Raw genomic sequence first — 57522 nt, forward strand, 5'->3', positions numbered from 1 at the left:
GTGAGCCCGTACGCTCGCTGTAAATATCGCGCACCTTGAGCATCGCCACCTCAGCTACGCGCAGGCCTGCGCCATAGGCCACCGACAATGCTGCCTGATGCTTGAGCGAGGTGGTCGCGCCGAGCAGGCGCGCGACCTCGTCGGGACTAAGGACCGTGGGCAACGATCGAGGGTGCTTAACGAAGTAAAGTCTGCGGGAGAGATCGGGCCGATCGAGTGTGCGTGTAAAGAAGAAGCGCAGTGCCGATACAATGCTGTTCATCGTAGGCAGACCGACGCCTGCATCCCGCTGATCAATCTGGAACTGACGCAGATCCTCTGGTGTCGCGGTGTCGGGAGGGCGTCCGAGATAATAGGCAAAGCGCTCTACGTGGCGAATATAGTCGATCTGGGTCTTACGCGCGAACCGGCGCATGTTCATCTCATCGATCATGCGCTGGCGCAACGAACTGACTGGAAGGTCGGAAATAATCTCGATCATGGTTCGACTCCTTGGTTGAAAGGAGTCGGGATGGTCTGCCTACCCTGAGCAGAGCTCAATCATGGTGCTGCACCAGAGCGATGAAAGACCTGGGGCCAGGAGCCACTCCCGCGCAGCGGGTTCGTACATGTCCCGTCACCAGCCGTATGGCGTCGAGTAATGAACGTCAGGCTTTGGGATCAATGAACAAGGCCGTGAATGGCCGAGATCGGGACGCAAGCAGACTGCGTGGTATGCACCCGCTCATAGTTATGACGATTTGCGCTGGAACAAACCCTGAGCCTGAGAGCATCCTTTTACCTGCAGTCAGGAATTTTCAAGCCCGAGACAGTCGACCATTTCGGGCCCGGCGTTTCGGCTTCAGACGCCGATTTGACTGCAATCAAAGAATGCTTCCCACAAACCCCCGGATTTCCCGCAAGAATTTCGCCCCCGCAGGGGAAGACCCTATCTCGTCGCGATTTCCGGACTGTCTGGTGCGGTCGAGAAGACTCGAACTTCCACGGCCTTTCGGCCACAACGACCTCAACGTTGCGCGTCTACCAGTTCCGCCACGACCGCACATTTCAAGGGGAACCGGTGAGACCGGATCCTGGTAGGCGCCGGCCATTAGCAAAGGCTTGGGGGGCATGCAACCACTGATCTGCCCTGGGCGTTCAATGATCCGTGCCGCCGCAGTGGCGGCGTCGTCAGGATCGGAGACGAAGGGCATGTCCGTACGTTTCAGACTGTGTGCAGGCGCTGTCATGGCAGCGAGTCTGTGCCTGGGGCTGGGGCTGGGGCATTATGCCACGACAATGCCGATGCGCGATGTGAACTATGACCTGCCCGAAGTGGCGGAAGATGACTTGCTGCCGCCGCCGTTGGCCGCAGGGGCGCTGAATGGACCGGCACGGATTATCTGCAAGGGATGCGGGCCGACGCTGGCCGAACGCCGTTTCGCCGCCGACATGGCGGCGCTGGATGCCGACGCCATGGTGCATGGATCGCGCGACCCGGCGGTCGTCGACTATATGCGTGACGACGTGCCAGACCCTTATCCCGCCGTCTATCCGCCCGCTGCCGAGCCATCCCCCGTCCACAGGCTACCGGCCAGCGTCCAGCGCTTCGCTGACGGCGGCAGCGGCCCGCCTGCGGCGACATCGACAATGCGCACCTTGTCGGATGCGCCGGCGGCTGAACCGGCGATCGGACCCTGAGGCCATCTACGTTTTGATGATGACCGTTCGCCTTCGCGCCGCTCAGGAGAAGGCTTGGGCTTCGCTGAGCCCGAACGGATATGGGGGGATACTCCTTTGTCCTCTTTGCGGCAAGGACGGCAAGGGCGCGGACCTTAAGCCGGCGACCCGACGCCATCGGATCGGCGGCCTGACCGGCTTCATTCCGCCGCTTCGACCTCCTGCGGCGCGTCGCTCAGCGGGTGGGCGAGACGATTGACCATTTCCTTCGGGCAGACCTGCCAGATGTAGCGCCGCCACCGGTCCCAGTCGTCCAGGATGGTATTCGACCATTTGCTGTCGGTCATCACGGCATGTTCGGCGATCAGCGCCTTGAGAACGGTTTCCCAATGCGCGCTTTCCAACCGTTGCCACACGATGGTTTCGGGATTGGCGCGCGAGGGGAAGCTGCCGTCTTCATCCAGGATGAAGGCCATGCCGCCGGTCATGCCCGCGCCGAAATTAGCGCCGGTGCGTCCCAGGATGACGGCGGTCCCGCCGGTCATATATTCGCAGCCATTGGCGCCGCAGCCTTCGACCACCACCTGCGCGCCCGAATTGCGGACCGCGAAGCGTTCGCCGGCCTGACCCGCCGCGAACAGCTTGCCGCTGGTCGCGCCGTACAGAACGGTGTTGCCGATGATCGTATTATCCTTGCTGGACAAGGGGCTGGAAACCGTTGTTCGCACCGCGATGATGCCGCCAGACAATCCCTTGCCGACATAATCATTGGCATCGCCAAACACTTCGAGCGTGATCCCCTTGCACAGGAACGCGCCCAGCGACTGGCCGGCCGAGCCGCGCAGGCGGACGGTCAGATGCCCGTCAGCCAGCGTCGACATGCCGAATTTGTCGGTGACGGCCGACGATAGCCGCGTGCCGACCGCGCGATGCGTGTTGCGCACCGTATAGGTCAGCTGCATCTTCTCGCCGCGTTCGAACACGGCCTTGGCGTCCTTCATCATCTGCGCATCGAGGCTGTCGGGCACGGGGTTGCGCCACTGATCCAGGCTGAAGCGGCGATGCTCGTCGGGCGCGTCCACCTTTGCGAGGATGGGGTTGAGGTCGAGATCGTCGAGATGCTCGGCGCCGCGATTGACCTGCTTGAGCAGTTCCGTCCGCCCGATCACTTCGTCAAGGCTGCGATAGCCCAGCCGCGCCAGCACTTCGCGCACTTCCTCGGCGATGAAGGTCATCAGGTTGATGACCTTTTCGGGCGTGCCGGTGAATTTTTCGCGCAGCGCCGGGTCCTGCACGCACACGCCCACCGGGCAGGTGTTGCTGTGGCACTGGCGCACCATGATGCAGCCCATGGCGACGAGCGAGAGCGTGCCGATGCCGAATTCTTCCGCGCCCAGGATCGCGGCGATGACGATGTCGCGCCCGGTCTTGAGGCCGCCGTCGGTGCGCAGCTTCACCCGATGGCGCAGGCCGTTGAGGGTCAGCACCTGATTGGCTTCCGACAGGCCCATTTCCCAGGGCGTGCCGGCATATTTGATGCTGGTCTGGGGCGAGGCGCCGGTGCCGCCGACATGGCCGGCGATCAGGATGACGTCGGCATGGGCCTTTGCCACGCCCGCCGCGACCGTGCCGATGCCGGCCTGGCTGACGAGCTTGACGCATACGCGCGCGCGCGGGTTGATCTGCTTGCAGTCGTAGATGAGCTGCGCCAGATCCTCGATCGAATAGATGTCATGATGCGGCGGGGGCGAGATGAGCGTTACACCGGGCGTCGAATGGCGCAGCCTGGCGATGAACTCGGTCACCTTGAAGCCGGGCAGCTGGCCACCCTCGCCAGGCTTGGCGCCCTGGGCGACCTTGATCTCGATTTCCTCGGCGGACCCCAGATATTCGGCATGGACGCCGAAGCGGCCGGACGCGATCTGCTTGATCACCGAGTTGGCGTTGTCGCCATTTTCATAGGGCTTGAAGCGGGCGGCATCCTCGCCGCCTTCGCCCGACACCGCCTTGGCGCCGATGCGGTTCATGGCGATCGCCAGCGTTTCGTGCGCTTCGGGGCTGAGCGCGCCCAGCGACATGCCGGGCGTGACGAACCGCTTGCGGATTTCGGTGGTCGCCTCGACCTCGTCGATCGGCACGGCTTCGCGGGCGAAGTTGAATTCCAGCAGGTCGCGCAGATAGACCGGCGGCAAATCGCGCACGCCGCGCGAAAATTGCAGATAGGTCGAATAGCTGTCGGTCGCGACCGCCGTTTGCAACAGATGCATCAGTTGCGCCGAATAGGCGTGGCTCTCGCCGCCGTTGCGCTGGCGATAGAAGCCGCCGATCGGCAGGCGCAGCACCGCGCTGTCATAGGCGGTTTCGTGCCGCAGCTTTGCACTATAATGAAGCGATGCGTAGCCTTCGCCCGAAATCTTGGCAGGCATGCCGGGGAAGAGATCGTTCACCAGCGCCCGGCTGAGGCCCACCGCCTCGAAATTATAGCCGCCGCGATAGGAGCTGATGACCGCGATGCCCATCTTGGACATGATCTTGAGCAGGCCTTCGTTGATGGCGACGCGATATCGTTCAAGGCAGGCGTCGAGGGTCAACTCGCCGAACAGGCCGCGCGCATGGCGATCGGCGATGCTGGCTTCGGCCAGATAGGCGTTCACGGTGGTCGCGCCGACGCCGATCAGCACCGCGAAATAATGGGTGTCGAGCGCTTCGGCCGAGCGCACATTGATCGAGGCGTAGGAGCGCAGACCCTTGCGCACCAGATGCGTATGCACCGCCGCCGCCGCCAGCACGCCGGCAATGGCGACCCGGTTCGGTCCCACATGCTCGTCGGTCAGGAACAGTTCGCTGCGGCCTTCGCGCACCGCCTGTTCGGCTTCCTCGCGGATGCGGGCGATGGCGGCGCGCAGTTGTTCCTGTCCGCCTTCATTGGGGAAGGTGCAGTCGATTTCCGCCACGGCGGAACCGAAATGAGCCTTCAGCCGCGCCCATTCGGACGATGTCAGCACCGGCGAATCCAGCACCAGCACATGGCTGTTCTGCGCATCCTGCTCCAATATATTGTGCAGGTTGGAAAAACGGGTGCGCAGGCTCATCACATGCCGTTCGCGCAAGCTGTCGATCGGCGGATTGGTGACCTGGCTGAAATTCTGGCGGAAGAAATGGCTGACCGTGCGTGGCTTGTCGGAAATGACCGCCAGCGGGGTGTCGTCACCCATCGACCCGACCGCTTCCTTAGCGTCTTCGACCATGGGCGAGAGGATGAGTTCCAGATCCTCCAGCGTCATGTTCGCGGCGATCTGGCGGCGGGTCAGTTCGGCCTTGTCCCACGCGGGCAGGGCGCTGTCGGCGGCGGGCAGGTCATCGACGCCCAAAAAGTCCTTGATCAGTTCGCCATAGGGGCGCTCGGCGGCGATCCGGTCCTTGATCGCCCGGTCATCATAAAGTTCGCCTTCATGAAGATCGATCGCGATCATCTGGCCGGGGCCCATGCGGCCCTTGCGCACGATCGTCGTTTCGGGAACCACGACCATGCCGGTTTCAGACCCCACGATCAGCAGATTGTCGCCGGTCAACGTATAGCGCAGCGGGCGCAGGGCATTGCGATCGACACCCGCGACCACCCAGCGTCCGTCGGTCATCGCCAGCGCGGCGGGACCATCCCACGGCTCCATGACGGAGGCGAGATAATTGTACATATCGGCATGGGATTTGGGTACTTCGATATTGTCGCTCTGCCACGCCTCGGGCACCAGCATCAGCTTGGCGGTGGGCGCATCGCGGCCCGACCGGCAGATCGCCTCGAACACCGCATCCAGCGCCGCCGTGTCCGATGCGCCCGCCGGGATCACCGGCTTGATGTCCTCGGACTGTTCGCCAAAGGCGAGGCTGGCCATCTTGATCTCGTGGCTCTTCATCCAGTTCTTGTTGCCGCGGATCGTGTTGATCTCGCCATTATGGGCAAGCGTGCGGAACGGCTGGGCCAGCCACCATTGCGGGAAGGTGTTGGTGGAATAGCGCTGGTGGAAGATGGCGACGCGGCTTTCGAACCGCTCGTCCTGAAGATCCGGGTAAAAGACCGACAGCGATTCGGCGAGGAACAGCCCCTTGTAGATGATCGAGCGGCAGGACAGCGAGCAGACGTAGAAATCCTGGATCTGCGCGGCGATGACCTTCTTTTCGATCCGGCGGCGGATGAGGTAGAGGTCCTTTTCGAACTCGGCCTGGTCGCGCTCTTCGGGCATCGGCCCCGCGATCATGATCTGTTCGATTTCGGGGCGGGTGCGCTGCGCCTTTTCGCCGATCACGGACACGTCGACCGGCACCTGGCGCCAGCCATAGATGGTGTAGCCCGCGTCGATGATCTCGCTTTCGACGATGGTGCGGCAGGTTTCCTGCGCCGAAAGGTCCGTGCGCGGCAGGAAGATCATGCCGACGGCGAGGCGGTTGGGCAGCGGCTTGTGACCCGAATCGGCGATCGCATCGTCGAAGAAGCGCACCGGCAGGTCGACATGGATGCCCGCGCCGTCGCCGGTCTTGCCATCCGCGTCCACCGCGCCGCGATGCCACACGGCTTTCAGCGCATCGATCGCGGAGGCGACGACGCGGCGAGACGGGCGGCCATCGGTGGCGGCGACCAGACCCACGCCGCAGGCGTCGCCTTCGAATTCTGGGCGATACATGCCCTCAGCCGCGATCCGTGCGCGCTCGGCTTCGGAGGAGAAATGGTGAGACGTCATATCGTCCATCCTTCAATTCTAGTGCGGCGCATATTCGCCGATCCGCTGAGTGTGGGGGCTGGCCCCCGATTGGGTCACTGACCCGTCATTTTTTAGCAGTGCGTGCCTGATCAGACTTGTTCACGAAATCCGTCATGGCCTTGATGACATTTTCTGTGGCTCGCGCGATGACTTCGGCGTTTCCCTGATTGGCATGATTGGCCGTCGCTTCCAGTACCAGTCGCTGGATGCCGCCCCATTTCCGTCCTGCGGGCGACAAGCCAAAGGCCACCAGCTTTCTGCGATCCTCATCGTCCAGGATCGAAAGAAACTTTGCGGTATGCCCCATCACCATAGTCTTGATGTCACTTGCTTCAACTTTGGAGTCTTCGCTGGCGAGATTCTTTTCGACCATATGCGAAAAATCGGTGCCCTCTGCTGCAGCCACTAGCGCCTTCATGCCGGTCGACGTTGCATAGAAGGCTGAGATAGCGTCCATATCGTCAGAGGTTAGATATTGTGCATACACATCTGCAATCGCCTGATGCATCTGAGGCAGACGAGCCATGCTGGCCGGTTCGATGATCTCGCGCTCAGCCTGAATGGCTATGTCCGATATGCCGGGATAGACTTTCTCCATCTCCTGATATTCGGCCTTCTGCTTGATCGCTGCTGGCATAATGACTGTATACAGGCGGTTGATCTGCCGTCTCGTCAACTCTTCGCCATTCAGCGCTTGCGCCAGCTTCAAGGCTTGCGTGCGTGATTCCGGCGTCGGCGTAACTTGCGTGGGGACGGAGCGCGCAGGAGCAGATGTCGTGGCGGCTGGCGGATTTACCTGAGCGTAACCCGTCACGGCGGTAAGTCCGAAAATTGCTAGCGTTGTGAGAAGGGTTACCCGCTTCACGCCGCAACCCTCTCGCCCGCCACCTTCGCCTTGGTCTTCAGATAGCGGTGCATATGCTCCGTCACGTCGCGGCCGTCGCGGATCGCCCAGACGACCAGCGAAGCGCCGCGCACGATGTCGCCCGCCGCGAAGACGCCGTCGACGCTGGTCATCATCGTCTTGTGATCGACGCGCAGCGTGCCCCAGCGGGTGACGGACAGGTCTTCGCTGCCGAACAATTTGGGCAGGTCTTCGGGATCGTAGCCCAGCGCCTTGATGACGAGGTCCGCCTCCAGCGTGTGTTCGCTGCCCGGATCGGGTTCGGGCGCGCGGCGGCCGGAGGCGTCGGGCTGGCCCAGGCGCATCTTCGTCACCTTGACGCCGGTGACATGCTCCGTGCCTTCAAAGGCGATCGGCGCGGTCAGCCAGACGAACTCGACGCCTTCTTCCTCGGCATTGGCGACTTCGCGCTGCGACCCTGGCATATTTTCCCGGTCGCGGCGGTAGAGGCACTTCACCGACTTTGCGCCCTGGCGAATGGCGGTGCGGACGCAGTCCATCGCCGTGTCGCCGCCGCCGATGACGACGACATGCTTATCCTTCGCCAGCAGCGTGCCGTCTTCATGCTCGGGCACGTCGTCGCCGAACCCGGCCTTGTTCGATGCGGTCAGGAACTCCAGCGCCTTGACCACGCCCTTCGCGCCGACGCCGGGCGCCTTGATGTCGCGCGGCTTGTAGACGCCGGTGGCGATCAGGATCGCATCGTGGCGTTCGCGCAGTTCCTCAAGGCTGGCGTCGCGGCCGATCTCGAAGCTTTCATGAAAGACGATGCCGCCGTCCCTGAGGCGCTGGACGCGGCGCATGACCACGTCCTTTTCCAGTTTGAAGCCGGGAATGCCGTAGGTCAAAAGGCCGCCCGCGCGGTCGTGCCGGTCATAGACATGGACATCATAACCGGCCACGCGCAGATATTCGGCGGTGGTCAGGCCAGCCGGACCCGCACCGATGATGCCGACCGACTGGCCGGTGGGTGCGCCGGGGACCAGCGGTTCGACCCAGCCTTCCTTCCAGGCGGTGTCGGTGATGTATTTTTCGACAGAGCCGATGGTGACGGCACCGTGCCCTGAAAATTCGATGACGCAATTGCCTTCGCACAGCCGGTCCTGCGGGCAGATGCGGCCGCAGATTTCGGGCATGGTGCTGGTCTGGTTCGACAGTTCATAGGCTTCGCGCAGTCGTCCCTCGGCGGTCAGGCGCAGCCAGTCGGGAATATGATTGTGCAACGGGCAATGGGTCGAACAATAGGGCACGCCGCATTGCGAGCAGCGCGACGCCTGTTCCTCGGCCTTGTCGAGGATGAAGGACTTGCTGATTTCCAGAAAATCGTCGGCCCGCGCATCGGCCTCGCGCTTTTCGGGATAGGCCTGACCCGTTTTCACGAATTTCAGCATCGGATTGTCAGCCATGCGTTACCCCTGCATATGTTGCAGGTGCGTAATAGCAGAAAAGCCGGCGGAGTCACGCCGATTCTCGACTATAAGTCAGTATAGCTGACCTATTTTTACGCTAAATCCTGCACGGCCTGCCGATTTCTGTAATATTCTTTCAAAAATAAAGTCCGTATCGGTACTACCTCAGCGAAAGCCACGCGAGCGCGGCGATTCCGGCGGCGATTCGATACCAGGCGAACGGTGTGAACCCGCGCCGCGATACCAGCCCGACGAACCAGCGGATGACGATCAGCGCCACCACGAACGAAACGATGAATCCGAGCGCAATGCTGCCCCAGCCTGCTACGCCGGTCGCGACCTTGTCACCATTCTTGAACAGTTCGAGCGTCGTTGCGCCCAGCATGGTGGGGATCGCGAGGAAGAAGCTGAATTCCGCCGCGGTGCGCCGTTCGACCCCCAGCGTCAATGCGCCCATGATCGTCGCGCCGGACCGGCTGACCCCCGGCACCATCGACAGGCACTGGATCAGGCCGATCCCCACGACGCGCGCCAGCGGGATGTCGGCGATGCCGACGAACCGCTGTTCCTTGACGCCGCGTTCGATCGCCAGGATCGCGATGCCGCCCGCGATCAGCGCCCAGGCCACGATGGTCGGCGCGCCGAGCATCGCTTCGATATAATCGTGGAGCGCAAGGCCGATCACGGCGGAGGGGATGAAGGCGACGACCAGGTTGCGCAGGAAGCGCCAGCTTACCGGCTCGCGCCGCAGCAGTCCTACGCCCACCGCCCAGAATGTGCGCCAGTAGAGCACGACCACGGCCAGGATCGCGCCCAGCTGAATGACGACATTGAACATCGCCCAGGTCGCGGCATCATAGCCCAGCAGCTCGCTCGCCAGGATCAAGTGACCGGTCGAGGATACCGGCAGGAACTCGGTCAGCCCCTCGACGATGCCCAGCAGGATGACGGTGAGATAGTGCATGTCCATGGCCGCTGATCAGCCTTGGGCTTTTGTGCGCCCGGCGAAGCGACCATTTTTGCGATATTGAACCAGCCAGGCGTCGGCCACTGCCGCCATCGGCGTGGCCGCGACGCCCAGTTCGGCGAGGCCCGGTGCGTTCGGGCTGACGACATTGTCCGTTTGCAGCATCGCATATTGATCGCGGGTGATCGGCGCGCCCGGCAGGAAGCCGAAGGCGGCGATCATCGACGCCAGCGGGGCAGGGACGGGGAGGAAGCTGCGTTCGCGGTCGATGCCCTGGGCGATCCAGCGGTTCAGTTCCAGCATCGAGAGCCGTTGCGGCCCGCCCAGTTCATAAGTCCTGGCCCCGTGCGCCGCCGGATCGGCGGCGGCGTTGACGATGGCGCTGGCGACATCGGCGACATAGACCGGCTGGAATTTGGTGTCGGCGCCGATCACCGGCACGATCGGCAGGGTGCGGATCAGATCGGCAAAGCAGTTGATGAACTGGTCTTCACGGCCAAAGACGATCGACGGGCGCAGGATGGTGGCGGTGGGGAAGGCGGCGCGCACCGCCGATTCGCCCGCCGCCTTGGACCGGCCGTAAGCCGACGGGCTTTGCGCGTCCGCGCCGATCGCCGACACATGCACCAGCGCCCCGGCCCCCGCATCGGCCGCCGCCTGCGCGACGTTGGCGGCGCCTCGGTGGTGCACCGCGTCGAAATCGCCGGTCAATATGCCCACTAGATTGATGACGATGTCGCTGCCCGCGACGGCGCGCGCGACGCTGTCGGGCTTGCCGATATCGGCCGCTATCATCTGCGTCTGGCCCAGCCCGCCCAGCGGCTTGACCCGCAGCGTCGTCGCCAGGTCGCGCTGCGCCACGCGCACCCGCGCGCCGCGCGACAGAAGCTCCTGCACGACATGGCGGCCCAGAAAGCCGCCGCCGCCGAACACCGTGACCAGATTATCCTTCATCGCTCGCGCGCCTCATACAGATTGGTGGCAGAACAGTCAGGCCATCCCCTTGCATCAGCCGCCACCCACTGACAACCGCCGCCGGCATTTTTCGATCAAGCGATCAAGCCCGTCAGCTGCGCGATCATATAGAGGCCAAGCGCTAGGAACAGCGCCGCCGCGCCGAACTGCATCGCACGCATCGGCACGCGCCGGGCCAGCGCCTCGCCAAACAGCACGGCGGGCACGTTGGCGATCATCATGCCCAGCGTCGTACCGGCGGTCACGGCCAGAATATTCCCGAACCGCGCGCCCAGCGCGACCGTGGCGACCTGCGTCTTGTCGCCCATTTCCACCAGGAAGAAGGCGACGAGCGTGGTAACGAACAGCCCGGCCCTGGACGGTGCCGCAAGCGGCGCATCGCCGTCGATGCTGTCGGGCACCAGCGTCCAGGCGGCCATGGCGATAAACGACAGCGCGACGGCATAGCGAAACCAGGGTTGCTTCAATAGTCCGGCGACCGAGTGGCCGACCAGCGCGGCGAGGAAGTGATTGGCGAGCGTCGCGCCCAATATGCCCAGGATGATCGGCACCGGCCGGCGATAGCGGGCGGCCAGCAGCATCGCGAGCAGTTGCGTCTTGTCGCCCATTTCGGCGAGCGCCACGAGCGCGGTGGAGGTGAACAGCGTTTCCAACAGATCATCTTTCGGGCCGGGCGGAAGAAGAACGCAATGCCACCGGCCAGTCTCCACCCGGCCGGGTCGGAACAGCCGATGCCATTGGTCTCGCCCGATGCTGTCCGGGCCATTCGGCCCGACCGCATCCCGCCCGCCATGACCTCTCGGCCAAATATGTTGACGAACGGCCCGTGCGCCTGTGCGGCGAACGGCTGGCTACTCCCCAGATGACGAGGCCACGGTAGGACAGGCGGCCCGCCAAGGCAAGCCAGGCCGGGTCACGCCTCTTCGGGTTCGTCCTCGGCCTTGTGAAACAGGACGTCGTTGCGGATATGAATGGTGCGCGAGGCGAGCCGGATTTCCAGAATGAAGGTCGCGAAGGCGCCCGCTTGAAGGATCATCGCCACGCTGAACAGCAGTGCGATCGCCGTGCCCATATGGGCGTCGAACAATTCGGCGGCGAACAGCAGGATGACGACCAGACAGACCGCGCAGCCAGACGCGACCGACAGGAAGATGGCGGCGTTGACTACGCTCATCCGTTTGTCGAGCACGCGGATCTCGCCGACCAGCCGGTCATGCTCCTTGCCGCGCGACGACAGCACCTTGTCCTCGACCTTGCGCGCCCGGTCGATGACGCGCGCCAGCCGGCCGGTACACACATTGAGGAACGCGCCGATGCCGGCCAGCAGGAACACCGGCGCGAGCGCGAGCTGGATCGTCTGCGCGACCTGCGACACCTGCGGCAGCGGGATCATGCCGCCGATATCGCTCACGCTACCGACCCCGCGGTCAGGCCGCACCCTTGGCGGGTGTATTGACGCCCATCGACTGGAGATATTTCTTCACGTTTCGGGCCGCCTGCCTCAGCCGCTGCTCATTTTCCACCATGGCGATGCGGACGAACCCTTCGCCGTCCTCGCCATAGCCCACGCCCGGTGCGACCGCGACCTTGGCATGGGTGAGCAACTGTTTGGAAAATTCGAGGCTCCCCATATCCTTGAGCGCCGGCGGCAACGGCGCCCAGGCGAACATCGACGCGCGCGGAGCGGGAATGTCCCACCCGGCGCGGCCGAAGCTTTCGACCAGCACGTCGCGGCGCTTGTGATAGAGTTCACGGTTCTTTGCGACGATATCCTGCGGCCCGTTGAGCGCCGCGCAGGCGGCCGCCTGGATCGGGGTGAAGGCGCCATAATCGAGATAGGATTTGACCCGGCTCATCGCCGCGATCAGCTGCTTGTTGCCGACGGCAAAGCCGATGCGCCAGCCCGCCATCGAATAGGTCTTGCTGAGCGAGGTGAATTCGATCGCAATATCCTTCGCGCCCGGCACCTGGAGGATGGAGGGCGTGGGGTTGCCGTCATAATAGAGTTCGGAATAGGCAAGGTCGGACAGCACCCATACCTTGTTCTCCTTCGCCCAGGCGACCAGCCTTTCGTAAAAGGCAAGGTCGACCGTTTCGGCGGTCGGGTTGGACGGATAGTTGACCACCAGGATCGACGGGCGCGGCACGGTGAACGCCATCGCCCGGTCGAGCGCGCGGAAATATTGTTCGTCCGGCGTCGTGGGCACCGATCGGATCGTCGCGCCGGCAATGATGAAGCCGAACATGTGGATGGGGTAGCTGGGGTTGGGCGCCAGCACGACATCCCCCGGCGCCGTGATCGCGGTGGCCAGGCTCGCAAGCCCTTCCTTCGACCCCATGGTCACCACGACCTCGCTTTCGGAATCGACGTCGACGCCGAAACGGCGCGCATAATAATTGGCCTGCGCCTTGCGCAGGCCCGGTATCCCCTTCGACTGCGAATAGCCATGGGCGTCGGGCTTGCGCGCGACCTCGATCAGCTTGTCGATGACATGGTCGGGCGGCGGCAGGTCGGGATTGCCCATGCCAAGGTCGATAATGTCCTCGCCCGCGGCCCGCGCGGCGGCCCGCATCGCATTGACTTCGGCGATGACATAGGGCGGCAGGCGCTTCATGCGGTAAAATTCTTCGGACATTATAGGGGCTTTCCTGAAAGGTCTCCGTAGAGGATAGAGTATGTTGCGCCTTTCGGGCGACACGCGCCGGCTATATACCGGCGAACAGGTCCACGCCAGCGAAAGCCGCGGCATGGAGGATACCAGGGAGAGGAAGGTGGCCATGACCGACGCACCCACGATCGAACCCGCGATGCCAACGCTGGAACAGATGCAGCAATGGACCAACGTCATCGGGCGAGCGCAGCAGTTGCTGCTCGAACAGGCGGCGGGCGCGACGGGGCGGTCGCTGCCGTTCGACCCGCAGACGGTGGCCAGGATCCAGACCGACTTTGCCGACGAAGGCCTGGCGATGTGGCGGCGCTTCCTGGATTCGGGCGGCATGTTGCGGGACGCGCCCGATCCCGCCCCGGCGGACAGTCCCGCCGCGCGCAAGGACAGGCGCTTTGACGATCCGGCCTGGGTCCAGCATCCCTTCTACGATCTCATCCGCCAGACCTATCTGATCGTTTCCGACTATCTGCTGCAACTTGCCGACGCCGTCGATGGCGTTGACCCGAAGCAGAAGGCCAAGCTGCGCTTTGCCACCAACGGCATTCTCGACGCGATGTCCCCCAGCAATTTCCCGCTGACCAATCCGGCCGTGGTCGAAAAGACGATCGCGACCGGCGGCGAAAATCTGGTCAAGGGCCTTAAGCATATGCTGGCCGACATGGAAAAGGGGCAGTTGAGCCACACCGACGGCACGGCGTTCGAGGTGGGACGCAACATCGCCGCGACGCCGGGCAAGATCGTCAAGGAAACGCCGCTTTACCAACTGATCCATTATGCGCCGACCACGGACACGGTGCTCCAGACCCCGCTGGTCATCTTTCCGCCGTGGATCAACCGTTTCTACATTCTCGACCTGTCCCCGCAAAAAAGCTTCGTCAAATGGGCGGTCGACCAGGGGGTCAGCGTGTTCCTGGTGTCGTGGAAATCGGCGGACGCGTCGATGAAGGACATCGTCTGGGACGACTATATCCTCAGCGGGCAGGTCGATGCGATCGATACGGTGCGCGAGCTGCTCGATGTCCCCAGCGTCCACACCATCGGCTATTGCGTCGCGGGAACCACGCTGGCGGCTACGCTGGCGCTGCTGGAGGCGCGGGGGCAGGCCGACAAGTTGGCGAGCGCGACCTTCTTCACCGCGCAGGTCGATTTCAGCCAGGCCGGGGAGCTGTGCATCTTCATCGACGATGAGCAGCTAAAGCTGGTCGATCAGCTGTCGTCCGGCGGGTTCCTGGACGGGCGCTACATGGCCGCGACCTTCAACCTGCTGCGCGGCCGCGACCTGATATGGAACTATGTCGTCAACAATTATCTGCTGGGCCAGGATTATCCGCCGTTCGACCTGCTCTACTGGAACGGCGACACGACCAATTTGCCGGCGCGCTGGCACAGAAACTATCTGACCGACCTCTATCGCGACAACCGGCTGGTGGAACCGGGCAGCATCGTCATCGACGGCACGCCGATCGACCTGACCAGCATCCGCACCCCGGCCTATGTCCAGGCGGGGCGGGAAGATCATATCGCGCCGCTGGAAAGCGTGTGGAAGATCACCGAGCATCTGGCGGGGCCGTTGCGGTTCGTGCTGGCCGGATCGGGCCATATCGCGGGCGTGGTCAATCCGCCCTCGGCCGGAAAATATCAATATTGGACCTGCGACAAGCCACAGAAGACACTGGACGAATTTGTTGCGAAAGCGAAAGAGACCAAGGGCAGCTGGTGGCCCGACTGGCGCGCGTGGCTGGCGTCGCTTGGCCCCGACCAGGTGCCGGCGACCGGAGCGCGGCGACCGGGCGAGGGCGCATTGCCGGCGATCGAGGATGCGCCAGGACGCTACGTAAAGCTACGATAATGCGTCAAAGGACAGTCCAAATCTTACAGCCGCGTCATATGAGGTGAAGCGAGGCTGAGCCGCGACGGATCGAGCCATCTAAATTTTGCTGCACTGCACAATAGCTCTTGCGCCGAATCGAAACGGGGTGTATTGTGCAGTGCAACAAAGGAGATTGGGTCGTGGCCAATGTAATCAAGACCGGCGTGCGGAAGGCTCCGATCAAGCGTGCGGCCAAGCCCGCATCTGTCGGTGGTACGCTGTCGGCCGGTGAAGCGCTCAAGGCCGCCGAGGCGGCGATCGCTCCGCCGCCCGCCAAGGCCCCGCGCAAGGTGGCGCCAAAGGCCTCTGCCCCTGAAGTTTCTGTGTCCAAGCCAGCAGAAACGGTGACGTCCGCGCCCGCCGCTGTCGTTGCCGCCACCACATCGGTGGATGCGCCGTCCGAACCCCCGATGGTGGAAACGCAGGCCGCGGTCGAAACGCCCGTCGCCGATGTCGCCACGCCCGAGGAAACGTCCCCCCCGCCGTCTGTCGCGCCGGCGCCTGCCCCTGTCATAGAAGGAAGTATGATCATGAACGAAGTTATGGAAACCGGTAAGAAGTTCGCTGAAGACGCCAAGGCCAAGATCGAAACCGTCTATGCCGGCCTGAACGAGAAGGCCAAGGTCGGCGTCGAAAAGTCCACCAAGGCGCTTGAGGAAATGAGCGACCTGGCCAAGGGCAATGTCGAAGCGCTGGTCGAATCCGGCAAGATCGCCGCCAAGGGCGTCGAGACGATGGGCCAGGAAGCCGTCGACTACAGCCGCAAGAGCTTTGAAAAGGCGACTGCCTCGTTCAAGAGCTTTTCGACCATCAAGACGCCGACCGAATTCTTCCAGCTGCAAAGCCACCTGATTTCGAGCAGCTTCGACGACTTCGCCAAGGAAGCCGCCAAGAACAGCGAAGCGCTGATGAAGCTTGCGAGCGAAGTCGCCCAGCCGATCACCGCGCGCGTGACCATCGTCACCGACAAGGTGAAGACGCTGGCCGCCTGAACGGCGCCCATCGTTCAACGGACGATATAGATGACAGGGGCGGTCCTCCTTCGCGGGAGTGGCCGCCCTTTGTCGTTCGGCGGGGCGTCGAGCCCGATACGCCGTGATCGACAAAGCGGCATTTCGCCCTCTTGCCTCACCGCAGCAAAATGCCATATCCTGCTTCATCATGAACATCATCGGCATTACCCCGGCGCAACCATGCGCCATGGCTGGCAAGGATCAGGACGATCATGGCGACGGGACCCGTGGCCCCGGCGTCGGCATCGCGACCCGAACGCGCACCCGCACCCGCAAGCCATCGCTCTACAAGGTGCTGATGTTGAACGACGATTACACGCCGATGGAATTCGTCGTGCATGTGCTCCAGAGCTTTTTCCGCATGGACATGGAAGAAGCGACGCGAGTCATGCTGCACGTCCACCAGCGCGGCGTCGGCGTATGCGGCATATTCAGCTATGAAGTGGCAGAGACCAAGGTCAACCAGGTGATGGATTTCGCCCGGCAGAACCAGCATCCGCTGCAATGCACGCTCGAAAAGGCCTGATCGGCTCTCACCCCCTCGCCACAGGGTTCGTCACGCCCTAGCATCGGAGCGATGGACGGCGACCCCCAGCTTTACGACCTTGCCGTCATCGGCGGCGGCATCAACGGATGCGGCATCGCGCGCGACGCGGCGGGGCGGGGTGCGCGAGTGCTGCTGCTGGAGCGCGGCGACCTTGCACAGGGCACGTCTTCCGCCTCGACCAAGCTCATCCATGGCGGCCTTCGTTACCTCGAACATCATGAATTCGCCCTGGTGCGCGAGGCGCTGGCGGAGCGGGAGCGGCTGTGGCGGATCGCTCCGCACATCATTCATCCGATGCGTTTCATCCTGCCCTGGACCCCGGAGCTGCGCCCGCGCTGGCTGCTGCGCATTGGCCTGTTCCTCTACGATCATATCGGCGGCCGGCGCACGCTGCCACCCACGCAAGCGATCGACCTGCGCCGCCATGCCGCCGGCGCGCCGCTGCAGCCGGGCATTGCCAAAGGCTGGGCCTATTCCGACGGCTGGGTCGATGATGCCCGACTGGTCATCCTGAACGCGCGTGATGCCGCCGATCGCGGCGCGACGATCCGCACGCGCACGGAGGCGACGGCGCTCGCGCGCGCCGGCGACGGATGGCGCATCGACAGTCCGGGCGGCGGCTTCCACGCGCGCGCGATAGTGAACGCGGCGGGGCCGGCGGTGCTGTCGGTGCTGGGGCGGGCGCATGAACGGTCGGACAGCGGCATCAGGCTGGTGCGCGGATCGCACATCGTCGTGTCGCGCCTGTTCGACCACGGCTTTGCCTATATTTTCCAGCTTCCCGACCAGCGCGTCATCTTCGCCATACCCTATGAGCGGGACTTCACCCTGATCGGCACCACCGACCGCGACCATGGCGTGGGCGACCCGATCGTCGCGAGCGAGGAGGAAATCGCCTATCTCTGCGATGCCGCGAACCGCTATTTCGTACGGGCGCTGACGCCTGCCGACGTGCTGTGGTCCTATGCCGGGGTGCGGCCGCTGGTGGCGGACGGTTCGAACCGGCCCGAGGCGGCGACGCGCGGCTATCGTTTCGACATCGACGGCGGGGCGGGGGAAGCGCCGCTGCTGTCGGTGTTCGGCGGCAAGATCACCACATACCGCCATCTCGCCGCAGCGGCAGTCGACCGGCTGGCGGCGTATCTGCCGATCCTCAAGGGCAGCGACTGGACTGCCGGCGCATCGCTGCCCGGCGGCGATTTTCCGATGACGGGCCTTGCGGACCTGATCGCCGGACTGGTCCGCGATTACGGCTTTTTGGACGAACGCACGATCGACCGCATAGCTCGCGCCTATGGCACGCGTGCGCGCGCCTGGCTGGGCGATGGCCGGGCATTGGGCGAGGATTTCGGCCATGGGCTGACGCAGGCGGAGGTCGATTATCTGATCGCAAGCGAATGGGCGGTCACCACCGACGACATATTGTGGCGACGCACGAAACTCGGCTTGCGTTTCGACCGGGAGCAGGTCGACAGGTTACGGACCTATCTGGAGGAACGGCGATGAGCGAGCGCCTGCTGCTGGTGCTGGACGAAGGCACGACGTCGACCCGCGCAATGCTCTATGCGCCGGACGGCACGCGCATCGCGACCGAGCAGGCCGCGCTGACCCAATATTATCCCGCGCCGGGCCAGGTCGAACATGACCCGGACGAAATCTGGGGGCGTACGCTTGCCTGCGCCCGTGCGATGGTCGAGCGGGCGGGCGGCGCGGATCGCATCGCCGCCATCGGCATGGCCAATCAGCGCGAAACCGTCATCGCCTGGGACCGCCGCACCGGCGTGCCGCTGACCCGCGCGATCGTATGGCAGGACCGTCGCACCGCAGACCTGTGCGGCGCCATGCGCCAAGCGGAGCACGAACCTATGATCCAGCGCCGCACCGGCCTCGTCCTCGACCCCTATTTCAGTGCCACCAAGATGCGCTGGATGCGCGATCATGTCGCCGCCGTGCGGGACGCGGGGGACGCGCTGGCATTGGGAACGGTCGAAAGCTGGCTGGTCTGGAAGCTGACCGGCGGCGTGCATGTGACCGACGCCAGCAATGCCAGCCGCACCCTGTTGATGGCGCTCGATAGCTGTCGGTGGGACGACGAATTGTGCGACCTGTTCGGCGTGCCAAGCGCAGCGCTGCCGCAGATCGTTGCCAATGCGGGCATGTTCGGGCTGACCGACCCCGCTCTGCTGGGCGCGTCGATCCCGATCTGCGGGATTGCGGGCGATCAGCAGGCGGCCACCATCGGCCAGGCTTGCCTCGATCCGGGCGATACCAAGGCGACGCTGGGCACCGGTGCTTTCATTCTTCGCCATATGGGCGGCGCGGTGCCCATTTCGACCCACCGCCTGCTGGGCACGCTGCTGTACCGTGTCGGCGATGAGACGGCCTATGCGCTCGAAGGGTCGATCTTCGTCGCGGGCAGCCTGGTCCAATGGCTGCGCGACGGCATCGGCATCATCGATGCGGCGGCCGACACCGACGCCATCGCGCGGTCGGTGGACGACAATGGCGGCGTCGCCATGCTGCCCGCGCTCGCCGGCCTGGGCGCGCCGCACTGGCGGCCGCAAGCGACCGGTACGATCAGCGGCATCACGCTGGGCACGACCCGCGCCCATATCGTGCGCGCCGCGCTGGAATCGCTGTCGCACCAGGCGCATGACCTTGCCCGCGCCTTCGCGGCTGACGGCGCGCCGTGGCGGTTGCTGAGGATCGACGGCGGCATGAGCGCGAACAATTGGATCGCGCAGGATCTGGCCGACATGCTCGCCGTGCCGGTCGAGCGTCCCGCCGATGTCGAAACCACCGCCCTTGGCGCGGCGATGCTCGCGGCGGTCGGCGCGGGCGTCTATCCGACGCTGCGTGAAGCGGCGCAGGCGATGCGTTCGCCCGCCACCGGCTTTGCCCCGGCGATGGCGGCGGAGAGGCGCGACCGCCGGCTGGCCCGCTGGCACGCGCTGCTGTCCGCCTGCTGACCGCGATCAGCCCTCGGCAGCCGCGGTGCTGAGGCCCAGTTGCGGCACGCCGATCGATCGCCGCCCGCCGAAATCGGTGCGCGCGACGATGACGCCCAGCTTTTCCATATAGTCGATCAGCCGCCGCACACGCCCCGGCGAACTGGTGCCATAGGCGCGCGCCAGTATCGCATCGTCGGGACAGGGCGCGCCTTCCATCGCCGCCCGCGCGATCAGCAGGAAGGGCGCAAGCATATCCTCGGGCAGCGGATCGGCGGCGCGCAGCGGATCTTCCCAGCGCGGATCGGCCGGGTCGAGCATGCCCGCCTGCGCCATGGCGAAGCGGCGGCGAAAGGCGGGCAGGTCGATGGGCACGCGCGCCAGCCCCTTCATGCGGCAGCGCACGGTGAAATCCTGATACAATGTCGGCAGGCTCGCCTGCGCTTCGCCAAGATCGGTGACGATATCCTCCAGCACGGCCATGACCACCGGCTCGTTCTGGCCAAAGTCCAGTTCCGGCGCGGCGGGCCGGGCAGATGGCGTTTGCGCCAGGGCGCGGATCAATTCGTCGGCGGGCAGCGGCGGCGGATCGGCGCGGGCGGCGGGCGGTGGCGGCACATCTTCTTCCTGATGGGCGAACAACAGGGTCTGGAACTGTTCGGCGCTGGTCGGCGGCGGCGGCATGAGCCTGTGCGTGCCCATGCGCGTGCTGGTCTGCACCGTGCCGATCTTCACCGATATGGGGCGGCGGCAGATGGCGGGGCCGAGCGCCAGGAAGCGCCCGCGTTCAAGGTCGCGAATCTGTTCGGCCTGTCGCCGCTCCATGCCCAGCAGATCGGCGGCGCGCGCCATGTCGATATCCAGGAAGGTGCGGCCCATCAGGAAGTTGGAGGCTTCGGCCGCGACATTCTTGGCGAGCTTCGCCAGCCGCTGGGTCGCGATCACGCCGGCAAGGCCGCGCTTGCGGCCCCGGCACATGAGGTTGGTCATCGCCGCCAGCGACACGCGCCGCGCATCGTCCGACACGTCGCCGGCGGCGGCGGGCGCGAACATCTGCGCCTCGTCGACCACCACCAGCGCGGGATACCAATGATCGCGCGGCGCATCGAACAGGGCGTTGAGGAATGTAGCGGCGCATTTCATCTGCGCGTCGATCTCCAGGCTTTCCAGGCTGAGCACCACCGACGCGCGATGTTCGCGGATGCGCGCCGCCATCCGCCCGATCTCGCGCTCGTTATAATCGCCCGCGTCGATCACGACATGGCCATAGGCATCGGCCAGGGTGACGAAATCGCCCTCCGGGTCGATCACCACCTGCTGCACAAGGCTCGCGCTTTCTTCCAGTATGCGGCGCAACAGGTGCGATTTGCCCGACCCCGAATTGCCCTGCACCAGCAGGCGCGTGGCGAGCAATTCCTCCACATCGACCAGAACGGCCTGGCCGTTGCTGTCGGTTCCTATGCTGATGCCGGATGTCACGCGCCGTCTTTGGCGCAAGGGGCGGGGGGAGCGCAAGAGGGGGCGGCGGTGGCGGCCGGGGTGCGATGGTCCGCGCGTCGGCCGAAGTTCACACCGTTGTCGGCCCGATCGGGCCAATAGTGCCGGGGAAGCCCCTTTGACGCTGCTGTCAAGCCACGCCAGGGTGACGGCCGGGTCCCGGCAGGGCCAGGGTCGCGCGCCATCAGGGTCACGGCCAGGCCTGTGCGGCGCCACCGGCAGGTCACGCCTGCGCGGCGGGTGGCGACGGGCGCGGGCATCGGCATCAGCGGCGGGCTTGCAGGGGCGACCGCGGGGCGACAGGCAGGTCGGCGGCAAGGCGGTCGGGCGCGAACGGATCGGCCATGCACTCCGCATGGCGCGCGAGCGCCCAATCCCAGCTCTGGTCGAACATGGTGCCGCGCAGCCGACGGCGCAGGCGATGCGCGCTGGTGGGCGACATGCCGACGCTGCGGGCGGCGGCGGCGACAGTGCCGGTTTCGAGCAGCGCAACGAGGAAGCGGCGCTGCTTGGCAGGCGTCCAGTGGGCGCGGTCGGCCGTGGCTGGCGGCGGCGTGGCGGCTTGCCGGGTGGGGTGCTGGTCCATCCGACAGGATAGATCAGAGGATGTTCGAATAGGAAAGGGCATTTGTGGAGGCACGGGTCGAGCGCCGGTCGCCTGGTCGCGGGAGTGCTCGCTTGTCGGCCGGGCGGTCCGAGATGGGTGGGTAGCGGTCAGTCTGGTTTACGGATGCAATTGCCGTAGAGCAGCATAAAATCCAACGTCACCCCAGCGAAGGCTGGGGTCTCGGGCGGCGGCGCGCTACGATAGGGCATGGCGCGCCTCGTTCTGGTGGAGCCACATGATGACATCATGCTCGCCATCGCCCGCGAGAAAGCGCTCAAAGCGTGAAAGCGGGAATGGAAAATCCGACTTGTAGAGGAAAGCAATTCCGACTGGCGCGACATGACGGAAATTATCCTCTGACCGCGTGAGACCCCAGCCTTCGCTGGGGTGACGCCTGAGGGAGTGACCGCTTCCAAACAACGGTTTTGCATCTTCCAGCGGCAATTATTGGTCGTGCCCCGACCGCCCACTTCAGGGGGGTAAGGTCGCGGCGCCGGTCGTTGCGGCCAAGCGTGTCTGCATCTGCCGCTTGACCCTTCCACTGTTGCAATGCAGCATCGTTGCCATGGCGACTCTCTCTTCCAGCGCATCTGCTCCTGCGATCACGCAGAATCCGGACATTCGCTATCTCGGCAAGCTGCTGGGCGAGGTGATCCGTGCCTATGGCGGGGAAAATCTCTATCGCCAGACCGAATATATCCGGTCCGCTTCGGTCGACCGGGCGCGGGGCGTCGATGGCGCGGATCTGGTCGATACCGGGCTGGATGCCCTGGGGCTGGACGATACGCTGGCCTTCACCCGCGGCTTCATGCTGTTTTCGATGCTCGCCAACCTGGCCGAAGACCGGCAGGGCGTGGCGGCCGAACCGGGCGCCGATGTCGCATCGGCGGTGGCGCGGCTCGAATCGCACGGCATCGGCAGGGATGCGATAGGCGCGCTGCTTGCCGATGCCCTGATCGTCCCCGTGCTCACCGCGCACCCGACCGAGGTGCGGCGCAAGAGCATGATCGACCACAAGAATCGCATCGCGGCGCTGATGCTGCTCAAGGATGCGGGCCGCACCGAAACCGACGAGGGCGAGCAGGTCGAGGAAGCGATCCGACGCCAGATCGCGCTGTTGTGGCAAACCCGGCCGATGCGGCGCGAAAAGCTGTTCGTGAAGGACGAGATCGAGAATGTCCTCGCCACGTTCCGCGACACCTTCCTGCCCGTCCTGCCCGCGCTCTATGCCCGGTGGGAACGTGTGCTGGACGCGCGCCCGCACAGCTTTCTGCGGGTGGGCAGCTGGATCGGCGGCGACCGCGACGGCAACCCCTTCGTCCAGGCGCCCCAGCTCGCCTTCGCACTTGCGCGCGGGTGCGAAGCGGCGCTGTCGCACTATCTCGACGGGCTGCATGCGCTGGGCGCGGAACTTTCGCTCTCGACCGAAATCGCACAGGTGCCCGACGCGGTGCTGGCGCTGGCGGCGGCGAGCGGCGACGCTTCGCCCAGCCGGCAGGATGAACCCTATCGCCGGGCGCTGTCGGGCATTTATGCGCGGCTGTCCGCGACCTATGCCGCACTGGTCGGCAGCGCGCCGCCCCGGCCGTCGGCGCTGCGGGGGGAGGCCTATGCCAGCCCCGGCGATTTCCGCCGCGACCTCGTCACCGTGGCGCAGGGGCTGGCGAGCGAGGGCAATGGCGCGCTGGCGACCGGCGGCGCGCTCGGCCGGCTGATCCGCGCGGTCGAAACCTTCGGCTTCCATCTCGCCACGCTCGACATGCGCCAGAATAGCGACGTGCACGAACGGGTGATCGCCGAACTGTTGCGCGAAGCGGGGGTCGAGGCCGATTATCCGGCGCTCGACGAATATGCGCGCATCGCGCTGCTGCGGCGCGAGCTGGCGAGCAATCGCCCGCTCAGCGCGCGCTTTGCCGACTATTGCGAGGAAACGGCGTCCGAACTGGCGATCGTCGACGCGGCGGCGCAGGCGCATCGCGCTTATGGCCCGCAATGCATCACCCATTATATCATTTCCAAGGCGGAAAGCGTGTCCGACCTGCTAGAGGTCAACATCCTGCTCAAGGAAGCGGGGCTGTGGCGCGCGGGCGCCAATGGCGATCCGCCGCAGGCCGCGATCATGGCGATCCCGCTGTTCGAGACCATCGCCGATCTGGAGGCCGCGCCGCAGATCATGTCCGCCTATTTCGGCCTGCCCGAAATCGCCGGCGTGGTGAAGGGACGGGGCCATCAGGAAGTGATGATCGGCTATTCCGACAGCAACAAGGATGGCGGCTACCTGACGTCCACCTGGAGCCTGTTCAAGGCAAGCGAGGCGCTGGCCCCGGTGTTCGCCGAGGCGGGCGCGGCGATGCAATTGTTCCACGGGCGCGGCGGCGCGGTGGGGCGGGGCGGAGGATCGGCCTTCGCCGCGATCCAGGCGCAGCCCAAGGGCACGGTGCAGGGCCGCATCCGCATCACCGAACAGGGCGAGGTCATCGCCGCCAAGTTCGGCACGCGCGATGTCGCCGCCGTCAACCTGGAAGCGATGACCAGCGCGACCCTGCTCGCCAGCCTGGAGCCGGAAAATATCTCGCAACGGGACGCCACCCGCTTTGCCGGCGCGATGGACATGCTGTCGCGTTCGGCCTTCGCCGCCTATCGCGACCTGGTTTACGGCACGGACGGCTTCAAGGAATTTTTCCGCCAGTTGACCCCGATCCAGGAAATCGCCGGGCTGAAGATCGGTTCGCGTCCGGCCAGCCGGACCAAGAGCAACGCGATCGAGGATCTGCGCGCCATTCCCTGGGTGTTCAGCTGGGCACAGGCGCGGGTGATGCTGCCGGGCTGGTATGGCGTGGGCCATGCAATCGCGCGGTTCGAGGACAAGGCGCTGCTGAGCGACATGGCGCAGAGTTGGTCGTTCCTCAAATCCGCGCTCGCCAATCTGGAGATGGTGCTGGCCAAATCCGACCTTGGCATCGCCGCGCGCTACCTGCCGCTGGTCGAGGATCAGGCGCGCGGGGCCGAGATATTCGGCCGCATCCGCGAGGGATGGGAACTGACCCATGACGGTCTGCTCGCCGCGACCGGCCAGTCGCGCCTGCTCGAAAAAAACACTGCGCTCGATGCGTCGATCCGCCTGCGCCTGCCCTATATCGAGCCGCTCAACCTGCTCCAGGTCGAACTGCTCAAGCGCCATCGCGGCGGCGAGGACGATCCCCGGATCAAGGAAGGCATCGAACTGTCGATCAACGCCATCGCCACGGCGTTGCGCAACAGCGGTTAGCGATCCTTCAGCAACGCCGGGATGAGCGGCGGCAGTTCGCGGGCCAGGAAGCCGATCGGGCCGATCCGTGACGCGGCCAGGCCGCCCGCTTCTCCGTGCAGCCACACCCCCCATGCCGCCGCCGTTCGCGGCGCCGCGCCGCGTGCCATCAGCCCGCCGATGACGCCCGCCAGGACGTCGCCAGATCCCCCGGTGGCGAGGCCGACACAATCGCTGCCATAATGGAGCAGGCATCCGTCCGGGCAGGCAATGACCGTCTGCGCCGCCTTGAGCACCACCACCGCGTCGAACCGGCGCGCAACCAGCAGCGCGGCATCATTGGGCGCTGCAGACACGGCTTCTATCGCGATGCCGGTCAGAGCCGCCATCTCGCCATGATGGGGTGTCATCACGGTGCGCCCGCGATGGCCGGCGATGACTGTATCGAGTGTGCCCGCACCACTGATCGCGGCGGCATCCAGCAGCACCGACAGCCCCTCCCTGGGCCGGCCAAGCAGCGCCGCGACCAGCGCCGCCGTCGTTTCGCCGTTGCTCATGCCGGGACCGATCACCAGCGTGTCGCACCGCTCGATGGCTTCTGTGAGCATCGCCGCGCCCGCCAGCGCGATTTCGCCATCATCACCGGCGGGCAGGGCGATCATCGCCGCCTCCGGCACCAGCACCCCCAGCGCCATCGCCGCCGCGCCCACGGTCGCCATCTGCAATTTGCCCGCGCCGGCCCGCAATGCCGCTTCCCCGGTCAGCCGCAATCCGCCCGGCACGAACTCCGCGCCGCCGACCAGCACCACGCGTCCACGCGCATTCTTGTCGGTGGGTCCATCATGGGTGGGCAGGGGATGCGCATCCAGCCACGCGCGGTCTATGGTGACGGGGTCGCTCATCCGCGTGCCCCCATGATGGGATCGGGCGCGCGCGTGACCGGCGTTGCATCCTGTTCCATCGGCGCGGTCACATTATATCGCGCCAGAACCAAGTTGCCGCCCCTGCCCGCCGCGGGATCGAAGCGATATTCGGTGATCGCGCAATTGGCGACATCGGCCTCTCGGTCGATCGCCAATATCGCCTGTTCGTCGAGATTTTCGATGACATAGCGCAGGCACAGCACCACCACCTGATGCGCAAAGATCATCACGCGCCGCCCGTCATAATGCAGCGATACCGTATCCATGAGCGACCGCAGCCGGGCGATGACGTCGCACCAGCTCTCGCCGCCCGGTGGGCGATGATAGAATTTGCCCAATAGCCTGCGGAACTCGGCCTGTTCGGGCAGGATGCTGGCGATGCCGGTGGTGGTCAGCCCATCCAATATGCCGAATTCCTTTTCGCGCAGCCGTTCGTCCGAACAGATGCGCTCGTCGGGCGCGGATCCTCCTGCCGCCCGGAAGTGACGCGCTGTATCCATCGCCCGGACATAGGGCGACGATATGATTACGTCCGGCCGTTCCGTCGCCGGATTGCGCGCGAACCAGCGGCCCAGCGCCTTTGCCTGCTGCTCGCCCAGTGCGCTCAGCGGGACATCGACATCGCGCCCCGCGAGGGGAATGCGATCCAGCCGTGCCTCGTGCGCCTCGTCGCGCGCGACGTTGCCCGCGCTTTGTCCGTGGCGCACCACCCAGAGCCGCTCGGGCCAGCCATGTGCCATGTCATCCTCCTCCTGCCAGGCTCAACGCTGCAAACGCACATCTGTTCACTTGGATTTTGCTGCACCTGCGTGCATGTTAGCCATCCGTTAAGTATGTTTGGGCATCAGGAACGGATTGCGCCGCGCCTTTGCGAAAGGGACAAAGATCATTTTGCAGGAAGATATCCTCAAACTCGCCTTCGAGGTCCACCGGGTCACCGAAGAGAAGATCGACGTCATCGAAGCATTGACGCGCCGCACAAAAACGCTCTCGCTCAACGCCCGTATAGAAGCGTCGCGAGCGGGGCAGCAGGGCGCGGCCTTTGCCGTGGTGGCGCAGGAAATGTCGGTCTTCGCCAACGAGGTCGGCCAACTGTCGACCGAACTGCGCAGCGCGATCGCATCCAATATCGCACGGATCGAAACGGCCGGGGAACGGATGATGCTGGAATTTCGCGGGTCGCGCTTTGCCGACCTGTCGCGCAACGTGGTCGAAATCATCGACCGCAATCTTTACGAACGGTCCTGCGACGTGCGCTGGTGGGCCACCGACAGCGCCGTGGTGGAAGCGGCGGCCAGCGGCGGGCAGGACCCGGCGCTGCTTACACAGGCGAACGCGCGGCTGGCGACGATCCTGCGCTCCTACACCGTCTATCTCGACCTGTGGGTCGCCGACGCGCAGGGCCGCATCGTCGCGACGGGGCGCAACGATCGTTACCGTTCGGCGCTGGGCCAGGACGTGTCGCACAGCGAATGGTTCCGCAAGGCCATGCAGACCCGCACTGGCGACGAATTCGCCGTGTGCGACATAACCCGCAACCCGTTGCTGGAAAGCGCGTCCGTCGCCACCTATTCGACCGCGATCCGCGAAAAGGGTGAAACCCACGGCGCGCCGATCGGCGCGCTCGGCATCTTTTTCGACTGGGAACCGCAGGCGCAGGCGATCGTGCGCGGCGTGGCGCTGACCGAGGAGGAGCGTCGCAATTGCCGGGTGATGCTGCTCAACGCCGATTTCCAGGTGATCGCCTCGTCCGATGAACGGGGGATGTTGGTGGAGAAATTCCCCCTGCGTCTCGCCTCGCCCGAACGCGGCTTTTACATGCAGGGCGACCGGGTCATATCCTACGCGCTGACGCCGGGCTATGAAACCTATGCCGGCCTTGGCTGGTACGGCTGCATCGAAAGCAATCTGCCGCGCTATTGAGCGCAGCGCGCTATTTGAGGGGCCGGGGTTTCGAAAGGCGCCGGCGCAAGCCGAGCAACAGCGGCGGTGGCGACGCCGCCATCGGTTCCGCCGTCGCGCCATAGAGCAGGCCGATGGTGCGCCGCATGTCGAACCCCGCCAGCCGCGGCCGCGCCACGCCCTCATGCGCATAGCTGCACGGCATCACCGTGATGCCCAGGCCGTCGGCAACCAGTTGCAGGACCCGTTCGTCATGGGTCGACCGATAGGCGAAATGGGGGCGCACCCCCCGATCGGTGAAATGCCGGCTGGTGTCGGACAGGGCTTCGCAATGGCGGCGCACGATCATGACGTCGCCGATCAGGGCTTCGGCCTCCACCGTCGCCTGCCCGGCGTGGGGGTGAGAAAGCGGGACCGCCAGCGCATAGCCTTCCTCGAACAGCGGTTCTTCCAGAAATCGCTCGCCTCCGCGTCCCACCAGCGTCAGCGCGCAATCGATGCGACCGCGCGCGACATGCGCGATCAGTTCACGCTCGCTGCCTTCGACCACTTCCACCCCGGCCCCGCCGCCCGCTTCGCGCCTGATGACATCGCCGACCAGCGCGGCGGGTATGCTGCTGAGCAAGCCGATGCGCAGCATGGATTGCGGCGAGCCGCCGGTGACCGAATGCAGCGCCAGGTTGAATTCGCTTTCGATCCGGCGCGCATGGTCCAGAAACCGGGCGCCCGCCTGCGTCAGTTGCACCCGCTGGCTGCTGCGCAGGAACAGCGCGCTGCCCAACGCTCGCTCCAGCTTGGCGATGCCGGCCGACAGGGTGGGCTGGGCCACGTTGCACTGGGCGGCGGCGCGCGAAAAATTGCCATGGTCCACCACGGCCAGGAAATAGCGCAGCTGATAGCGATCAATCATAGATACCATCTATGCTATACCGGCAAGTCTTTCAATTTTTCTTATCCTGCCCGATCGGCTACACCGGCCGCCAAGGAGAGGCTCGATGAGTGATTTCGATTTCGACCTGGGCGAAACGGCGGACATGATCCGCGACAGCGCCGCTCGCTTCGCGCGGGATCGCATCGCTCCGCTGGCAGCGGAAATCGATGCGAAGGATTGGTTTCCGCGCGAATTATGGCCCGAAATGGGGGCGCTCGGCCTGCATGGCATCACCGTTGCGGACGAGGATGGCGGCCTTGGCCTCGGCTATCTCGAACATGTCGTCGCGCAGGAGGAAATCGCCCGCGCATCGGCCTCGATCGGCCTGTCCTACGGCGCGCATTCGAACCTGTGCGTCAACCAGATCCGCCGCTGGGGCAATGCGGAACAGAAGGCGCGTTATCTGCCCCGGCTCATATCGGGCGAGCATGTCGGCAGCCTGGCCATGTCGGAGGCCGGGGCCGGCTCCGACGTCGTGTCGATGACGCTGAAGGCGGAAAAGAAGGGCGGCCGCTACATCCTCAACGGCGCCAAATACTGGATCACCAACGCGCCCTATGCCGACACGCTGGTCGTCTATGCCAAGACCGGGGAGGGGGCCAGGGGCATCACCACCTTCCTCATCGAAAAGACCTTCAAGGGCTTTTCGATCGGGCAGAAGATCGACAAGATGGGGATGCGCGGGTCCCCCACCGCGGAACTGGTGTTCGACGACTGCGAGGTGCCGGAGGACAATATCATGGGTCCGCTCAACGGCGGGGTCGGGGTGCTGATGTCGGGGCTGGACTATGAACGCACCGTTCTGGCCGGCATCCAGTTGGGCATCATGCAGGCGTGCCTGGACGTCGTGCTGCCCTATGTCCGCGAGCGCAAGCAGTTCGGCAAGCCGATCGGCGCATTTCAGCTGATGCAGGCCAAGATCGCCGACATGTATGTCGCGCTCAATTCGGCGCGCGCCTATGTCTATGCGGTGGCACGGGCGTGCGACGCCGGGCGGACCAGCCGTTTCGATGCCGCCGGGGCGATCCTGCTGGCGAGCGAGAATGCGATGAAGGTCGCGCTGGAGGCGGTGCAGGCGCTGGGCGGCGCGGGATATACCAGGGACTGGCCGGTCGAACGCTATATGCGCGATGCCAAGCTGCTCGACATCGGCGCCGGCACCAACGAGATCAGGCGGATGCTGATCGGCCGCGAACTGATCGGCGCATGACCTATGCGCGCCCGACGAACAGGAAAGCGACGGCGGCCATGATGCACAGGAACGCGGCGGCGTGGCGCCAGTGCAGCGGTTCGCCCAGCACCATGACCATGAAGCCGCCAAAAACGATGAGCGCGATCGCTTCCTGGGCGATCTTGAGCTGGCCCGCGCTCCAGCCGCCGGCGAAACCGAGGCGGTTGGCCGGCACCGCGAAGCAATATTCGACGAAGGCGATGGCCCAGCTGATCAGGATGACGAGCATCAGCGGCTTGGCCATGCCGCCTTTCAAATGCCAGTACCAGGCGACGGTCATGAAGATGTTGGACACGAGCAGGAGCAGGATGGTCGGCATGGGCGCTGTGTGGCATGGGCGAGGCCAAATGAAAATGCTTCCCGCGACTGGGATGATCACGCCATGACCGCCCCCATCCTCACCACCGCGCTTTCCGCCGACAACGAAAGCTTCCGTGCCAACGCCGCGCATAATCGCGCGCTGCGCGACGAGTTGCACGCCCGCGCCGCCGCCGCCGCCCGCGGCGGATCGGACAGCGCCCGCGACAAGCATGTCGCTCGCGGCAAATTGTTGCCGCGCGACCGCGTCGAGCGGCTGGTCGATCCCGGTTCGCCTTTCCTGGAAATCGGCCAGCTCGCCGCGGGCGGCCTCTATGACGACGAAGTGCCGGGCGCGGGCATCATTGCCGGCATCGGCCGGGTGTCCGGGCGGCAGGTGATGATCGCCTGCAACGACGCCACCGTGAAGGGCGGCACCTATTATCCGTTGACGGTCAAGAAGCATCTGCGCGCGCAGGAGATCGCGCTGGAAAACGCGCTGCCGTGCATCTATCTGGTCGACAGCGGCGGCGCGAACCTGCCCAACCAGGCGGAGGTCTTCCCCGACCGCGACCATTTCGGCCGCATCTTCTACAACCAAGCGCAAATGTCTGCGCGCGGCATCCCGCAGATCGCCTGCGTCATGGGCAGCTGCACGGCTGGCGGCGCCTATGTGCCCGCCATGTCGGACGAAACCATCATCGTGCGCAACCAGGGCACGATCTTCCTCGCCGGTCCGCCGCTGGTACAGGCGGCCACGGGCGAAATCATCACCGCCGAGGAATTGGGCGGGGCCGATGTCCATGGCCGTCGATCGGGCGTGGTCGATCATGTCGCTGAAAATGACGAGCATGCGCTGACCATCGCGCGGGACATCGTTTCGACCCTTCGGCCGGACACGAGGCCCGACCTCAACCTGCGTGAACCGCGCCCGCCGCTATATGATGCGAGCGACCTCTACGGCATCATCCCCGGCGACGTCCGTGCCCCCTATGATGTGCGCGAAGTCATCGCCCGCATTGTCGACGGGTCCGAATTTCATGAATTCAAGGCGCTGTACGGCACCACTTTGGTCTGCGGCTTCGCGCATATCTGGGGCATGCCGGTCGCCATCATCGCCAACAACGGCGTGCTGTTCAGCGAAAGCGCGCTCAAGGGCGCGCATTTCATCGAACTTGCCTGCCAGCGGCACATTCCGTTGCTGTTCCTTCAGAATATTTCCGGTTTCATGGTCGGCGGCCGATATGAAGCCGAAGGCATCGCCAAAAATGGCGCGAAACTGGTGACCGCTGTCGCGACGGCGCAGGTGCCCAAGATCACCGTCCTGATCGGCGGCAGTTTCGGCGCGGGCAATTACGGCATGTGCGGGCGCGCCTACCAGCCCCGTTTCCTGTTCACCTGGCCCAATGCGCGGATCAGCGTGATGGGCGGCGAGCAGGCGGCTTCGGTGCTGGCCACCGTGCATCGCGACGCGGCGCGCTGGACGGCGGAGGAGGCCGAGGCCTTCAAGGCGCCGGTTCGCGCGAAATATGAGGAGGAAGGCAATCCCTATTATGCCACCGCGCGCCTGTGGGACGACGGCATCATAGATCCCGCCCAGACGCGGGACGTGCTGGGGATGGCCTTTGCAGCCTGCCTGAATGCAAGGGTGCCCGATCGGGCGCAATTCGGCCTTTTTCGGATGTGATGGCGATGATCCAGTCCCTCCTTGTCGCCAATCGTGGCGAGATCGCCTGCCGCATCATCCGCACCGCGCGGAGCATGGGTATTCGCACCGTCGCGGTCTATTCGGATGCCGACGCCGGCGCGCTTCATGTCCGCCAGGCCGACGAAGCGGTCCATATCGGCCCATCCCCGGCGCGCGAATCCTATCTGGTGGGCGAAAAGATCATCGCCGCCGCCAGATCCACCGGCGCCCAGGCGATCCATCCGGGCTACGGCTTCCTCTCGGAAAATGCCGCCTTCGCCCAATCGGTGATCGACGCGGGCCTCATCTGGGTGGGTCCCGACCCTGCCTCGATCACTGCCATGGGCCTCAAGGACGCCGCCAAGGCATTGATGCAGGCGGCCGGCGTGCCGGTGACGCCGGGCTATATGGGCGACGACCAGAGGGTCGAGCGACTGTCCGCAGAGGCTGACGCGATCGGATACCCCGTGCTGATCAAGGCGGTCGCGGGCGGCGGCGGCAAGGGGATGCGCAAGGTCGACAGCGCCGCCGACTTCGCCGAGGCGCTCGCCTCGTGCCAGCGCGAGGCGACGTCCAGCTTCGGCAACGCCCATGTCCTGCTCGAAAAATGGGTCACCAACCCGCGCCATATCGAGGTGCAGATATTCGGCGACAGCCATGGCAATGTCGTCCACCTGTTCGAGCGCGACTGTTCGCTCCAGCGCCGCCATCAAAAGGTGATCGAGGAAGCGCCCGCGCCGGGCATGGACGAAGCGACGCGCGAAGCGATCTGTGCCGCCGCCGTCCGCGCCGCCAAGGCGGTCGACTATACGGGCGCGGGGACGATCGAGTTCATCGCCGACGGATCGGAAGGCCTGCGCGCCGACCGCATCTGGTTCATGGAAATGAACACGCGGCTTCAGGTGGAACATCCGGTGACCGAGGAGATTACCGGCGTCGACCTGGTGGAGTGGCAGTTGCGCGTCGCAAGCGGAGAGCCGCTGCCCAAGAAGCAGGGCGAGCTGTCGATCAACGGGTGGGCGATGGAGGCGCGGCTTTATGCGGAAAATCCCGCGACCGGTTTCCTGCCCTCCACCGGGCCGCTGCACCATCTATCCCTTCCGAAAACGGGACGGATCGAAACGGGTGTAGAGGAAAGCGATGTTATTTCAGCTTTCTATGACCCGATGATCGCAAAGATTGTCAGCTGTGGGAATGACCGGGCGGAAGCGCTCGCCGCGTTGCGAGCGGCCTGTGGAGCGGTCGAATGCGAACCGGTAAAGACCAACGCCTGGTTCCTGCGTCGCCTGTTGGCCGAGCGGGCGTTCGAAGCGGGCGACGTCACGACGGCCTTTATCGGCGATCATATCGAAACGCTGTGCGCCCCACCCATGGCGTCCGACGGCTTGCTCCAATATGCCGCTGTCGACCTCGCCTTTTCTGCGGTGCACATGCCCGACGGGCCGGGAAGCCCGAAACATGACCTTGGCCGGGCGTGCTTTGGCTTTCGCCTGAACGCTGCGGCCAACCGCACGGTGCGCCTGTGTGTCGACGGGGTCGCGACCGACATCGTGGTCAAAGATCGGGCGCCGGGTCACGGCCGGACGTGGACCGGCGTGAGCGACGGACGCAACACCATCTATTTCGACGAAGGGGCGAGCTTCGTGATCGCCGCGCACCGGACCGAAGGCGGCGCATCCGCCGCCGCGTCGGACGGCGCGATCCTTTCGCCCATGCCCGGCCGTATCATCGCGGTGGCGGTGGCGGCGGGGGAGCGCGTGGCCAGGGGCCAGAAGCTCCTCACACTCGAAGCGATGAAAATGGAACATAGCCTCATCGCCCCGTTCGAGGGCATCGTGGCCGAACTCAACGCCAGCGAAGGCGGGCAGGTCAGCGAAGGCGCGCTGCTCGCGAGAATCGAAAAAGCTGACGCCTAAGTCCCGTGCGCGCGTGGCGACCCGGTCATGCCGCCAGCCCGCGCAGCCGCAGCAGCGCATCCAGTTCCGGCGCGCGCCCGGCAAAGGCGTGGAAGCTTTCCGCCGCCGGCCGGCTCGCGCCCACGGCCAGTATCTCGCGCCGGAACGCGCTCGCCCCGCCGCCCGGCAGGTCGCGGCGCGCGAACAGTTCGAACGCATCGGCCGACAACAGTTCGGCCCATAAATAGCTGTAATAGCCCGCCGCATAGCCACCCGCGAAGATGTGGCCGAAACTATGGGCAAAACGGTTCCATTCGGGCGGGCGGATCACCGCCACCGCCTCGCGCACCCGCGCCAGCGTTTCATTGACGCGCGCGCCGGCCGCCGGGTCATAATCGCGGTGCAGCGAAAGGTCGAAGGTGGCGAATTCGATCTGGCGCAGGATCGCCAGCCCGGCCTGAAACTGGCGCGCGGCCAGCAACCGGTCGAACATTGCCCCCGGCAGCGGCTCGCCGCTGTCCACATGCCCCGACAGGCCGATCAGCGTATCGCGCTGCCACGCGAAATTTTCCATGAACTGGCTGGGCAATTCGACCGCGTCCCATTCCACCCCGGAAATGCCGCCAATCGACGGCAGGTCCACTTCGGTGAGCAGATGGTGCAGGACGTGGCCGAATTCGTGGAACAGCGTCACCACATCGTCATGCGTCAGCAGCGATGGGCGCTCGCCCGCCGGCGGCGCGAAATTGGTGGTCAGGTATGCGATGGGGCGATGGAAGCGGTCGGCGTCGCGGAAGCGCGACCGGCACACGTCCATCCATGCGCCGCCACGCTTGCCCGCCCGCGCGAACAGGTCGAGATAGACGCCCGCGACCACCGCGCCGTTACCGTCCACCAGATCGTAGAAGATGACGTCCCCGTGCCAGCGCGCGACGTCATCCCGCGCGACCATCCGCACGCCGAACAGCTTTTCGATCAGCGCCTGCGTCCCCGCCAGCACGCGGGGCAGGGGGAAATAGGGCTTGAGCGCCTGTTGATCGACGCCGTGCAAGGTGCGCCGCATCGCTTCGGCGACATGGTTCATGTCCCACGACTGAAGGTCGACAAGCCCCAGTTCGGCGGCGGCGAAGGCTCTTGCCTCGGCCAGTTCGCGCTCGGCGACGGGGCGGGCGCGCTCGGCGAGATTGTGCAGGAACGCCAGCGCCAGCGCTGCATCGGCGGCCATCTTGGTTTCCAGCGAATGCGCCGCCGCGTCGGCAAAGCCCAATATCTGCGCGGCTTCGTGCCGCAGCTTCATGATCGCTTCGATGCGCGCGCTATTGTCGAAACTCCTGTCCTGGGCCTGATCGGAGGCGCGCGTGGCGTTGGCGCGGTAGACACGCTCGCGCAACGCCCGGTCTTTCGCATGCAGCAGGATCGCCAGCACGCTGGGCTGCCGCAGCGTGATCAGCCAGCCCGAAAGCCCCTTTTCCTGCGCATAGGCGGCCAGTATCGCCTTGTCGCCGGGCGGCACCCCGTCGAGCGCGGCCTCATCGGTCACATGCTCGGTCCACGCCTCGGTCGCATCCAGCACGGCATTGCTGAACTGGGTGCCAAGGTCGCTCAATGCCACGCCGATCTCAAGGAATCGTTGCCGCGCGTCCCCCTCCAGCGCGACGCCCGACAGCCGGAAGCCACGCAAGGCCAGTTCGACGGCGCGGCGTTGGGCGACCGGCAACGTCGCAAAAGCCGCGCTCTGCGCCACGCGCTGCACCGCTTCATGCTGGATGCGGTTCTGGCCCGCTTCCATCAGATAGGCCGTCATCATCGCCTGCGCGGCGGCATGGGCTTCGCGCAAGTCGGGCGTGTCGGCGACCGAAGCGAGATGACCGATCGGCGACCAGGTCCGAGACAGCGCGAAATCGGCGCGCTCGGCCGCCAGCATGATGGTGTCGAAATCGTCCGCGCCCGACTGGCCGATCACCTCCATCGCCGCCCGATGAGCGGCGATCGCTTCCTCCATCGCCGGAATCACATGGATCGGCCGGATCGCGTCGAACGCGGGCAGGTCGCTGTCGGCGAGCAGGGGGTTGGTCACGGTCATCGTCTTTCGCAGGGGCGGATTGGCCCGCTGATGTCGTCACCCGCACCAGCAACGTCAAGGGCCGGCCCGCGATCGGCAAGGCTCAGTCATCATTTCGTCGGCGGTCGACGATCCTTCATGTCATAGGCACGCCATTGGCGATCACCGTCCTGACGAAAGGACGGCCAGATCCGCCTGGCAAAATTCTAGATCCGCCGCGCTATCGCCCCTGCGGTCCAGCCCATGCCGACGGCCATCAGGATCGCCACCAATCCATAGGCGAAGGACCAGTCCTGCGCCGCCGTCGCGATGAATTGTTCGAAACCCGACTTGCGAATGGTGATGTCGCGCACCGCCGCCGCAACCACCCGTCCGTCCTGCACCAGAAATGTCTCGGCGGTATAGTCGCCCACGATCACCCGCGCCGGCAAAGGCAGCCGAACGCGGTACAGCACGCCATCGGTGATCTCGACCGTACCTGGCCGCTCGACGAACATGCCGAACCGGCGGCGCAGATCGATCAGCCCGGCCTGGAATCGATCCAGTTCCGCGCTATCGTTCAGCGACGATGGCGACAATTGGAGCTTGTCCACGCCCAGTTCGTATATCGCGGCGGTCCGTTCGTCGACGAGCAGGGGAATGGGGCGCGACGAGGCCATCGCATAGAAGCTGGGAGCCGACCGAAAGCGCGCGCTGTCGGCATTGATCCACATGCCGGCGACCTTTTGTTTTTCGCGCATCAGGATCGACTGGTCGGGTCCCTTGAGCACGACGACGATATCGGCGGGCCTTTCGGGCTGGCGGCCGCCGGGATAGACGATCGCGCCGAACAGCAGCAGTTCCGCGCCGGTGAAGCTGTATTGTATCTCCACTTCGCGCTGGGACACATCTGGCACCAGCACCGGGGAGGCGGCTCCGGCCAGCAGCGGCCAGGCCAGCGCCGCGAGCCATGCCAGGCGAGCGCGCGTCATTGCAACTGGACCGAATAGATTTCATCGGGCCGCCATCCCAGGCCCAGCGCCATCCGCATCGCCACGACCAGCACGATGAAGGCGAGGAGGATGCGCAGATATTCGGGCCGAGCCGCCATCGAGATGCGCGTGCCGACCTGAGCGCCGGTCACACTGCCGATCAGGAGCAGCAGCGCGAGCACCAAGTCGACGGCCTTGGTCGTCAGCGCATGCATCATCGTCGTCGCCATGGTGACGAACAGGATCTGGAACAGCGACGTTCCCACGACCGACTGCGCCGTCATGCCAAGCAGGTACAGCATCGCCGGAACCATGATGAAGCCGCCGCCCACGCCCAGAAGCATCGTCAATATGCCTGTGAGCACACCCAGGAGCAGCGGGGCGAGCGGCGAAATATAAAGGCCGGAGCGATAGAAGCGCCAGCGCATCGGCAGTGCGGCGACCAGCGGATGGTGACGCCGCTTGCGCGCGGGCTTGCGCCGCCCCGTCTTGACCGCGATCAGCGCCTCAACCGACTCCCGCGCCATCAGCGTGCCGATCGACCCCAGCATGAGCACATAGAGAAGGGCGATCACCGTATCGATCTGCCCGACTGCCTGGAGCAGCCTGAACAGCCCGACGCCGATCCCCGCGCCCGCCACGCCGCCGGCGATGAGGAGGCCACCCATGCGATAGTCGACCGTGCCCCGCGCTATATGGGCGACCACGCCCGACACGCTGGCGCCCGTGACCTGCGACGCGGCGGAAGCGGCGGCGACGGTCGGGGGGATGCCGTAGAATATCAGAAGCGGGGTGGTGAGGAAGCCGCCCCCCACCCCGAACATGCCCGACAGCAGGCCGACCACGCCGCCCAGACAGATGATGACGAGCGCGTTGACCGACAGGTTGGCGATAGGCAGGTAAAGATCCATGCCCGATCAGGGCTAGACCCAAAGCGTCTCAACATAAAGACTTGGAAAGCAACCCGCCTAAAAATCGGCTGCAAGCGTGAGCGCGATGCCCGAACGCGGATAGGCGCGACCCGCGATCCGTTGCCGCCATTCCAGCATGAGGCGTGCGGTCAGGGGGCTGGGCAGCCTTGCGTGGACAGCCGGACCCACGTCCATCCGATGAACCTGCGGCTGCGCTCCGCCCGACAGGGTGGCACCGGCCTGAAGCAGCGTTCCTGCCAGCGGTTTGAGCAGCGAGAATCGGCCATCGACGAAGCGATCGCCGCTCCGCATGCCGACGATGCCCGCCTGGGCATAGCCTTCGCCGAGCAGGCCCGGCAGCACCGGGGAGGGGCCAAAGCCGCCCGCAAGCGTGAGCGCCATGGCATTTCGACCGCCATCGCCCAATCCGATCCGGCGTTCGATGGCCACGGTCATGGGTGTTGCCCGGCTGGGCTGGATGCTGACGCCCAGTGCCGCCTCCGGCTGTGCCGGCTGGACGAGCGCCCGCGTGAATCGCGCATAAGTGGAGAGCCGAGGCGGTGCCGCTGGCGCGAGGTCGACTTCCATTCTGACGCCGGCCTGCGATGCGCCCAGCTGACCGAGAGCCGCGACCGCTGAAGCGCTGCCATTGTCGGGTCTCCACAACAACCAGCCGCTGGCGCGCCAGCGATCGGCGAAGGGGCGATCGGGGAAAGCGGGCGGCATCGGCGACATAGCGCTTCCGACCATGCGAGATTCCGCAAGCTCCGCGCCTTTGGGCGGCGCCGAACGGGAAATCGCGCCGATGGAATGAGTGACGTCGGGCGGACGTGTCGGCGCGCCCGCGATGTTCGGCAGGGCGGGCGCGACCAGCGCTTTGACTGGCCAGGTCGAGAGGACCGGCGGCTTGCCGACGATGGCGACATGGCTCGCAGCCCTGATCCCTGGCCGGGCCGCCGCCCGACGAAGCGCGGTCGTGGGAGAACCGGCCACTGCCTCGACGCTGGCCGCAGTCTTGAAAAGATGGGCATCGGGCGCGGGGTGCTGTTGGTGCGGCAAGGCCACCCGGCCGAGAATCCAGCACGAAAGCACCAATGCAAAGAAGCGAAGGGGTTTGCCATTGCCCGTTTGTGCGCTCAAGAGCCTGCCTCAAGATTAGGAAAGCGATGCGGGGTCTTGTCCCATGTCAATGGGCGTCCGAACAGCGACCGGACATAGATTGAAAGCGCCCGCCGGGCAGCAAGGATCGTAATGAAATTGCCGACGAACGTGCGCGGTAACGCGGCCAGTCCCTGTCGCCAGCCATAGCTGCGGCCCACGCAGATCGCGCGCATGCCGAACCGCCACAGCATCAATGCGAGATTGGTTTCGAGCATCGTCCGCAGCATCGGCGTCATCTGCCGCCAGGGGACAATCGTCGCAAGGTCGAGCAGGCACAGAATGCCCCACAGCAGCAAGGCCAGATATGCTGCACAAAGCACCAGCGCGGCCAGAGCGGCCCTGCGGTCCCGGAAGCGCATCCATATTTCGACCGGCCCGCCCCGCCAGCCCATCCTGTCCCAGCCGGCCAGGGCGATGCCGACCATCCAGCGCGCCTTCTGGCGCACCGCCGCGTCGAGACTGTCGGGAAAATGCTCGCGGGTACAGACAAGGTCGCCGCGCCCGTCGCGGATCCGAACGAACACCCCCTTGCCGCCTTGCTCTGCAATACGTAGCCCGGTCTCATAATCTTCGGTCAAGGATGCGATATCGAACGGGCCATCCGTCCTGGAATCGGCCAGAGTGGCGAGCGCGTTGCGCGAAAATGCGCATCCCACCCCGGCGGACGGTATCGACCCGCCCAGCGCCTCGCGGATCGTCAGAAACTTTCCATGCGCTTCGGCGAACTCGTCGCAATAATGATCGGCGATGCATCGCGCCCAGACCGACCCTTGGCCAAGATAAGGCAATACCGGCAACTGCACCAGGTCGAACCGGTCGATCAGCAGGTCGAACAAAGCGATTTCGTCGGCATGGACGACGTCTTCGGCATCATGCAGCACGACGGCCTTGAAGCGCGCGCCCATGCGATCTTCTTCGCGCAGCATCACTTGCCACAGCGTGTTGAGGCAATCCGCCTTGGTCGTCGGACCAGGACGCGGGTTGATCCCCAGCACCACATGTTCGTCGCCCGCCGCGGCCCGCGCGATGGCTTGCAATGTTCCGGGGTCATTTGGATACGCCCCCACGAAGATGCGGTAGTCGGCTGTTCCCCAGCGTAGCAGCGCATTGCGCAGCATGGGACCGATGACCTCCGCTTCGTGCCAGGCCGGCACGAAGATCGCGATTGTGCCGCGCGCGGGTGAGGGAGGAAGTGTGGCGGTGGTCATCCGGGCATGGCGCGAATAGATAATGACCTTTCGCCAGCCGCGCCGGATAAGGAAGAGGATGTCCATCACGACATCATCGATGCCGCCGATGATGATGCCCGCCGCCGCAAACAGCAGCAATTCATGCTGGACGATAACCAGCAGGCCGATCGCCCATGCCACGAATTTCGCCCCCGGATTCTTTACTGTGGACACTGATCCGGTTTCGCAGCCTGTTTCAAGGCCCGTTCACCAATAAAAATGTCGCTGCCGGGACGAGGCAAATAAAAAAGCCGGCAATGCTTGAAATCGGTTCGCGTATCCGACCGGATGTTGAGTTGCCGACTTGCAGGCGCGCGCTCGTATCTTGGGAGGAGTCAATCGAGACAAGCGCCCAAAAAAATAGCCCCGGCATGACTGCCGGGGCCATAGATATCGGTATATCTTACCTTAGAGCTTGGACGTCAGCTCCGGCACCAGCTTGAAGAGGTCGCCGACCAGGCCGATGTCCGCCACCTGAAAGATAGGTGCGTCCTCGTCCTTGTTGATGGCGATGATGGTCTTTGAATCCTTCATGCCGGCAAGATGCTGGATCGCGCCGGAAATGCCGATGGCGACATAGACTTCGGGAGCAACGATCTTGCCCGTCTGTCCGACCTGATAGTCGTTGGGCACATAGCCCGCGTCGACCGCCGCGCGGCTGGCGCCCACCGCGGCGCTTAGCTTGTCGGCCAGGGGATAGATCACTTCTTCGAACGTCGGGCCGTCCTTGAGCGCACGGCCGCCCGAAACGATGATCTTGGCGCTGGTCAGCTCGGGACGTTCCAGCTTGGCGATCTCTGCCCCGACGAAGCTCGACAGCCCCTTGTCGCCGGTGGTGGCGACCGCTTCGACCGTCGCTGCGCCGCCTTCGCTCGCGGCCTTTTCGAACGCGGTGCCGCGAACGGTGATGACCTTCTTTGCGTCCTTCGAGCGCACGGTCGCGATCGCATTGCCGGCATAGGTCGGGCGCGTGAACGTGTCTTCGCTTTCGACCGACAGGATGTCCGACAATTGCATGACGTCGAGCAGCGCGGCAACGCGCGGCGCGATGTTCTTGCCGTTGCTGGTGGCGGGCGCGACGAAGGCATCGTGATGCCCCATCAGCTCGACGATCAGCGGCGCGACATTTTCGGGCAATGCATGGTCATAGGCCGCGTCGTCGGCGACATGGACCTTGCCGACGCCCGCGATCTTCGCTGCGAGCGCCGCAATGCCCGCGACGCCCGATCCCGCGACCAGCAGATGCACTTCGCCCAGCTTTGCAGCGGCGGTGACGGCCGAAAGAGTCGCGTCCTTGACCGCGCCGCCCTCATGTTCAACCCAGACAAGCGTCTTCATGCTGCAACTCCCATCGCCTTGAGCTTGGCAACCAGTTCATCGACATCGGCGACCTTGATACCCGCGGTCCGCTTGGGCGGTTCGACCACCTTGAGCGTTTCCAGGCGCGGCGAGATGTCGACGCCGTAATCGGCCGGCGTCTTTTGCGCGAGCGGCTTGGACTTGGCCTTCATGATGTTGGGCAGCGAGGCGTAGCGCGGCTCGTTCAGGCGCAGGTCGGTGGTGATGATCGCCGGCGTGGACAGCTTGACCGTCTCCAGGCCGCCATCGACTTCGCGGGTCACGTTGACGCTGCCGTCGACGACTTCGACCTTCGATGCAAAGGTGCCCTGCGGCAGGCCCAGCAGCGCGGCCAGCATCTGTCCGGTCTGGTTGCTGTCATCGTCGATCGCCTGCTTGCCCAGGATGATCAGGCCAGCCTGCTCTTCTTCCTGAACCTTGGCGAGAAGCTTGGCGACGCCCAGCGGCTCGACCTCTTCATCGGTCTGGATCAGGATCGCCCGGTCCGCGCCCATGGCAAGGCTGGTGCGCAGCGTTTCCTGCGCCTTGGCGACGCCGATGGACACCGCGATCACTTCGGTCGCGACGCCCTTTTCCTTCAGGCGGATCGCTTCTTCGACCGCGATCTCGTCAAACGGGTTCATGCTCATCTTGACGTTCGCCAGATCGACGCCCGTGCCGTCGGCTTTCACCCGTGGTTTCACATTATAATCGATCACCCGCTTTACGGGGACAAGGATCTTCATTTCAACATCCTCCGGTTGGACTTAATATCGGCCGATATGCCGACAGGGACGCGGCGACCCGCGCTTCGGGCCGCCACGTCCCATGGCGTATTCAATCTGTGGTTCAGGTGCGTCAGGCCGCCTTCTTCACCTCAGCCACGATCTTGCGAGCGGCATCGCCCAGGTCGTCCGCGGGAACGATCGCCAGGCCCGAACCGGCAAGGATGTCCTTGCCCTGCTGGACGTTGGTGCCTTCCAGACGGACGACGAGCGGAACCGAAAGGTTCACTTCCTTGGCGGCGGCGACGATGCCGTCGGCGATGATATCGCACTTCATGATGCCGCCGAAAATGTTGACAAGGATGCCCTTGACCGCAGGATCGCTCAGGATGATCTTGAACGCCGCCGTCACCTTTTCCTTGCTCGCGCCGCCGCCGACATCCAGGAAGTTGGCGGGGAACATGCCGTTCAGCTTGATGATGTCCATCGTCGCCATGGCCAGGCCGGCGCCGTTGACCATGCAGCCGATGTCGCCATCCAGCTTGATGTAGGCGAGGTCATATTTGGACGCTTCCAGCTCGGCCGGGTCCTCTTCGCTCTCGTCACGCAATTCGGCCAGGTCCTTGTGGCGGAACATGGCGTTGCCATCGAAACCGACCTTGGCGTCGAGCACGAGCAGATTGCCCTGTTCGGTCAGCGCCAGCGGATTGACTTCGATCTGCTCGGCATCGGTTGCGAGGAAAGCGTTATACAGCGATTCCGCGACCTTCGCTGCCTGCTTGGCAAGATCGCCGGTCAGGCCCAGCGCGGCGGCGACGGTGCGGCCGTGATGGGCCATGAAACCGGTCGCGGGATCGACGGAGAAGCTGTGGATCTTCTCCGGCGTCGAATGCGCGACTTCCTCGATATCCATGCCGCCTTCGGTCGACACGACGAAGGCGACCCGGCTCGATGCGCGATCGACCAGCAGCGCCAGGTAGAATTCCTTGGCGATGTCTGCGCCGTCGGTGATGTACAGGCGATTGACCTGCTTGCCGGCGTCACCGGTCTGGATCGTCACCAGGGTGTTGCCCAGCATGTCGGTCGCGTGAGCCTTGACCTCATCCAGGTTGAAGGCGAGGCGGACGCCGCCCTTGGCTTCGGGCGCCAGTTCCTTGAACTTGCCCTTGCCGCGGCCACCGGCATGAATCTGCGACTTTACGACATAAAGCGGTCCGGGGAGCTTCTTGGCGGCCTCGACGGCTTCATCGACCGAAAAGGCGGCGTAACCGGCGGCGATGGGCGCGCCGTACTTCGCGAGCAATTCCTTCGCCTGATATTCGTGGATGTTCATGGGGTGGCCCGTCCTTTCCGATGCGGTCGTTATGGGAGCCGCTAAAGCACAGGGGAAACGGATTTGCCAGAAGCGTTTCGCAACTCGACTTTGCAAAATTGCAAAACTTTTACCCCGTCGAGCGATCCCTTGTTGCGAAATCGGCTCAGAATGCGCAATTGATCGCGGCCTTGCTGGTCACGACGAAGATCTCCGGGTCCTCCAGCGCGCGCACCTTGTAGAGGAAGCGGTCGACCGACAGGCTGCCGACATCGGCCTTGCGGAGCGAAGCGAGCGACTGGAGGCGGCGCAATTGAACCAGGCTCAACCTGTCGGCCATGCGTTGGGCCATGCAGGTGGCGAGACGCGGGGACAGGCCGGCGTCCATCAGTCCGGCGCGCAAGCGCGATACGGGGGAAACCGTCGCGCAACCGGCGAGGACGAGCGCAGCAGCGAGGAGGAATGGGACGGGGCGGGCCATGGAGGGCCGCATAAACGGGCTAATGCGCGAGGGCCATACCCTTTTGATTTTCGCGGCGGTAAGCGACGATGCGGTCGGTGTAGCCCCGCGCCAGTCCCTCATACGCAGCGCGCCCTTCGGCGCTGTCGGCGCGTTCGGCACGGATCAAAGACACCTGCTGCCGGTGCAGCAGATAATTGACGTCGAAATCCGCATTCCTCTCCATACTCCGCCTCCATCATCGGTCGAGTTCGGGTCGTGACGGAGGGATGATAGCAGAAAGTCGGGGCCGTGTCGCGCTCCATCCGGCGCGGATCGGCGAGCGTTGGTCGCACAAATCCGCCGCGCCCCACGATAGGGCGCGGCGGGGGGGGATCAGTGAGTCGCGGTCGCGCCGACCGGCGGCGACGCGGGCGTGACGACCGTACCGGACGGAGCCGGGCGCGACGGGGCGGGCCTGTCAGCGGCATAGTCGGCCTTGAGCGTGTCGACGCGCTTGACCAGATCGTCCTTGAAGCTGGTCAGCTTGCCCTCGTCATACAGTTTCTTGCCGACATAGCCGGCGATGGCGCCGAAAATCAGGGTACGGATCATGACAATCTTCCTTCGCATTGGGGAAAGGCAACGCGAAGGGTAACGGGCGGGGGCGCGAGCGGTTCCCGCGTGACGATCGCGCGCGCGCCTTACTGGGTGAACATGGTCTTGTCGGTGACGACGACATTGGCGATGCCGCAATAGTCGATGGCGGTGTCGAACTCGCTGGCGTCGGAAAAGACGATGCGGGTGCGGATTTCGCAGCGTTCGTCGCCGGCGAAGAATTTGAGCGGCCGCGTTGCGCCCGGCTTGATCGGCAGCTTGAGCCAGTCGTTCGACCAGTTGCCGTTCTTGTTCATGGTGAAGAACTGCACCGCGTCGACGGTGGATTTGTTGACCAGCACGAACGCATTGTCGTCGCCATCGTCGGCGGCATGGGCGGCGGGCGAGAGGCCGAACGCGGCGGCGGCGAACAGGGTGGCGATAAATGGTTTCATGGACGGTCATCCCCAGAGATGCGAGCGGTATGTCGCGTGGAACGAACGACTTAACAGGTTTCGGCCGGCTGACCAGAGCCATTGCAGGGGGCGGGCGGCCGGGTTGGCGGCGGGACGGGGCAGAGGCCGAAAAAGGCGTCGCGGGCGCGGGCGGCGGCCTCTTCGAACGGGCGGCGCGCGGTGGCATCGCGCGCGGCGACGATGTCTTGCTCATGCCCCGCCAGGTCGCGTTCATAGATGTCGATATCGTAGACCTCGTCGCTCTGTGCTCCGCGAAAGCCGGGCGGGGCGGGAAAATCGGTGCGCAGGGCCTGCCTGTCTTCATCCCACCAGATGCCGCGCAGCCGGGCGGCGGCTTCCTCCGGCGGCAGGGTGGCCAGATCGACCGGCGATGCGGCCCCGGCCGGGCGAAGTTCACACCGTTCATCGGCCACGGAAAACCGCCGGTTTTGCGGGCGCGCGAGCGCCATCCGCACGGCGAGGAACAAGGCGGCGGACGCGCCGGGCGACAGCGCGGTGGCGACGGCCTCGACCGGTTCGGGCAGGTCGGGCATGGCCCCGTCGAGCAGGCGCGCATCGTCCATGTCGCGGGCGATCGGTTCGGCGCCGGGGTGGGGCAGGTCCAGCCGGTCGGCCTCGTCGCGCGCCTCGTCGGGCGGGCAGAGCATGTCGCAATAGGCGGCGAAATCCTGCGCGACGACGCGGGCGAGCGCGGCGTCGGAGCCTTGCGGAGGGCTGTCGGCCATGCGGTCGAGGCGGGAGAGCATCGACATGGCGAGGCGATTGTCGTGGCGGCGGCGGGTGATGCTGTCCTCGTCCTTGCGGATCACTTCCTCATGGCCGGTGAGGGCGCGGGCGAGCAGTTCGTCGGCGAGGCGCGCGCGGGCGATGAGGATGGCCGCGTCCCAGCCAAGGCGAAAGGCCGCGCCGTCGCGGCGGATGCGCAAGGCATAGGCGGCGCGGGGGGAGATGTCGACCGCGTCGCAGGCCGTGGCGATGACCCCGGTGGCGGCGAGGGTTTCGATGAAGAGCCGCTGCCGCGCGGGGCTCCAGCCATCGGCGCGGATTTGCTCGGCGGGCGCGGGGAGGCCATGGGGGAGAGGGGGGAAGTGGCAGGACATGGGCAAAGCTCCGGCTTAGGGGAGGGTTTGTCCGGGAGGATATCAGGAGTGAGGGGCTGTAGGACAGAACGAAGTGGGAACGGTGGTGCGAGGGGATAGCGGTCGCCGCCGGTGTCTGGTGATACGCCTCGAAGAGGAGGCCCGGATCGGCAAGGGCGGGGCCCTGGCGGGACAGCTCTCGCGGCTCGACCTGGTAGTGCTCGATGAGCTTGGACATCTGCCGTTCGCGCGCTCAGCGAAGGGCGTCACCCACAACCGTCCGCTCAAACTCGAAAAGGGGGTCACTCTTCGACGCCGATAGCGGGGCTTTTGCACGCCGTTTGACACGTAGATGAAACGAAAACTTTCAAACCTGCCACGACTTCGCCGCCCTTCATGAACAAACCGCGATAGTCACTCCGCCGCCACAGCCTCCAGCCCCAACAACGGCGCGAGATACCGCCCGGTAAAGCTCCGCTTCTCCTTCGCCACCTTGTCGGGCGTGCCTTCCGCCACGACTTCGCTGCCCTTGACGCCGCCTTCCGGTTGATCGCGTTCGACCGTCCCCCGGACGGTTTCGCTACGCAGTCACTTGCCTGCTTCACCGATCAAATGTCGAGGATCCAGTCATTCTGCGGCCTCGGTCTTCGGCTGGGCCAAAAGGGGGGCGAGGTAGTGGCCGGTAAAGCTGCGCGGCTCCTTGATGACCTGTTCCGGGGTGCCAGTCGCGACGATCTCGCCCCCTTTTACCCCACCCTCTGGACCGAGATCGATGATCCAGTCGGCGGTCTTGATGACGTCGAGATTATGTTCGATCACGACCACGCTGTTGCCCTGGTCGACCAGGGCGTGGAGGACTTCGAGCAGTTTGCGGACGTCTTCGAAGTGGAGGCCGGTGGTGGGCTCGTCCAATATGTAGAGGGTCTGGCCGGTGGCGCGGCGGGCGAGTTCCTTGGCGAGCTTGACGCGCTGGGCTTCGCCGCCGGACAGGGTCGTGGCCTGCTGGCCGACCTTGACGTAACCCAGGCCCACTTCGGCGAGCATCGCCATCTTGTCGCGGATGGGGGGGACGGCCTTGAAGAATTCGACCGCGTCCTCGACCGTCATGTCGAGCACGTCGGCGATGGAACGCCCCTTGAACTTCACCTCCAGCGTTTCGCGATTGTAGCGCGCGCCGTGGCACACGTCGCAGGTGACGTAGACGTCGGGGAGGAAGTGCATCTCGATCTTGAGCAGGCCGTCGCCGGTGCAGGCTTCGCAGCGGCCGCCCTTGACGTTGAAGCTGAAACGGCCGGGCTTGTAGCCGCGCGCCTGGGCTTCGGGGAGGCCGGCGAACCAGTCGCGGATGTTGGTGAAGGCGCCGGTGTAGGTCGCCGGGTTGGAGCGCGGGGTGCGGCCGATGGGCGACTGGTCGATGTCGATCACCTTGTCGCAATGTTCAAGGCCGGTCACCTTGTCATGCGCGCCGGCGAGGATGCGCGCGCCGTTGAGGGCGCGGGCCGACGCGGCGTAGAGCGTGTCGATGGTGAAGCTGGACTTGCCCGAGCCGGAGACGCCGGTGATGCAGGTGAAGGTGCCCAAGGGGATCGACGCGGTGACGCCGGTGAGGTTGTTGGCGCGGGCGTTGTGGACGGTGATTGTCTTGCCATTGCCCTTGCGGCGCTTGGCCGGCACGTCGATGCGGCGGGTGCCGTTGAGATAATCGGCGGTGAGCGAGTTTTTGGCCTTGAGGATTTCGGGCAGCGTGCCCTGCGCCACGATCTGTCCGCCATGGGCGCCCGCGCCCGGACCCATATCGACGATATAGTCGGCGTGGCGGATCGCATCCTCGTCATGTTCCACGACGATGACGCTGTTGCCGAGGTCGCGCAGCCTTTTGAGCGTCACGAGCAGGCGGTCATTGTCGCGCTGGTGCAGGCCGATCGAGGGTTCGTCGAGGACGTAGAGGACGCCGGACAGGCCGCTGCCGATCTGGGAGGCGAGGCGGATGCGCTGGGATTCGCCGCCCGACAGGGTGCCGCTGGTGCGGTCGAGGTTCAGATAGTCGAGGCCGACATTGTTGAGGAACCCCAGGCGCTCGACGATTTCCTTGAGGATGGCGCGGGCGATCTGGTTCTGCTGGTCAGTGAGGTGATCGGGCATCGCGGTGAAGAAGGCGAGCGCGTCCACCACCGAGCGGCGGGTGGAGAGGGAAATATCCTCGCCCGCAATCCTGACCGCGAGCGCTTCGGGCTTGAGCCGCGCGCCGTGGCATGTTTCGCAGGGCTGGGCGCGCTGATATTTGCTCAGTTCCTCGCGCATCCAGGCGGATTCGGTCTGGAGCCGGCGGCGGTTCAAATTGCCGATGACGCCCTCGAACGCCTTTTTGACCTCATAGCTTTTGCGGCCGTCCATGAATTTGAGCGTGACCGGCTTGCCGCCGGTGCCGTGGAGGATGATGAGCTTCACTTCGCCGGGCAGGTCGGCCCAGGGGGTGTCGAGCGAGAAGCCGAATTCCTTCGCGAGGCTGCCAAGCACCTGCATATAATAGGGGCTGGGCGGGTTGGACTTGGCCCAGGGGACGACCGCGCCCTTCCTGAGCGAGAGGGCTTCGTTGGGGACGACCAGTTCGGGATCGAACAGCTGCTTTTCGCCGAGGCCGTCGCAGGCCGGGCAGGCGCCCATCGGGGCGTTGAAGGAGAAGAGGCGCGGCTCGATCTCCGCGATGGTGAAGCCGCTGACCGGGCAGGCGAATTTTTCGCTGAACACGATGCGGTTGGCGGGGATGCCGGCGCCTTTCATCTTCTTGTCGGGGGCGGCGGCTTCGTCCTCGCGGCCGGGGACGACGCCGTCCGCCAGATCGACAAACGCCAACCCATCCGCCAGTTTCAGCGCCTGTTCGAAACTGTCGGCGAGGCGGGCGCCCATGTCGGGGGCGACGGCCAGGCGGTCGACCACGACTTCGATGTCATGCTTGTATTTCTTGTCGAGCGCGGGCGCGTCCTCGATCAGCATCATTTCGCCGTCGATGCGGACGCGGGTGTAGCCGGCGCGCTGCCATTCGGCGAGTTCCTTGCGATATTCGCCCTTGCGACCGCGCACGACCGGCGCGAGCAGGTAGAAACGGGTGCCTTCGGGCAGGAGCATCACGCGGTCGACCATCTGGCTGACGGTCTGGGCGCTGATCGGCAGGCCGGTGGCGGGCGAATAGGGGACGCCGACGCGCGCCCAGAGCAGGCGCATATAATCGTAGATTTCCGTCACCGTCGCGACGGTGGAGCGGGGATTGCGGCTGGTCGTCTTCTGCTCGATGCTGATGGCGGGGGACAGGCCCTCGATATGTTCGACATCGGGCTTTTGCATCATCTCCAGAAACTGGCGGGCATAGGCGGAGAGCGATTCGACATAGCGCCGCTGCCCTTCTGCATAGATGGTGTCGAAGGCGAGCGAGCTTTTGCCCGATCCCGACAGGCCGGTGATGACGATCAGCGAATCGCGGGGCAGATCGACATCGACCCCCTTGAGATTATGTTCACGCGCGCCACGGACGCTGATGTGGGTCAGCATTCGGTAAACCTCTGCTTGGTGGGAAGGAGACTCATGGCTGCGGTTGTTCCATATTTGTTCTGTGGCGGCAAGTCGATCGGCGGGATATGGGCGCGAGTCGCGGTCGCCGCAACCCGCCGTCGTGCGGCAGCCAGCCAACCGTTGGTTGCCGTAGCGTAAAAAGACTGGCGCTGTCGTTCGTCGGTCGCTATGGGCCGTTCGTCGTCGGATCATGCCGTCCGCCTCCGCACGTTTGCCGATGGTCGAACGCCGCGAAACGCGCAGGCGACGCATGTTATGATCCGCCGCGACAAGACGGCCTGCGTTTCGCCGGCCGCGACGACGGGAAAGGGGATACCAAAGCGGCCCCGGTCCTCGACAGTTTTATGAGATCCTGAAATGCCCGACAGCATCCAGGATACGCCCCCGGCCCTCCCTTGCGCCGGGGGCGTTTTCATGTCCGCATTCCCCCGCGCAACGACAATTTACCCTACGGCAATGTCGCTTGTCGGCAGCTTCATGTCGTTCATCCCGTCGTTCGTCATGCCCGCCGCCGCCGTTGGTCGACGCCGCTGCCGTTCGCCGACGCGACGGGCCGCCGGTCGAAGCGGGCGCGCGGCGGCGGCAAGGGCGGCGTAGAAAGAATGGGCAGGACGGAAAGAGCGGCACGCTTCCTTGAAGACAGCGCCACTCGCCCGACCGCACCGACAGGGTTTCGCATCGTCGCGACGACTGTCGGGCACCCAGCTTGTTCAGTTCGAGGAGACCATGCCATGTTTACCGCCATCAAGACCATTTCCGCCCTGACCGCCATCGCCGCGCTGGCCGCCGGCAGCGCCGCTTCCGCCGGGGAGTTCCAGTCCAACGGCCGCACCGCGGCAGTCCGCTTCGGCGATCTCGACCTGTCGAAGGCCGAGGGCCAGAAGCAGCTGCAACAGCGCATCAACAAGGCAGCGTCGCGGGTCTGTTCGACCGCCAGCCTGAACGAATCCAATGCCTGCCGCAAGCTGGCGATCGCCAATATCAAGGCACCCGTCGAGGCCGCCATCGCACGGGCGCAGTCCGGCGAGCGCTATGCCGACGCCGGCACCGACGCACGGATGCCGGCGCACTGAGCCGGCATTGACGGACCAGGCACGGGAGGTTCCGGCGGTATCGCCGGGGCCTCCTGCGCGTTTCATGCGGATCGGCTTGTGATAGGCTGCGCGCGCCTCTAAATCCACGCCATGTCCACGCCGCAATCCCCCGATCGTTTCAACGAGGACAAGGCCAGCTATACCGTGCGCGGGGCCGGAACGCCCGACATCGACGCCGGGGTGGAGGCGATCCGCAATGTGCTGAGGACGCTGCCGACGCGCCCCGGCGTCTACCGGATGCAGGATGCGCGCGGCGACGTGCTGTATGTCGGCAAGGCGCGGGCGCTGCGCAATCGCGTCGGCAATTATACCCAGGTCGACCGACTGCCGCGCCGGTTGCAGCGGATGGTGTCGCAGACGCGCAGCATGACGATCGTCACCACCAACAGCGAGGCGGAGGCGCTGCTGCTGGAAGCGCAACTGATCAAGCGGTTCCGCCCGCCCTATAATGTGCTGCTGCGCGACGACAAAAGCTTTCCCTTCATCCTGCTGCGCGAGGATCATCCATTCCCGCGCGTGCAGAAGCATCGCGGCGCGCGCAAGGCGCAGGGGCGCTATTATGGGCCGTTCGCCAGCGCCGGGTCGGTGACGCAGACGATCAACGCACTGCAAAAGCTGTTCCTGTTGCGAAGCTGTACCGACAGCTTCTTCGCCAACCGCTCGCGGCCCTGCCTGCTTTATCAGATCAAGCGCTGTTCCGCGCCCTGCGTGGGGCGGATCGACGAGGCGGCCTATGGCGAGCTGGTGCGCGACGCGCAGGATTTTCTGGGGGGCAAGTCGACCGCCGTGCAGAAGAAGCTGGGCGCGCAGATGCAGGCCGCGTCCGAGCGGCAGGATTTCGAGCAGGCGGCGGTGATCCGCGACCGGTTGAAGGCGCTGACCTTCATCCAGGGGAGCCAGGCGATCAATGCCGAGGGGCTGGGCGACGCCGACATTTTTGCGCTGGCGGCGAAAAATGGGGCGATGTGCATCCAGGCCTTCTTCATTCGCGGCGGGCAGAATTGGGGGCATCGCAGCTTTTTCCCGGTCCACACCGCAGAGGTCGCCGAGGATGAGGTGCTGGCGAGTTTCATGGCGCAATTCTACGAGGAAGTGCCGCCGCCCCGGCTGGTGCTGGCCGACCGCCAACCCGCCGAATGCGAGTTGATGGCGCAAGCGCTGAGCGAGCGGATCGGCGTGAAGGTGCGGATCGAGGTGCCCCGGCGCGGCGAGCGCACGCGGCTGATCAAACAGGCGCAGCGCAACGCGATCGAGGCGCTCGACCGGCGGCTGGCGGAAACGACGACGCAGGCGCGCGTGCTGGACGACATGGTCGAGCTGTTCGCGCTGGACGGCGTGCCCGACCGGATCGAAATCTACGACAACAGCCATATCCAGGGCGCGCATGCGCTGGGCGCGATGGTGGTGGCGGGGCCGGAGGGGTTCCGCAAGAGCGGCTATCGCAAGTTCAACATGAAGAACCCGGAGACGTCGAACGACGATTTCGCGATGATGCGCGAGATGTTCGAGCGGCGGTTCGGGCGCGCGGCGCGCGAGGACCCGGACCGCGACGGCGGCGAATGGCCCGACCTGGTGCTGATCGACGGCGGCAAGGGGCAATTGTCGGCGGCGCGCGCGATGCTGGAGGATATGGGCATCGAGGATGTCTGCATGATCGGCATCGCCAAGGGGCCGCATCATGGCCGCGACGGGCGGGAGGTGTTCCACCTGATGGACGGGCGCGAAATATCGTTGCCGGTCAATCATCCGGTGCTGTTCTACATGCAGCGGCTGCGCGACGAAGCGCATCGCTTCGCCATCGGCGCGCACCGGGCCAAGCGCAGCAAGGCGATCACGGTCAGCACGCTGGACGAGGTGCCGGGCATCGGCCCGTCGCGCAAGAAGGCGCTGTTGATGCATTTCGGCACGGCCAAGGCGGTCAAGAGCGCGGCGCTGGAGGATCTGCAACGCGCGCCGGGCGTGTCCAGGGCGGTGGCGCAGCAGATATTCGATTATTTTCACGGCTGAGGGGATCGCGGCGGGGCCAATCGGCGCGCCTGCCGCCGCTCGCAAGGCACGCATTCGCATATGCCGGCGCCATGGTCGGCCATCGCTGAATCGGGGCGATTCTCTCGCAGTTGCAAAATTAACCGATTGCGCCTATATACCGTCTCGCTGACGTCTCAATTGACGATCTATGAGCCCTTTCCATGGCCGCCGTTCAAGGTGCCGCACGGGAAAGGTCTGCTGGGAACGCGATAGCGTCCTTTCCGATCATGGTTCTCACACACAGGCCGAGCCAGCGGTTCGCGTCGTCACCGGATGACGCGACCTTTCAACCAACTAGGCGGCGAATGGCCGCAAGGACTCAATGCAACTTACCAATCAATCCCAGTTTCGCCCGCTTCTCTCTCCTGTCTTCGATCGTTCGTCGCCGGCCTTTGCCCGGCCCCGCCCATCGGGCACCTTGTCGAGCCAGGAATTGCAGCGGATCGTAGCCGAAATGGTCGGCTGACTCACCCACCCCGGCCAGGCAGAGCATCGGCTTTGCCTGGCCTTTCAATGCCATTTGCCCAAGGAGCAGACTATGAGCCGCGAACCTGTAAAGCCTTTCCTCATCAACAAGGACGAGGAGGGCCATTATCGCCTGACCGTGCGCCATACCCGCTTCAATTCGCAAGGCTATCCGATCGTGACGGCGACGTTGCAGGACGAACAGTTCAAGACCGCGAATGCCGCCCGTGCCCACGCGCGCGAGCATTTCCGCGCCGAGCCGGGCCAATATTCGACCAAGTGAAGCAGGCCGGAAAAGCGGCATGTCGCCGCTTGCCGGCTATCGCGCGAGAGGAACCGGACCATGGCCAAGAGCCAGAAGAAATCGAACAAGGAAGTGCGCAAGCCCAAGGCCGAACAGCCCAAGAAGGCCAACGCATCCAACCCGTCGACCAAGCCGCCGCCAGTCGGGATCGTCACGATCAAGAGCTGAACGCGCGGCTGGCGATCAATGGCGCGAGCGGATAGACACGGGCGATGCCCGCCCTGTCCACGCCCGCCATCGTCTGCGCGCTGCGCCATCATGGCGAACATGGCGCGATCGCCCGGCTGTTGACGCCGGAGCACGGCCTGATGGCAGGCTATGTCCGGGGCGGACGGTCGCGCGCGATGCGGCCCGTGCTGTTGCCCGGCAACCAGGTGCAGGCCGAATTCCGCGTCCGCACCGAGGAGCAACTGGCCGGGCTGACCGTCGAGCTGGCGCACAGTCGCGCGCCGTTGCTGGGCGAGCCGCTGCCGGCGGCCGCCATCGACTGGGCCTGTGCGCTGACGGCGGCGGCGCTGCCTGACGCCACGCCCTATCCCCGGTTGTACGAAGCGCTGGACGGCGTGCTGGGCGCGGTCGAGGCGGCGCCGGCGGCGCGCGGCTGGGCCGTGGGGCTGGTGCGGTACGAACTGCTGATGCTGGCCGAGCTGGGTTTCGGGCTGGACCTGACCCGCTGCGCCGCCACCGGGCGGGCCGAGGAACTGGCGTTCGTCAGCCCGCGCAGCGCCGCGGCGGTCAGTCGCGCAGGCGCACAGGGCTATGAAGCGCGGCTGTTGCCGCTGCCGCCCTTTCTGCTGGCAGGCGGCGAGGCGGACTGGGGCGACATATTCGACGGATTGCGGCTGACCGGCTTTTTCCTCGAACGATCGCTGCTGACCGACAGGCGCGCCGATGTGCTGGCGGCGCGGGTGCGGCTGGTCGAGCGGCTCAAAAGAGCGGTTGCGTGATGCGGCGGGGCTTCATAAGGCGGCCGCCACTTGTCCGATGGAGTTTTCGCCCATGTTGATCGCCCTGCTGCCCGGAGACGGGATTGGTCCCGAAATCGTCGCCCAGGCCAAGCGCGTGCTGGATGCGCTGGGGATCGACGGGCTGCGCTATGAGGAAGCGCTGGTCGGCGGTGCGGCCTACAAGGCGGTCGGTCATCCGCTGCCGCCCGAAACGCTGGACCTTGCCAGGCGCGCCGACGCCATCCTGTTCGGCGCGGTGGGCGATCCCGATTGCGACGCGCTGGAGCGGCATTTGCGGCCCGAGCAGGCGATATTGGGGCTGCGCAAGGAACTGGGCCTGTTTTCCAACCTGCGCCCGGCCAAGGTCTTCCCCGAACTGGCCGACGAATCCGCGCTGAAGCCCGAAGTGGCGCGCGCCATCGACCTGTTGATCGTGCGCGAGACCAATGGCGACGTCTATTTCGGCGAAAAGGGCTTTCGCACCACCATCGATGGCCTGCGCGAAGGCTATGACGTCATGTCCTATAACGAGGCCGAAGTGCGGCGCATCGCCCATGCCGGGTTCCAGGCGGCGCGCGCGCGGCGGGGCAAGCTATGTTCGGTGGACAAGGCCAATGTGCTGGAAACCAGCCAGTTGTGGCGCGACGTGGTGACGCAGGTCGCCGCCGACTATCCCGACGTGGCGCTCAGCCACATGTATGTCGACAATGCCGCCATGCAGCTGGTGCGCAATCCGGGCCAGTTCGACGTCATCGTCACCGGCAACCTGTTCGGCGACATATTGTCCGACCAGGCGAGCATGTGCGTGGGTTCCATCGGCATGCTGGCGTCGGCGACGCTGAACGGCAGCGGACAGGGGCTGTATGAGCCGATCCACGGGTCCGCGCCCGACATCGCCGGCACCGGCAAGGCCAATCCGCTGGCAACGGTCCTGTCGGCGGCGATGATGCTGCGCTACTCGCTCGACATGCCCATGCAGGCGGACCGGATCGAGGCGGCCGTGGCCAGGGCGCTGGCGGGCGGCGCGCGCAGCCCCGACCTGGGCGGGACCATGACGACAGTGGAAATGGGCGACGCCGTGCTGGCGGCGCTGAACTGAGGGACGACGCGATGAAGCGGAAAAGCGGGCAGGACCCCGACATCACGAAACATTGGCGTCCCGCCACGCTGGCGGTGCGCGGCGGCACCGCGCGCACCGAATATGGCGAAACGTCAGAGGCGCTGTTCCTGACCAGCGGCTACAGCTATGACCGGGCCGAAGATGCGGCGATGCGCTTTGCCGGCGAGCAGCAGGGCATGACCTACAGCCGCTTGCAGAACCCGACCGTCGAGATGCTGGAGCAGCGGATCGCGTTGCTGGAGGGGGCGGAGGCGTGCCGCGCCACCACCACCGGCATGGCGGCGATGACGGCGGCGCTGCTGTGCCAGTTGTCGGCGGGCGATCATGTCGTTGCGGGCAAGGCGCTGTTCGGGTCGTGCCGCTGGCTGGTCGATACGCTGCTGCCCAAATTCGGGATCGCAACGACGACGATCGACGCGCGCGACACAGGCGCGTGGGAAGCGGCGATCCGGCCCAATACCAAGGTATTTTTCTTCGAAACGCCTGCCAACCCCACCATGGATGTCGTTGATCTGGCAGCCGTTTGTGTAATCGCGCGCGCGCATGGCATCACCACCGTCGTCGACAATGCGTTCGCGACGTCGGCGCTGCAACGGCCGATGGATTTCGGCGCGGATGTCGTCGCCTACAGCGCGACCAAGATGATGGACGGGCAGGGCCGCGTGCTGGCCGGGGCGATCTGTGGCACGCGCGACTGGATCGACAATGTCCTGCTGCCCTTCCATCGCAATACCGGGCCGACGATTGCCGCGTTCAACGCCTGGGTGGTGCTCAAGGGACTGGAGACGCTCGACCTGCGCATACGCCGCCAGAGCGAAAATGCGCTGAAGGTCGCGAAATTCCTGGAAAGACGTGTTTCCAGGGTCTTGTACCCCGGCCTTGAGAGTCATCCGCAACATGGGCTGGCGATGAGCCAGATGGTCATGGCCGGGCCGATCTTTTCGCTCTATGTCGGCGGTGGCCGCGCGGAGGCGCACGGCCTGCTCAACGGCCTGCAACTGGTCGACATCAGCAACAATATCGGCGATTCGCGATCGCTGATGACGCATCCGTCGTCGACCACCCATTATGGCATGGCGGAAGACGCGCGGCTGGAGGTGGGCATTACCGAGGATATGTTGCGCCTCAACGTCGGCCTGGAAGATCCCGACGACGTGATCGAGGACCTTGATCGCGCGTTGGCGTCGATAGGGCGTTGACGGGAGCGGGGGTTCGAGCGCATCAGTTTTCCGGTGAACCCCCTATTCCCCTTCCACGCGACGACGCGCGACATCATCGTGCACGTTGCCGTCACATATCTGCCCGAACAATCGGAGCCTGACCGGGGCCGCTGGTTCTGGGCCTATCATATCCGCATCGAAAATCAGGGCACAGAGCCGGTGCAGCTGTTGACGCGCAGCTGGGTCATCACCGACGGACGCGGCGCCCAGCACAAGGTGCAGGGCGACGGCGTGGTCGGCGAACAGCCGGTGGTGCAGCCGGGGAAAAGCTATGATTATGTATCGGGATGCCCGCTGGCGACGCCCACGGGGTCGATGCAGGGCAGTTACCAGATGATCGGCGTGCGCGGCGAGTTGTTCGATATCGCCATCCCGCGCTTCGCGCTGATCGCGCCGGCCGTCGCCGAATGAAGCGGACCCATTTGCCGTTGAACGGGCTGCGCGTGCTCGATGCGGCGGCACGTCACCTGTCCTTCACCCGTGCCGCCGACGAATTGGCGGTGACGCCCGCGGCCGTGGGGCAGCAGATCCGCGCGCTGGAG

Annotated in this window: 49 protein-coding genes, 1 tRNA gene and 2 pseudogenes (1 of these 52 only partly in view); 22 read left to right on the forward strand and 30 right to left on the reverse strand. The window is 65.2% G+C overall.

Translation table 11 applies throughout. From position 1 onward, the window contains the following. Together WG908_RS13255 and WG908_RS13260 are read right to left on the reverse strand one after the other, a co-directional pair. Positions 1 to 481: tyrosine-type recombinase/integrase (locus WG908_RS13255; RefSeq protein WP_340187072.1), on the reverse strand; the 481-nt coding region annotated here is incomplete at its 3' end. A 474-nt stretch (positions 482 to 955) separates the two neighbouring features. Then, a tRNA-Leu gene (locus WG908_RS13260) sits at positions 956 to 1042 on the reverse strand. Positions 1043 to 1227: 185 nt separating this feature from the next. Here WG908_RS13260 and WG908_RS13265 point away from each other — a divergent pair. Further along, positions 1228 to 1680 carry a hypothetical protein gene (locus WG908_RS13265; RefSeq protein ID WP_340187073.1) on the forward strand — a complete coding sequence of 151 codons (453 nt, stop codon included), beginning with the start codon at positions 1228 to 1230 and terminating at the stop codon, positions 1678 to 1680. Between the two features lie 179 nt (positions 1681 to 1859). Here WG908_RS13265 and gltB read toward each other — a convergent pair whose 3' ends face one another. The 8 genes from gltB to WG908_RS13305 all read right to left on the reverse strand — a co-directional run bounded on the left by gltB (position 1860) and on the right by WG908_RS13305 (position 13307). Beyond that, positions 1860 to 6395, reverse strand: coding sequence for a glutamate synthase large subunit (gene gltB / locus WG908_RS13270; RefSeq protein ID WP_340187074.1), 4536 nt, complete (start codon positions 6393 to 6395; stop codon positions 1860 to 1862). Between the two features lie 85 nt (positions 6396 to 6480). After that, entirely contained in the window at positions 6481 to 7281 is an 801-nt protein-coding gene (locus tag WG908_RS13275) for a DUF2059 domain-containing protein (protein ID WP_340187075.1), read from the reverse strand. Continuing rightward, positions 7278 to 8726, reverse strand: coding sequence for an NAD(P)-dependent oxidoreductase (locus tag WG908_RS13280; RefSeq protein ID WP_340187076.1), 1449 nt, complete (start codon positions 8724 to 8726; stop codon positions 7278 to 7280). The genes WG908_RS13275 and WG908_RS13280 overlap by 4 nt, the downstream gene beginning before the upstream one ends. A gap of 163 nt (positions 8727 to 8889) precedes the next feature. After that, entirely contained in the window at positions 8890 to 9699 is an 810-nt protein-coding gene (locus WG908_RS13285; RefSeq protein WP_340187077.1) for an undecaprenyl-diphosphate phosphatase, read from the reverse strand. Between the two features lie 9 nt (positions 9700 to 9708). Then, entirely contained in the window at positions 9709 to 10650 is a 942-nt protein-coding gene (locus tag WG908_RS13290; protein ID WP_340187078.1) for a complex I NDUFA9 subunit family protein, read from the reverse strand. A 95-nt stretch (positions 10651 to 10745) separates the two neighbouring features. Continuing rightward, positions 10746 to 11324, reverse strand: coding sequence for a TMEM165/GDT1 family protein (locus WG908_RS13295; RefSeq protein ID WP_340187079.1), 579 nt, complete (start codon positions 11322 to 11324; stop codon positions 10746 to 10748). 260 nt (positions 11325 to 11584) lie between these two features. Continuing rightward, complete coding sequence (locus WG908_RS13300) at positions 11585 to 12064, reverse strand: DUF2721 domain-containing protein (RefSeq protein WP_340187178.1); 480 nt, start codon at positions 12062 to 12064, stop codon at positions 11585 to 11587. A gap of 34 nt (positions 12065 to 12098) precedes the next feature. Next, positions 12099 to 13307 (reverse strand): LL-diaminopimelate aminotransferase, encoded by a 1209-nt coding sequence (locus WG908_RS13305; RefSeq protein WP_340187080.1) that lies wholly within the window; start codon positions 13305 to 13307, stop codon positions 12099 to 12101. A gap of 142 nt (positions 13308 to 13449) precedes the next feature. Between WG908_RS13305 and WG908_RS13310 the strand changes: the two genes are divergently transcribed. The 5 genes from WG908_RS13310 to WG908_RS13330 all read left to right on the forward strand — a co-directional run bounded on the left by WG908_RS13310 (position 13450) and on the right by WG908_RS13330 (position 19739). Next, positions 13450 to 15189 (forward strand): PHA/PHB synthase family protein, encoded by a 1740-nt coding sequence (locus tag WG908_RS13310; protein WP_340187179.1) that lies wholly within the window; start codon positions 13450 to 13452, stop codon positions 15187 to 15189. A 161-nt stretch (positions 15190 to 15350) separates the two neighbouring features. Continuing rightward, entirely contained in the window at positions 15351 to 16202 is an 852-nt protein-coding gene (locus WG908_RS13315; RefSeq protein WP_340187081.1) for a phasin family protein, read from the forward strand. Between the two features lie 169 nt (positions 16203 to 16371). Then, entirely contained in the window at positions 16372 to 16749 is a 378-nt protein-coding gene (gene clpS, locus WG908_RS13320) for an ATP-dependent Clp protease adapter ClpS (RefSeq protein ID WP_340187082.1), read from the forward strand. Between the two features lie 51 nt (positions 16750 to 16800). Next, on the forward strand, positions 16801 to 18276 hold the full coding sequence (locus WG908_RS13325; protein WP_340187083.1) for a glycerol-3-phosphate dehydrogenase: 1476 nt from the start codon (positions 16801 to 16803) through the stop codon (positions 18274 to 18276). After that, a complete protein-coding gene (locus tag WG908_RS13330; RefSeq protein ID WP_340187084.1) occupies positions 18273 to 19739 on the forward strand; it encodes a glycerol kinase in 1467 nt (488 codons plus the stop codon). Before WG908_RS13325 ends, WG908_RS13330 begins: the two co-directional genes overlap by 4 nt. A 6-nt stretch (positions 19740 to 19745) precedes the next feature. Here WG908_RS13330 and WG908_RS13335 read toward each other — a convergent pair whose 3' ends face one another. Both WG908_RS13335 and WG908_RS13340 read right to left on the reverse strand, forming a co-directional pair. Continuing rightward, complete coding sequence (locus WG908_RS13335; protein WP_340187085.1) at positions 19746 to 21197, reverse strand: helicase HerA domain-containing protein; 1452 nt, start codon at positions 21195 to 21197, stop codon at positions 19746 to 19748. 283 nt (positions 21198 to 21480) lie between these two features. Continuing rightward, complete coding sequence (locus tag WG908_RS13340) at positions 21481 to 21801, reverse strand: terminase small subunit (protein ID WP_340187086.1); 321 nt, start codon at positions 21799 to 21801, stop codon at positions 21481 to 21483. A 225-nt stretch (positions 21802 to 22026) separates the two neighbouring features. Between WG908_RS13340 and WG908_RS16575 the strand changes: the two are divergent. Both WG908_RS16575 and ppc read left to right on the forward strand, forming a co-directional pair. Beyond that, positions 22027 to 22182 (forward strand): annotated as a pseudogene (locus WG908_RS16575) (GIY-YIG nuclease family protein); the annotation flags it as partial. Between the two features lie 205 nt (positions 22183 to 22387). Beyond that, positions 22388 to 25090: a phosphoenolpyruvate carboxylase gene (gene ppc / locus WG908_RS13345; RefSeq protein ID WP_340187087.1), complete on the forward strand. Its 2703-nt coding sequence runs from the start codon at positions 22388 to 22390 to the stop codon at positions 25088 to 25090. Here the strand turns inward: ppc and WG908_RS13350 are convergent. Both WG908_RS13350 and WG908_RS13355 read right to left on the reverse strand, forming a co-directional pair. Further along, entirely contained in the window at positions 25087 to 25971 is an 885-nt protein-coding gene (locus WG908_RS13350; protein WP_340187088.1) for an NAD(P)H-hydrate dehydratase, read from the reverse strand. The two genes, ppc and WG908_RS13350, sit on opposite strands and share 4 nt — an antisense overlap. Then, positions 25968 to 26732 (reverse strand): histidine phosphatase family protein, encoded by a 765-nt coding sequence (locus WG908_RS13355; RefSeq protein ID WP_340187089.1) that lies wholly within the window; start codon positions 26730 to 26732, stop codon positions 25968 to 25970. The genes WG908_RS13350 and WG908_RS13355 overlap by 4 nt, the downstream gene beginning before the upstream one ends. 151 nt (positions 26733 to 26883) lie before the next feature. Between WG908_RS13355 and WG908_RS13360 the strand changes: the two genes are divergently transcribed. Next, the gene (locus tag WG908_RS13360) at positions 26884 to 27915 is read left to right on the forward strand and encodes a methyl-accepting chemotaxis protein (RefSeq protein ID WP_340187090.1); all 1032 of its coding nucleotides are present in this window, start codon (positions 26884 to 26886) and stop codon (positions 27913 to 27915) included. A 10-nt stretch (positions 27916 to 27925) separates the two neighbouring features. Here the strand turns inward: WG908_RS13360 and WG908_RS13365 are convergent, their stop codons facing one another. Then, positions 27926 to 28804 carry a LysR family transcriptional regulator gene (locus WG908_RS13365; RefSeq protein WP_340187091.1) on the reverse strand — a complete coding sequence of 293 codons (879 nt, stop codon included), beginning with the start codon at positions 28802 to 28804 and terminating at the stop codon, positions 27926 to 27928. Between the two features lie 85 nt (positions 28805 to 28889). On the opposite strand from WG908_RS13365, the gene WG908_RS13370 reads away from it, so the two are divergent. Next, positions 28890 to 30035, forward strand: coding sequence for an isovaleryl-CoA dehydrogenase (locus WG908_RS13370; RefSeq protein WP_340187092.1), 1146 nt, complete (start codon positions 28890 to 28892; stop codon positions 30033 to 30035). A gap of 1 nt (position 30036) precedes the next feature. Here the strand turns inward: WG908_RS13370 and WG908_RS13375 are convergent, their stop codons facing one another. Further along, positions 30037 to 30375: a DMT family protein gene (locus tag WG908_RS13375; RefSeq protein WP_340187093.1), complete on the reverse strand. Its 339-nt coding sequence runs from the start codon at positions 30373 to 30375 to the stop codon at positions 30037 to 30039. A 63-nt stretch (positions 30376 to 30438) separates the two neighbouring features. Between WG908_RS13375 and WG908_RS13380 the strand changes: the two genes are divergently transcribed. Further along, a complete protein-coding gene (locus WG908_RS13380; RefSeq protein WP_340187094.1) occupies positions 30439 to 32040 on the forward strand; it encodes a carboxyl transferase domain-containing protein in 1602 nt (533 codons plus the stop codon). A gap of 5 nt (positions 32041 to 32045) precedes the next feature. After that, complete coding sequence (locus WG908_RS13385; RefSeq protein ID WP_340187095.1) at positions 32046 to 33956, forward strand: acetyl/propionyl/methylcrotonyl-CoA carboxylase subunit alpha; 1911 nt, start codon at positions 32046 to 32048, stop codon at positions 33954 to 33956. A gap of 25 nt (positions 33957 to 33981) precedes the next feature. On the opposite strand, the gene WG908_RS13390 is transcribed toward WG908_RS13385, so the two are convergent. The 13 genes from WG908_RS13390 to WG908_RS13450 all read right to left on the reverse strand — a co-directional run bounded on the left by WG908_RS13390 (position 33982) and on the right by WG908_RS13450 (position 46256). Continuing rightward, entirely contained in the window at positions 33982 to 36018 is a 2037-nt protein-coding gene (locus tag WG908_RS13390) for a M3 family metallopeptidase (protein WP_340187096.1), read from the reverse strand. Positions 36019 to 36203: 185 nt separating this feature from the next. Further along, positions 36204 to 36968, reverse strand: a complete 765-nt coding sequence (locus WG908_RS13395; RefSeq protein ID WP_340187097.1) for a TIGR02186 family protein — start codon at positions 36966 to 36968, stop codon at positions 36204 to 36206. Continuing rightward, positions 36965 to 37879, reverse strand: a complete 915-nt coding sequence (locus WG908_RS13400) for a sulfite exporter TauE/SafE family protein (protein WP_340187098.1) — start codon at positions 37877 to 37879, stop codon at positions 36965 to 36967. The genes WG908_RS13395 and WG908_RS13400 overlap by 4 nt, the downstream gene beginning before the upstream one ends. 57 nt (positions 37880 to 37936) lie before the next feature. After that, positions 37937 to 38944 carry a hypothetical protein gene (locus WG908_RS13405; RefSeq protein ID WP_340187099.1) on the reverse strand — a complete coding sequence of 336 codons (1008 nt, stop codon included), beginning with the start codon at positions 38942 to 38944 and terminating at the stop codon, positions 37937 to 37939. Positions 38945 to 39015: 71 nt separating this feature from the next. Beyond that, positions 39016 to 40443: a glycosyl transferase family protein gene (locus WG908_RS13410; protein WP_445326724.1), complete on the reverse strand. Its 1428-nt coding sequence runs from the start codon at positions 40441 to 40443 to the stop codon at positions 39016 to 39018. Between the two features lie 234 nt (positions 40444 to 40677). Continuing rightward, entirely contained in the window at positions 40678 to 41607 is a 930-nt protein-coding gene (locus WG908_RS13415) for an electron transfer flavoprotein subunit alpha/FixB family protein (RefSeq protein WP_340187100.1), read from the reverse strand. Then, a complete protein-coding gene (locus WG908_RS13420; protein WP_340187101.1) occupies positions 41604 to 42353 on the reverse strand; it encodes an electron transfer flavoprotein subunit beta/FixA family protein in 750 nt (249 codons plus the stop codon). The genes WG908_RS13415 and WG908_RS13420 overlap by 4 nt, the downstream gene beginning before the upstream one ends. Positions 42354 to 42465: 112 nt before the next feature. Then, positions 42466 to 43665 carry an ADP-forming succinate--CoA ligase subunit beta gene (gene sucC / locus WG908_RS13425; protein ID WP_340187102.1) on the reverse strand — a complete coding sequence of 400 codons (1200 nt, stop codon included), beginning with the start codon at positions 43663 to 43665 and terminating at the stop codon, positions 42466 to 42468. A gap of 145 nt (positions 43666 to 43810) precedes the next feature. Continuing rightward, positions 43811 to 44125: a hypothetical protein gene (locus WG908_RS13430; protein ID WP_340187103.1), complete on the reverse strand. Its 315-nt coding sequence runs from the start codon at positions 44123 to 44125 to the stop codon at positions 43811 to 43813. A gap of 19 nt (positions 44126 to 44144) precedes the next feature. Next, positions 44145 to 44330, reverse strand: a complete 186-nt coding sequence (locus WG908_RS13435; RefSeq protein ID WP_340187104.1) for a hypothetical protein — start codon at positions 44328 to 44330, stop codon at positions 44145 to 44147. Between the two features lie 149 nt (positions 44331 to 44479). Beyond that, a complete protein-coding gene (locus WG908_RS13440) occupies positions 44480 to 44698 on the reverse strand; it encodes a hypothetical protein (RefSeq protein ID WP_340187105.1) in 219 nt (72 codons plus the stop codon). A gap of 89 nt (positions 44699 to 44787) precedes the next feature. Further along, positions 44788 to 45135 carry a hypothetical protein gene (locus WG908_RS13445; RefSeq protein ID WP_340187106.1) on the reverse strand — a complete coding sequence of 116 codons (348 nt, stop codon included), beginning with the start codon at positions 45133 to 45135 and terminating at the stop codon, positions 44788 to 44790. Between the two features lie 50 nt (positions 45136 to 45185). Then, positions 45186 to 46256, reverse strand: coding sequence for a hypothetical protein (locus tag WG908_RS13450; RefSeq protein ID WP_340187107.1), 1071 nt, complete (start codon positions 46254 to 46256; stop codon positions 45186 to 45188). Between the two features lie 115 nt (positions 46257 to 46371). On the opposite strand from WG908_RS13450, the pseudogene WG908_RS13455 reads away from it, so the two are divergent. Beyond that, positions 46372 to 46491: pseudogene (locus WG908_RS13455) on the forward strand (ATPase); the annotation flags it as partial. Between the two features lie 371 nt (positions 46492 to 46862). On the opposite strand, the gene uvrA reads toward WG908_RS13455, so the two are convergent. After that, positions 46863 to 49781, reverse strand: a complete 2919-nt coding sequence (gene uvrA / locus WG908_RS13460; RefSeq protein ID WP_340187108.1) for an excinuclease ABC subunit UvrA — start codon at positions 49779 to 49781, stop codon at positions 46863 to 46865. 752 nt (positions 49782 to 50533) lie between these two features. Here uvrA and WG908_RS13465 point away from each other — a divergent pair. The 9 genes from WG908_RS13465 to WG908_RS13505 form a co-directional block, all read left to right on the forward strand. Continuing rightward, the gene (locus WG908_RS13465) at positions 50534 to 50875 is read left to right on the forward strand and encodes a UrcA family protein (RefSeq protein WP_340187109.1); all 342 of its coding nucleotides are present in this window, start codon (positions 50534 to 50536) and stop codon (positions 50873 to 50875) included. A 111-nt stretch (positions 50876 to 50986) separates the two neighbouring features. Beyond that, positions 50987 to 52903 (forward strand): excinuclease ABC subunit UvrC, encoded by a 1917-nt coding sequence (gene uvrC, locus WG908_RS13470; protein ID WP_340187110.1) that lies wholly within the window; start codon positions 50987 to 50989, stop codon positions 52901 to 52903. Positions 52904 to 53462: 559 nt separating this feature from the next. Then, positions 53463 to 53672: a hypothetical protein gene (locus tag WG908_RS13475; RefSeq protein ID WP_340187111.1), complete on the forward strand. Its 210-nt coding sequence runs from the start codon at positions 53463 to 53465 to the stop codon at positions 53670 to 53672. Between the two features lie 60 nt (positions 53673 to 53732). Next, positions 53733 to 53861, forward strand: a complete 129-nt coding sequence (locus WG908_RS13480; RefSeq protein ID WP_340187112.1) for a hypothetical protein — start codon at positions 53733 to 53735, stop codon at positions 53859 to 53861. A 44-nt stretch (positions 53862 to 53905) separates the two neighbouring features. Then, the gene (gene recO / locus WG908_RS13485; protein WP_340187113.1) at positions 53906 to 54640 is read left to right on the forward strand and encodes a DNA repair protein RecO; all 735 of its coding nucleotides are present in this window, start codon (positions 53906 to 53908) and stop codon (positions 54638 to 54640) included. Between the two features lie 52 nt (positions 54641 to 54692). Further along, positions 54693 to 55739 (forward strand): 3-isopropylmalate dehydrogenase, encoded by a 1047-nt coding sequence (gene leuB, locus WG908_RS13490; RefSeq protein WP_340187114.1) that lies wholly within the window; start codon positions 54693 to 54695, stop codon positions 55737 to 55739. 11 nt (positions 55740 to 55750) lie between these two features. Beyond that, the gene (locus WG908_RS13495) at positions 55751 to 56959 is read left to right on the forward strand and encodes a trans-sulfuration enzyme family protein (protein WP_340187115.1); all 1209 of its coding nucleotides are present in this window, start codon (positions 55751 to 55753) and stop codon (positions 56957 to 56959) included. 33 nt (positions 56960 to 56992) lie between these two features. Then, a complete protein-coding gene (apaG, locus tag WG908_RS13500; RefSeq protein WP_340187116.1) occupies positions 56993 to 57391 on the forward strand; it encodes a Co2+/Mg2+ efflux facilitator ApaG/CorD in 399 nt (132 codons plus the stop codon). After that, positions 57388 to 57522: the start of a LysR family transcriptional regulator gene (locus WG908_RS13505; RefSeq protein WP_340187117.1), read on the forward strand. The gene runs 657 nt beyond the window's last position; the window shows 135 of its 792 coding nt (coding positions 1-135); it begins with the start codon at positions 57388 to 57390; the stop codon falls past the right edge of the window. The genes apaG and WG908_RS13505 overlap by 4 nt, the downstream gene beginning before the upstream one ends.

Origin of the sequence: Sphingobium anseongense (genome assembly GCF_037725245.1) — a bacterium.
In the GTDB taxonomy this organism is placed as follows: domain Bacteria; phylum Pseudomonadota; class Alphaproteobacteria; order Sphingomonadales; family Sphingomonadaceae; genus Sphingobium.

What these genes read in the sequence shown, in the direction of transcription:
- clpS (WP_340187082.1), top strand. Translation starts at nt 16,372, where the DNA reads ATGAACATCATCGGCATTACCCCGGCGCAACCATGCGCCATGGCTGGC.
- WG908_RS13440 (WP_340187105.1), bottom strand. Translation starts at nt 44,698, where the DNA reads ATGATCCGTACCCTGATTTTCGGCGCCATCGCCGGCTATGTCGGCAAG.
- WG908_RS13280 (WP_340187076.1), bottom strand. Translation starts at nt 8,726, where the DNA reads ATGGCTGACAATCCGATGCTGAAATTCGTGAAAACGGGTCAGGCCTAT.
- WG908_RS13430 (WP_340187103.1), bottom strand. Translation starts at nt 44,125, where the DNA reads ATGGCCCGCCCCGTCCCATTCCTCCTCGCTGCTGCGCTCGTCCTCGCC.
- WG908_RS13365 (WP_340187091.1), bottom strand. Translation starts at nt 28,804, where the DNA reads ATGATTGATCGCTATCAGCTGCGCTATTTCCTGGCCGTGGTGGACCAT.
- WG908_RS13285 (WP_340187077.1), bottom strand. Translation starts at nt 9,699, where the DNA reads ATGGACATGCACTATCTCACCGTCATCCTGCTGGGCATCGTCGAGGGG.
- sucC (WP_340187102.1), bottom strand. Translation starts at nt 43,665, where the DNA reads ATGAACATCCACGAATATCAGGCGAAGGAATTGCTCGCGAAGTACGGC.
- WG908_RS13415 (WP_340187100.1), bottom strand. Translation starts at nt 41,607, where the DNA reads ATGAAGACGCTTGTCTGGGTTGAACATGAGGGCGGCGCGGTCAAGGAC.
- WG908_RS13310 (WP_340187179.1), top strand. Translation starts at nt 13,450, where the DNA reads ATGACCGACGCACCCACGATCGAACCCGCGATGCCAACGCTGGAACAG.
- WG908_RS13305 (WP_340187080.1), bottom strand. Translation starts at nt 13,307, where the DNA reads ATGTCCGAAGAATTTTACCGCATGAAGCGCCTGCCGCCCTATGTCATC.
- uvrA (WP_340187108.1), bottom strand. Translation starts at nt 49,781, where the DNA reads ATGCTGACCCACATCAGCGTCCGTGGCGCGCGTGAACATAATCTCAAG.
- WG908_RS13420 (WP_340187101.1), bottom strand. Translation starts at nt 42,353, where the DNA reads ATGAAGATCCTTGTCCCCGTAAAGCGGGTGATCGATTATAATGTGAAA.
- WG908_RS13330 (WP_340187084.1), top strand. Translation starts at nt 18,273, where the DNA reads ATGAGCGAGCGCCTGCTGCTGGTGCTGGACGAAGGCACGACGTCGACC.
- WG908_RS13435 (WP_340187104.1), bottom strand. Translation starts at nt 44,330, where the DNA reads ATGGAGAGGAATGCGGATTTCGACGTCAATTATCTGCTGCACCGGCAG.
- WG908_RS13265 (WP_340187073.1), top strand. Translation starts at nt 1,228, where the DNA reads ATGGCAGCGAGTCTGTGCCTGGGGCTGGGGCTGGGGCATTATGCCACG.
- uvrC (WP_340187110.1), top strand. Translation starts at nt 50,987, where the DNA reads ATGTCCACGCCGCAATCCCCCGATCGTTTCAACGAGGACAAGGCCAGC.
- WG908_RS13385 (WP_340187095.1), top strand. Translation starts at nt 32,046, where the DNA reads ATGATCCAGTCCCTCCTTGTCGCCAATCGTGGCGAGATCGCCTGCCGC.
- WG908_RS13465 (WP_340187109.1), top strand. Translation starts at nt 50,534, where the DNA reads ATGTTTACCGCCATCAAGACCATTTCCGCCCTGACCGCCATCGCCGCG.
- WG908_RS13340 (WP_340187086.1), bottom strand. Translation starts at nt 21,801, where the DNA reads ATGGACCAGCACCCCACCCGGCAAGCCGCCACGCCGCCGCCAGCCACG.
- WG908_RS13300 (WP_340187178.1), bottom strand. Translation starts at nt 12,064, where the DNA reads ATGATCCCGCTGCCGCAGGTGTCGCAGGTCGCGCAGACGATCCAGCTC.
- WG908_RS13445 (WP_340187106.1), bottom strand. Translation starts at nt 45,135, where the DNA reads ATGAAACCATTTATCGCCACCCTGTTCGCCGCCGCCGCGTTCGGCCTC.
- WG908_RS13290 (WP_340187078.1), bottom strand. Translation starts at nt 10,650, where the DNA reads ATGAAGGATAATCTGGTCACGGTGTTCGGCGGCGGCGGCTTTCTGGGC.
- WG908_RS13480 (WP_340187112.1), top strand. Translation starts at nt 53,733, where the DNA reads ATGGCCAAGAGCCAGAAGAAATCGAACAAGGAAGTGCGCAAGCCCAAG.
- WG908_RS13350 (WP_340187088.1), bottom strand. Translation starts at nt 25,971, where the DNA reads ATGAGCGACCCCGTCACCATAGACCGCGCGTGGCTGGATGCGCATCCC.
- WG908_RS13325 (WP_340187083.1), top strand. Translation starts at nt 16,801, where the DNA reads ATGGACGGCGACCCCCAGCTTTACGACCTTGCCGTCATCGGCGGCGGC.
- WG908_RS13495 (WP_340187115.1), top strand. Translation starts at nt 55,751, where the DNA reads ATGAAGCGGAAAAGCGGGCAGGACCCCGACATCACGAAACATTGGCGT.
- WG908_RS13450 (WP_340187107.1), bottom strand. Translation starts at nt 46,256, where the DNA reads ATGTCCTGCCACTTCCCCCCTCTCCCCCATGGCCTCCCCGCGCCCGCC.
- WG908_RS13380 (WP_340187094.1), top strand. Translation starts at nt 30,439, where the DNA reads ATGACCGCCCCCATCCTCACCACCGCGCTTTCCGCCGACAACGAAAGC.
- WG908_RS13370 (WP_340187092.1), top strand. Translation starts at nt 28,890, where the DNA reads ATGAGTGATTTCGATTTCGACCTGGGCGAAACGGCGGACATGATCCGC.
- WG908_RS13475 (WP_340187111.1), top strand. Translation starts at nt 53,463, where the DNA reads ATGAGCCGCGAACCTGTAAAGCCTTTCCTCATCAACAAGGACGAGGAG.
- WG908_RS13390 (WP_340187096.1), bottom strand. Translation starts at nt 36,018, where the DNA reads ATGACCGTGACCAACCCCCTGCTCGCCGACAGCGACCTGCCCGCGTTC.
- ppc (WP_340187087.1), top strand. Translation starts at nt 22,388, where the DNA reads ATGGCGACTCTCTCTTCCAGCGCATCTGCTCCTGCGATCACGCAGAAT.
- leuB (WP_340187114.1), top strand. Translation starts at nt 54,693, where the DNA reads ATGTTGATCGCCCTGCTGCCCGGAGACGGGATTGGTCCCGAAATCGTC.
- recO (WP_340187113.1), top strand. Translation starts at nt 53,906, where the DNA reads ATGCCCGCCCTGTCCACGCCCGCCATCGTCTGCGCGCTGCGCCATCAT.
- WG908_RS13355 (WP_340187089.1), bottom strand. Translation starts at nt 26,732, where the DNA reads ATGGCACATGGCTGGCCCGAGCGGCTCTGGGTGGTGCGCCACGGACAA.
- gltB (WP_340187074.1), bottom strand. Translation starts at nt 6,395, where the DNA reads ATGACGTCTCACCATTTCTCCTCCGAAGCCGAGCGCGCACGGATCGCG.
- WG908_RS13375 (WP_340187093.1), bottom strand. Translation starts at nt 30,375, where the DNA reads ATGCCGACCATCCTGCTCCTGCTCGTGTCCAACATCTTCATGACCGTC.
- WG908_RS13395 (WP_340187097.1), bottom strand. Translation starts at nt 36,968, where the DNA reads ATGACGCGCGCTCGCCTGGCATGGCTCGCGGCGCTGGCCTGGCCGCTG.
- WG908_RS13400 (WP_340187098.1), bottom strand. Translation starts at nt 37,879, where the DNA reads ATGGATCTTTACCTGCCTATCGCCAACCTGTCGGTCAACGCGCTCGTC.